This is a genomic window from Streptosporangium sp. G12, from assembly GCF_052983175.1.
In genome coordinates, this window is record NZ_JBRIQO010000006.1 from 57672 (window position 1) to 112758 (window position 55087).

Genomic DNA, 55087 nt, shown 5'->3' on the forward strand with positions numbered 1-55087 from the left:
CTGTTCGACCGGTGCGAGGCCGTCGCGTTCGCCGTGCCCCCCGCCGTCCAGGCGGAGCTCGCCGTGCGCGCGGCCAAGGCGGGCAAGGCCGTGCTGCTGGAGAAGCCGCTGGGGCCCGACCTCGCGTCGGCGCGCGCGGTGGCGGAGGCCGTCGCCGAGGCGGGCGTCGTCTCGCAGATGGTGCTGACCAAGCGCTACCACCCCGCCACCCGCGAGTTCCTGCGCCGCGCGGCGCGACTGGAGACGACCGGCGCCCGCTCGTGCTACCTGCACGGCGCCTTCCTCGATGGGGAGTTCGCCACCGGCTGGCGGCTGGAACAGGGAGCCCTGCTCGACCTCGGCCCGCACCTGCTGGACCTGCTGGACGCCGCGGTCGGCCCCATCACCGGCATCCGGGCGACCGGCGATCCGCGTCGCTGGGTGGAGCTGACCTGCGAGCACGAGAACGGCGCCGTCAGCCAGGCGTCCCTGTCGGGCAGCGTCCTGCTGCCCAGGGCGCGCACCCGGATCGAGCTGCTCGGACCGGAGGGGGAGCTCGTCTTCGACACCTCAGGGATCGACCACGAGGAGTGCTGGCCCGTCCTGCGCGCCGAGTTCGCCGCCGCCGTGCGGTCGGGCCGCCCGGGTGAACTGGACGCGGCCCGGGGCCTGCGCCTGCAGGAACTGATCGACGCCGCGACGCTGACCCTGTCGCGCTGACCGCGCCGCGCCGCCCACGGCTTCGCCGGCCGTCACCGCTCCGGCCGTCACCGCTCCGGCCGCCGCCGGGCCGGCCACGTCCGCCGCGGTCCTCCGCCGAGCACGGCCACCGGAACGATGTCCGGAGGTGGTCCGGCGGCTTCCTTTCTCCAGCAGGTTCTTTACCGACAACAAGAGTGAGAGGATTCTATTTATATAGTTTCATACAGGCTCGGAAGGGAGATCCGGCATGGCTGGGGATGAGGTCACGCGGTTGCGTGCCCTGCGGGCGGAGGTGACCGGCACCTGTCGCGAAGCCGGGTGGCGCCAGGCTCTCACCCAGGCGATCCTGTGCCGGTGCACGGACGAGGAACCCCCGGGCGCCGCGGCCCGGGAGGATCTCGACGAGGCGGCCGAACACGCGGGCTGGCTCCTCGCCCACGACTGCGACCAGTGGTCCTTCGCCCTGGTGGGACGGGTGCACGAGGTCCGGTGGGAGGACTTCGGCGACCCCGCCGACCGCGACGTCGCCATCACCATGCTCTCCGAGGCGGACGACCTGCGCGAGGAGAGCGCCTGGTTCAGCGCCGCCGACCACGAGGCCCTCGCCGAGCTGCTGCTGAGCCGCCACGCCGACCGGGGCGTGCCGTACGACCTGGACCTGGCGGTCGACAGGCTCAGGGCGGCCCTGCGCGAGTGCGACGACGGGGAGTCGGCCCTCTACCTGCGCTACCGGCTGGGCACGGTGCTGGCCACGCGCGTCACCCGCCCGGGTGCGCGGCCCGCGGATCTCGGCGAGGCCGTCACCCTGCTCGAGAACGTGCTCCCTCACCTGCCGGAGGGCGACCCGGCCACGTACCAGGCGACGTTCGCCCTGGGCGGGCTCCTGCGGAGCAGGGGGCTCGCCAACGGCAGCGCCGCGGACCTGGAGCGGGCGGCGGGACACTTCGGCCTGTTCCTGCGGGCCACTCCCGACGACGACCCGCTCAGGCCGAAGGCGGCGCGCGACCTGGCCAGCACGCTCACCCACCTCGGCGGGACCTCGGGCGCCTCCTGAGACGACACGTCCGGGGCGGCTTCGGAGAGAGGGACCAGGTCGTGGGGAGAGCGGCCCGCCGTGGCGAGGCGGTCAGCCGTCCTCCCAGAGGCGGTCCTCCGGGGTGCTCGACGGCGGCTCGCCCACCCGCGTGGCCACGGACCGCGCCGCGGCCAGCAGCGGGTGCCCCTCGCCCAGGGGCGGGCGGCCGTGGGCCAGCGGGCGGCGGTCGAGCAGCGGCGCGAGGAGGGGCGCCACCTCCTCCACCTCGCCCGAGCCCATCCTGCGCAGCGCGAGGTCCAGCCGCCCGGCCAGGACCAGCGGGTGCGAGGCGTCCAGCGTGTCCTCGCCCATCGTGACGAGCGCCGCGCTCGCGGCCTCCGACTCGTCCTCGTGCCCGAGGGCGTACGCGGCACGGGCGGTCAGCAGCAGCCGCTCCGCCTGGCCGGGGAAGTCGTCGTCCATGCCGCGCTCGTCCTTCGCGAGGGACGCGAGCACCCGCGCCGCACCGGCCGCGTCGCCCAAGGCCAGCTGCGCGGTGGCCTGGGCCCGCCGCACCGGCCGCTCGGGCGGGAGCGCCCGCAGGGCGGCGAGCGCCTGGGCGGGCTCGCCCGACGCGGTGAGCGCCACGGCGCGGACCAGCGCCGCCTCGTTGCCCAGCCGGGGCGACACCTGCCGCGCGAACCACTCCGTGGTGACGGTGACCCCGGTGAGCAGCCGCACCGCCTGGGCGGGGAATCCCGAGGCCAGCTCGATCTCCGCCAGCCGCACCGCGTCGTACTGGAGCCAGTAGCCCTCGGGCGGCAGGTGCTGCGTCCGCAGCCGGAGAGCCTCGGTCAGGTGGTGGCGCGCCTGCGCGGGCTGGCCCGCCGCGAGCAGCGCCTCGGCGAGGGTCACCCTGGCCGAGGCGGTGTTGACGCTGTCGGGCCCGAGGCGCTGCTCGCGGTCGGCCAGCGTCGCCTCGGCCACGGTCACGCCGGTGACGACCCGGCCCGCGCGGGAGGCGGCCCTGGCCATCGCCTGCCGGGTGAGCGTGAACCGCCGCCACGCCGGGGCGACCCCGGTGGCGGGGACGTCCTCGGCCCGCTGCTCGTTCACCTTCCGCAGCTCGCGCAGGCCCTCGGCGGGACGGCCGGCCTCCACCAGCACCTCGGCGAGGTTGTGCCGCGCCCGGGCGCTGAGCGGCGTCACGTCCGCGGAGCCGGAGAGCTCGCCCGCCGCCCGCAGCGACCGCTCGAAGCAGGACCTCGCGCCCGCCAGGTCGCCCAGGCGCAGCAGGGCCAGACCCTGCCTGCTGGTCACGTCGCACAGGGCCCGCGGGTCGTGAGGGCCGGCCGTCAGCAGGTCCGCCAGCTCCCCGCCGACCTCCGCCGCCCGGGCCAGCAGCGGGCTGCCGTCGAGCAGGACCTGCAGGACCACCTCCAGGGCGCGAACCCTGGCATGGCCGCCGGAGCCCGCCCGCTCGGTGAACTCGGCGGTACGTTCGGCGGCGTGCAGCCGCTCGGCCCACTCCCCGGCCAGCGGGAAAAGGTCACGGGCGAGCCAGTGCGCGCACAGCGCGGCCGCCTGCCGGTCCGCCGGGCCCTCGGGGTCGTCGGCCATCGACCGGAAGGCCAGCTCCGACAGGCGCTCGGCGCTCGCCGTGGCCCACCCCGCGGGCGGGACGCCGACCGTCAGTGCGGCGAGCTCGAGCCTGGGCGCCAGATACCGCGCGTACGCGGTGACACGGCCCTCCCATCCCGCGGCGGCCGTGGCGCCGTAGACCTCCGTCGTCTCCCACACCGGCTGGACCTGGCCGCCCGACGGGCGCTTCTCCGAGGTGGAGATGTCGCCGATGCCCAGGCGCACCTGGGCGAGCATGAAACGCTCCACCTGGTGGAAGCGCGCCACCCTGCGCAGCGCCGCCGTGACCAGGCGCTGCGCGTCGAGCAGTGAGCGCGGCGGCTCCGGCGCGCCGTCGCCGGAGGTGAACTCGTCGAAGGCGTGCTTGGCGGCCAGGGCCACCAGCACGCGCCGGCTCCTGACCTCGTTGTACAGCCAGACGGCGCTGCGGCCCCTGCCGCCCTCGGCGCCCCGCGGCAGCCGCACCCGCTCCGCGACGTCCTCGGCTCTCACCTGGTGGTAGTCGCCGCCCCGGAAGGCGTCGGCCGACGCCGCCGCGATGGCCGCGAGCCTGCGTTCCTGTGCCGACACCCTTCCACCCCCTCAGATCACCGCACATGAATATATCTCACTATGGTTCGGCGAACTTCTACTTGATGAGTTGACTATCGTGATGAACGGTCCCATGTCCCCTCTGGAATCGGCCGTAACGCACTGTGACGTCGGCCGGACCGCCGCCGGTGAGGCTGGACGCGAGAAGGCCGGGCGCCCGATCGGACGCCCGGCCCGCCACCGGCCCTCTCCCGCGAGGCCGGTCGCTCAGAACTCGCAGTTCTCCTCGGTCTCGCCGGTGCAGGTGTCGGTGTCGGCGCCGCCGTCGGTCGTGTCGTTGCCGCCACGGCCGTTCAGGAAGTCGTTGCCGGTGCCGCCGACGAGGACGTCGCGGCCGCTGCCGCCCCAGAGGGTGTCGTTGCCGGCCGAGCCGAAGATCTCGGTGAACCGGTTGACGGTGTCGTTGTTGACGATGTCGTCGCCCTGGCGCATGTTGACCATGATCGTGCCGGCGTTCCTGCAGCTGACCCCGCCGGAGATCGGCTGGCAGTCGCTGTCGCTGGAGGTGACGCCCGTCCCGGTCACCTTGATGGCGCCGGTCCCCTCGGCCAGGGTGATCAGGTCGGATCCGGTCGTGCCGGTGACCGACAGGCCGCCGAGGCTCACGGTCACGGTGATCGGCGCGGCCGCCTGGGCGGGAGCGGACAGGGACGCCATGCCGGCCAAACCGGCGATGGTGAGGGCGAGGGCGGCGATGTGACGACGCATTTTCATTCAGTCCTTCGATTCGGTGATCCCGGCCCCCGTCGGGCCGATGACCTAAGGAAAGCGCCTCGTTCCTCTCCGGTCTGTGCTGAAATGCGCGCCCGGTACCGGCCCGAATACCTACAGGACGAAGACGGCGCGATGCCTGTCTTCGCGGCCTGGGGGGGGGTGGCTCGGGTCGCGGCGGCGTCGGGTGTCGGTCCATGCCGCGAGGAAGCCTCAGAGGTGCCGCATCATGCCGCACGGGCTGAACCCCCGGTCTTCGGATCAGGGAGCGCGTCAACGCCGCTCGCTGTTTCCCGGCCGGACGGGGGGCCCGGTTCGGGTCCGGCGCCCGCGCAGGGACTTCACGAGTGTCCTGGCGACCGCGACGGTCGCCGCGCCCGCCGCTCCGACCAGGGGTTCCCGCTCCTCGGCGGCGGTGGGGCCCGGGTCGGGGTGGACGGGGCCGGCCCGCCCCGCGCGGACGGCCTCCATCTGCGCGGCGAACGCCAGCCCCAGGAAGAGGGCGATCGAGCTGAGGAACGACCACAGCAACAGCGCCATGACGGCCGTGAGCGGTCCGTACGTGGCGCCGAAGGTGCCGCTGCTCTCGGTGTAGAAGGCCAGCAGGAGGGTGAAGACCGTCCACAGGGTGAGCGAGACCAGGGCGCCGAACGCCAGCCAGGTGTGACCGGGCTGCCTCCTGCGCGGAGCGGCGCGGAACAGCACCGAGGTCGACAGCAGCGCGAGGAGGAAACCGAGCGGCCAGCGCACCAGGTTGAACGCCTCCGTGGTCCCGGCGTCCCAGTCGTAGACCTGAGCCAGGGCCCTGCTGATGGCACCGCCGCCGACCATCACCACGAAACCGGCGGTCATGAAGGCTCCGGCCGTCAGGGCCATCACCAGGGCCCTGCCGTACTTGCGATGGAACGGCCGGTCCCGCTCGACGCCGTAGATGCGGTTCGCCCCCCGCTCCACCTGGGCCATGGCGCTGGTCAGCGAGAACAGGGCGGTGACGAGGCCGAACCAGAGCGCGAGGGCGCCCCCGGTACGGCCCGCCTGCCGGTGGCTGTCGGCGAGCACGTCCTTGACCGCGTCCACCCCCGCCCCCGGCGCGAGCCGGCTCAGGACCAGCTCCAGCACCTCGCCGAGATGCTCCTGGTTGATCACCGAGCTCAGCCCGACCAGCGCGATGGCGCCGGGGATGATCGACAGGCAGATCTGGAAGGCCAGAGCCCTGGCGTTGGTCATGCCCTCGCCGTACCTGAACCTGGCGACGGAGTCGCGGACCAGGTGCCATCGGCCGTATTTGCGCAGGGTCGTCCACGCGTGGTCGGCGGAGAGCTCTTCGCCGTTCATGGTCCGCGTCTGCGGGACCTTCGTCGCTGTTCCCATATCGCCGGACCCGCTACCCCGTGAACGACGTCACGAACAAAACGCCTCCGACCGTGGCCGAGGACACTGGATAAGAGGCCGATTCTGGGTAGTGCAGGCTCATGGCTGAATTCCTCACAGATATCAAGGAGCTTCGGGCGCGGGCGCGCCAGGAGATCGACAAGGGTCCCATCACGTCGGCCTACGGCGCGGATCTGCCCCGGGTGATCCAGGTGTGCAACGAGGCCCTGGCGACCGAGCTGGTCTGCGTGCTCCGCTACAAGCGGCACTACTACACCGCCTCGGGCCTCCACGCCGGATTGGTGGCCGCGGAGTTCCTGGAGCACGCCGCCGAGGAGCAGGAGCACGCCGACCGTCTCGCCCAGCGCATCGTCCAGCTCGGCGGCGAGCCGGACTTCAACCCCGAGACGCTGGCCGCGCGCTCGCACGCCGAGTACGACGACAGCCTCGACCTGATCGAGATGGTCAAGGAGGACCTGGTCGCCGAGCGGATCGCGATCGCCTCCTACACCGAGATCGTCAACTGGCTGGGCAACGACGACGTGACCACCCGGCGCGTCTTCGAGGACCTGCTGGCCCAGGAGGAGGAGCACGCCGACGATCTCAAGGGCCTGCTGGAGAGACTTCCCGGCGCCCTGGCCGGCGGGGACTCCCGGGGGCGGGGCTGAGCGGCGGGCACGGGCCGCGCGGCGCGGCCCGGCCGGTCAGCCGGTCGTGCAGGACACCTCGGGAGCCGGGGAGCCCGTCCCCGAGGCGAGGAAGCCGAAGGTCGCGGTCGCGCCGGGAGCCAGGGAGCCGTTCCAGGCGGCGTTCCGCGCCGAGACGACGGCTCCCGACTGGGTCACCGTCGCGTTCCACGACTGGCTGATCTGCCGCCCGGTGAAGGTCCAGTTCGCCGTCCAGCCGGTGAAGGCCACCGGGCCGTCGTTCCTGACGGTCACCTCGCCCTGGAAGCCGCCCGACCACTGGCCGGCCGTCCGGTAGACCGCCGTGCAACCGGTGCCGGGCGTGGGGGTCGGCGTCGGCGTCGGCGTCGGTGTGGGGTTCGGGTCCGAGCCGAGCAGCGCGGCCAGCGCGGGGAACCACCGGTCGGCGATCTTCTGGTCGCCCGACGCGTTGGGGTGCACCCCGTCGTAGGTGTCGTACGCGGTGCTGAAGCCCGTCCACTGGTCGACCACGACCACCGGTGACCGCGCGGTGGTCTTGCCCGCCGCCCAGCCGGGGATCGCCGCGTTGAGCGCGGAGACCCGCTGCGCGCACTCACCGCACGTGCTCGGGTTCATGGGGATGATCTGGGCGACGAGGACCTTCGTGTCGGGGTTGCTCGCCCGCATCTGGTCCACCAGCTTGCCGTACGCGGACAGGATGGTGGCGGTCGGGCGGTTGCTCCAGGCGTCGTTGGTGCCGAAGTGCATCAGCACGATGTCGGGCCTGGCCGCCGCGAGCCAGCCGGGGAGCTGGTTCTGGTCGGCGACGTTGGTGACCAGCGCCCCGCCGTGCCCCTCGTTGTCCCCGTCGTGCGCGACGCCGCAGCCCTGCGGCGGCAGGGTGCCGACGAAGTCGATCCCGGTGTGACCGGCGTTCACGAGGCGGTTCCAGAGCAGGGCCCGCCAGCATCCGGGGGAGCCGGTGATGGAGTCGCCGAGCGCCATGATCCTGGTGGCCGCGGCCCGCGCGGGGGCCGCGGTGCCCACCAGGAGGAGTCCCATGGTCGCGACCGCGGTCACCGCGGCCGCCAGAACCGTCAGAATCGTGCCGCTTCCGCGTGCCGTCCTTCGCATCTCGCGCTCCCGCCTCGGTGGGGGCCGATGCTAGGCGCCCCGGATGGGGGCGGGAAGCCACCCGCCCGCCCGGGAGGGCCTGACCTGCGGACCGCCGCGGGCGGGGGTGTAACTTTCAACCCGCTCCCGGTCTCGTGTCGCCGTCGCCCTCCACGCGGGCCCGCGGGGCCGCCGAGCGGCCGGGGACGGGGGCGTCGGCCGTCCGCCGGGCGTCAACGATCGGCGCCGACGCGGCGGGGCAGCGGGCCGAGGTGGTGCGGGAAGCGGTGGCGCAACGCGCCGGCCGCGGCGGCGGCCAGCGCGACGAGGGCGGCGCCGACGAGCAGCGCCGAATGGTAGCCGTGACGCAGAAGCGGGGTCACGATCACGGGGCCGAGGATCTGCCCGACGCTGTAGCCGGTGGTGAGGATCGCGATCGCGCGCGGGACCCGCAGATGGGCGCCGGTGGCCAGGGTGAGGGTGGCGACGCCGAGGAACGTGGCGCCGAAGAGGGTCGCCGCCACCAGGGCGGCCACGATCCCGCCGGTCAGGGCCGGCCGACGGCGTTCCTGGCGACGGGGAGGCGGAGCACGAAGCGCGCTCCCGCGTCGGCGTCCTCGACGTTCAGGGTGCCGTTGTGAGCGTGGGCGATGTCGCGAGCGATGGCCAGGCCGAGGCCGGTACCGCCGCGGTGCCGGCAGCGGGCGCTGTCGAGCCGGGAGAAGCACTCGAAGACGCGTTCGCGGTCCGAGACGGGGATGCCGGGCCCGTCGTCGGCGACGACGAGCTCGGCCGTGGTCTCGTGCCGGAGTACCTGGAGCTGTATCGAGTGCCGGGCGTGTCGGCGGGCGTTGTCGAGCAGGTTGGCCACCAGCCTGTCCAGGAGCGCGGGCACCGCGTCGACGACGACCGGGGCCTGCGCCCAGGTGGCCCGCAACCGGATGTCCGGGCCCCCGGTCGTCTCGGCCAGATGGGCGCGGGCCACGGCGGAAAGGTCGACCGGCTGCTGCCGTCCGTGTGCCGCCTCCGCGATCCGTGTGAGCAGCAGAAGGTCAGCGGTGATCGCTTCGAGCCGCTCGACGCCGCGAAGCGCCGCGTCGAGGAGCCGGGGCAGATCGGTCTGGCCGGGATGCAACCGGGCCTCCTCGAACTCGGCCCTGAGCCCGGCGAGGGGAGTGTGGAGTTCGTGAGCGGCGGCGGCGGCGAACCGGCGCCGAATCAGATCCTCTTCAGTGGTCAGGGCCGCCTGGTTTGCGTTCAAGTTCACTCTTTCGGAAGGTTTCGGCCGCTGGCATCACCGGCTCGTTCGAACAGGGCGGGACCCGGACACCTCAGAGGGTTCGCGGAAGCCGGATCGCGGCGCGCCGAGCGGCGGCTCGGCCGGCGGCAGCGGCGTACCGGCCTCCGGCGGTGCGGCCGGTACGCCGGTCGGACGTGCGGGCATCGCGACTTTCCCCGTTTTCGTGAACCCATCGTGGGTCCAGCCGGCGCCATCTCGCCACGACCGGTTCGCTCCCTGCTGTTAGGTGAAACCTCCTACAGGGTTATGATGCGTGGATGGAGCTGCGCCAGCTGCGCTACTTCGTCGCGGTGGCCGAGGAGTTGCACTTCGGCCGCGCCGCGGCCAGGTTGCGCATCGCCGGCCCGTCGCTCTCCCAGCAGATCAAGGGGCTGGAGCGGGATCTGGGCGTGCGCCTGTTCGACCGGGACCGCCGCTCGGTCGCGATGACCCCCTCCGGCCGGGCCCTGCTCGTCCAGGCCCGGGCGGTGCTCGAACAGGCCGACGAGCTGCGCCGTTCCGCGACCGGCCTGGCCACCACCGAGCCGGTCCAGCTCGGCTACGTCAGCTGGCTGCCGCCCGACCTGGTCACCCGCGCGTCCGGTGTCGCGCAACTGCACGTCGACGCGTGGGTCATGCCCTCGCACATCCAGGCCGGCCGGGTCGCCGACGGCAGCATCGACCTGGCCATCTGCGGCGTGCGGACCGACGACCTGGCCGGCCACGGCCTCGAGGCCCGGCTGATCGGCGCGGACCGGCTCCTCGCGGTCTCCGCCGGCGCCGAGACGTCCGCCGTCCAGGCCAAGGACACCGTGGTGCTGGTGGATACCGACACCGCCACCTGGAACTCGTGGAACCGCTACGCCGAGGCGTTCGCCCGCGAGACCGGCGCCCATGTCGTGCACGTCGACGACGGCGGCATCGCCGGCCGGGCCTTCTTCGACCACGTACGCCGGCTTCGCCGCCCCGTCATCAACTCGGTGAAGGGCCTGAGCGCGCCGGTGCCGCCGGACCTCCACCGGCGCGCGGTGGTCGACCCGGCACCGTACTGGACATGGGCCCTCGTCTCCCGGCGCGACGAGACCCGCGAGGCCGTGCGGGCCACCGTCGAAACGCTGACCCGCGACGTCGGCGGCCTCGGTCTGGACGACGAGGGGGCATGGCTGCCGACCGGCGACCCGTTCCGCACCGCAGGGCCGGCGGGTCCGGGGCCCCGGTCTCCCTCGGCGGGGAAAGAGCCACCCGCCGCCACTCGATACCGGTGATCCTCATGATGGCCCGCGGCCCGCGCCGCGTCTCCCCTCGAGCTTCGGGGTGATCTTGACGTCGTCGCCGTACGGGCGATCACGGGCGGGCGTGCGTTCTCACGGTGGTCCCGCGTTCGCAGCCCGGTCCTGAGGCCACGTCACGGAGGCCGTTCCACGACGTAGCAGGACCTGTCGTGGAAGCCGGTCACGCGGGCGCCGTCCCGCAGGAGGCCGCCCAGCACCTCGCGCACGGCCAGCCGCCACGCCCCGGCGGCCCGCGGATCGGCGCGGCGCAGCGCCTCGACGTCCCGGGGCACGGCGACCAGCACCGTTCCCGCCCCGGCCGCCTCGGACGGTTCCCGCACGGGGCCGCCGTCGTCTCCCTCGATCAGCGCGCTCACCGCGTCCGGCGGGATCACCGGGCGGTGCGGCTCCCCCCGAACGGCGGCCAGGACGTGCGGCTCGGTCAGCCGCCAGACGGCCAGCGCCCGGTCCGAGGCGTCCCCGGCGTTGATCGCGTCGCTCATCGCGCCGTAGAAGGACGGCAGGTACTCCTCCGGGCGGGCTCCCAGCTTGGCCAGGTTGAAATGCGCGTTGCGCCGCACCAGCGGATCGTAGGTCCAGGTGATCCGCTCCAGGCCGCGCTCCAGCGCCCACGCCCGCTGGTGCAGCTTCAGCGCGAACCCGATCCCGCGCCCGGCCAGGGTGCCGGTGACGTGCGAATGCAGCACCTGCCCGGCCGGAGCGCCCAGGAAGCCGACCGACGCGCCCACCAGCCTGCCGCCCTCGTACGCTCCGGCCACGTAGTTGCCCGCGTGCGACAACGCCCGCATCAGCTCCACCGTGACGGGCGCGCCGCCGGGGGTGGGGTGCCAGATGCCGTCGAACAGGCGGAAGACGTCCTCGAACTCCTCGATGGAGCGCAGCTCGCGCAGCACCGGGTCGTTCACCCGGGCGTTCCCCCGGCTCGCCGGTGACACCACGCCGCTCACGCGAGCACCGCCCTGATCAGGCCCGCCAGCAGCGCCGTGCGGCAGGGCATCTCGGCCACGACGACGTGCTCGTCGTCGGCGTGGGCGCCACCGCCCACCGCGCCGAGCCCGTCGAGGGTGGGGCAGCCCGCCCCGGCGGTGAAGTTGCCGTCGGAGGCCCCGCCCACGCCGGCACCGGCGAGGGGGGCGAGCCCCAGATCGGCGGCGACCTGCTGGGCGAGGGCGAACAGCCCGGCCGACGAGGCGTGCTCCAGGGGAGGACGGTTCGGGCCTCCGGTGATCTCCAACCGGGTTCCGGCGATCCGGGGGGAGAGCGCCCGCATCAGCTCGTCCACCCGCCTCTGCGCGGCGAGGGTGGGCACGCGGGCGTCCACCGCCAGGCGGGCCAGCGCGGGCACGGTGTTGGCCGTGGTCCCGGCCGACAGCACGGTGGGCGTGACGGTGGCCGGTCCGAGGGGCCCCCGCGTCACCCGGCCGTCGTTCACCTGCTCGGCGACGCCGGTGACGGCGAGGATCTGGTGGGCCAGCTCGACCCCGGCGTTCGCGCCCCTGCCGGGGTCGAGCCCCGCGTGCGCGCCCCTGCCGTGCACCACGACCTCGTACATCGACGTGCCCTTGCGTGCGATCTTGAGTGCGCCGTTCTCGGCGCTCGCCTCCAGGACGAACGCGGCCGCGCAGGCGCGCGCCGACTCCTCGACCAGCGCGCGAGAGGTCGGAGACCCGACCTCCTCGTCCCCGGTGACCAGCACGCACACCCCCTCCGGTGACGGCAGCGCGGCCAGCGCGTGGAACATCTGGACCAGCCCGGCCTTCATGTCGAACACCCCGGGGCCCCGGGCGATCCCGTCGGCGACCGACCAGGGGCGGGCCAGGAGCGAGCCGATCGGCCAGACGGTGTCGTGGTGGCCGAGCAGCAGCACCCTGGGGGTGCCGAAGGTCCACCGCAGGTGGGTGACGCCACCGATCACGATCGTCTCGGCCCTGACGCCGAGCCTGCGGTGCCCCTGGTCGCCGACCACCCGCGCGCTGCGGGCCACCGCCCGGTGGTCGGCGGAGAACGACTCGCACACGACGAGCTCTCGCAGGTCCTCAAGCATGACGTCCAGGTTCACCGTGGTCGCCTCTCCGCAGATCCGTTGTTACCGCGACCGTACGACAGGCCGGGGCACCCGGATTCGTCTGGTTTCCCGAATTCCCCGAAGAGCGGCCAGGTTCTTCGTGCGGCCGGCCAAGGGCGTCTCGCGCCGGGCGCCTCCCCGCCCCGCGCCTCCCCGTCCCGCGTCTCTCGTCTCGCCGTCCCGCGCCTCCCGTCCCGCGCCCGCCCGGCCGAGATCGTCCACCCCGCCGTCCGGCCCGGATCGCCCGCCCCGCGCGGGGCCGACGCCGATCGGCGCGGGGCGGCGCCGGGGCGGCCGGTCGGTGAAGGAAAGTTACAGGGAGTATCACGAAAGTGGAGATAATTGACGCGAACGGTGGGTCGAACGTATTGTCCGGACAACGCCGACGCCTCGGTATTTGTGCCTTGACCTCGAAGAACACCCAACGGAGCGGTTCATGAAGCGACTAGCAGCGGCAGCGGTCTCCCTCTGCCTCGCCGCCGGTGCCGCGGCGTGTGGCAGCGGCGGCGACAGCTCCGCCGGTGGCGTCTTCACCACGATCGACGCGCTCAAGCCGGGCATCGACGCGAACGCGCCGATCAACCCGTACAACCCCAAGGGCAACGCCTTCCGGGGCTACAACGCCGAGTGGCTGGGGTGGACCAAGAACCACCTGACCGACCCGAACCAGTTCTACCCGGGGGTCGCGCAGAGCTGGCGGATCGCCCCCGACCAGTCCTCGATCACCCTGCGGCTCCGCCCGGGCGGGAAGTGGTCCGACGGCGAGCCGATCACCGCGGAGGACGTGAAGTTCTCCATCGGCCTGGCGTACACCCAGGGCGGCACCGCCTACGCCCTCGACCCCTCCGCGGCCGGTACGGCCTCCGACATCACGATCGTGGACGACAGGACGATCAAGATCACCCAGGCGGCGAGGAACCCGAGCTCCTCCTTCGTCCGCAGCGTCATGGAGACCGTCATCGTCCCCGAGCACGTCTGGCGCGGCGTGCTGCCCGCCGACTTCTGGCAGAAGCTGAAGCTCGCGCAAAGCACCGCCCCCGGGGCCGAGGCGGCGCGGGCCGGGATCACCAGCCTCGCGGACAAGGTCATCTCCTTCGCCCCGGCCAAGGACGTCTCCGCGGGGCCGTTCGTCCTGAAGCGCGTCAACCCGGGCGAGGCGCTGCTGGTCAAGAACAAGAACTTCTACAACGCGGCCAACGTCGCCGCCGACCAGGTGCGCATCCTCAACTACACCGGCAACGAGCAGGTCTGGAACTACCTGGTCGCAGGCAGGCTGGACAGCGCGCCGTTCACCGCGGTCCCCGCCGGCGTGATGCGGCGGATCACCGAGACCTCGGGCAACGCCGTCGTCAGGGGATACTCGCCCGTCAGCGAGGGATTGGCGTTCAACCAGTCCAGGAAGCCCTACGACAACGTGCACGTCCGCCGGGCGCTGGCCTACCTGATCGACCGCAAGCAGGTCACCAAGGTCGCCTCCCCCGAGGGCGGCACCGCCTCGGTCACCACCTCGGGCCTGCACCAGGAGGCCGCGAAGGCGTGGCTGGGCGACGGCCTCGCCGCCCTGGAGCCGTACCGGCACGACCCCGCCAGGGCCGCGAGCGAGCTGCGGGCCGCGGGCATGAGGAAGGTCGACGGCAGGTGGACGATGCCCGACGGCAGCCCCTGGAAGATGACCATCAACGTGCCCGCGTCCTTCTCCGACTGGCTGGCCGGCGCCAAGGCCGTCACCAGCCAGCTCAACGACGCCGGCATCGACGCGCAGGTCGTCACCACCGCCGACTACCCGCTCTACCTGGAGGAGATGGCGGCGGGGAAGTACGACCTCGGCTTCTGGCTGGTGGCGCTCGGCCCCGCGCCGTACAACATCTTCCAGCGCCTGTACGGGGCCCAGAACGGCTGGCAGCTCTTCGGCGGCAGGCTCAAGCACGTCGCCCCCGGCACGGAGGGCAACTGGATGGGCGGCGCCGAGCTCATCGACGTCAGAGGCGTGGGCAGGGTCAACCCCGGCGAGCTGGCGGTGAAGCTGAACTCCGTTCCCGAGGCCGAGCAGCGGCGGATCGTCTCGACCCTCGGCAGGACCGCCAACCAGGACCTCCCGGTGATCCAGCTGTGGGACTACGTCAACACCCAGGTCGTCAACACCACCCGTTTCACCGGATTCCCGGGCGATGACAGCGACGCGCTGCGCCTCACCTCCGGGGTCTGGCTCCAGCTCGGCATGGTCAAGAGGAAGGGCCGGACATGACGGTCATCGCACGCCGCCTCGCGGGCCACCTCACCCGCGGGCTCGCCATGGTCCTGGTGGTCACCACGATCAGCTTCGTGATCATCAGGAGCATCCCCGGCGACCCCATGCGGGCCCGCTACGAGAAGCTGGTCGAGCAGGGCATGTCGCCCGACCAGGCCGAGCGCGCCGTCGCGGTGCTGTACGGGTTCATGCCGAAGGGCACGATGTGGGAGCAGTACCTCGACTACATGCGGGGCCTGCTCCACCTCGACCTCGGCCAGTCGCTGAGCGTCCCCGGCGCGGAGGTGACCACCCTGCTCGGCTCGGCGGCCACCTGGACGATCCTGCCGGTCCTCGTCGGCACCCTGCTCAGCTTCGCGGTCGGCATCATCCTGGGCGTCTACGCGGCGATCAAGCGGTCGAGCAAGCTGGGGGACATCCTGGCCGTCTCCGGCTCGCTCCTGCACGGCCTGCCGCAGTACGTCCTCGCGCTGCTGCTGAGCGCGGTCTTCACGACCCTGTTGCCGATCTTCCCCTCCAGCGGCACCGCGGACGTCACGCTCGAACCCGGCCTCAACGCCGCCTACATCGCCTCGCTGGTCCAGTACGCCACGCTGCCGGTCCTGACCTACGCGCTGGCCGGGTACGGAGGCTGGATCCTGGCGATGAAGTCGAGCGTGGTCACCGTGCTGGGCGACGACTTCATCCTCGCCGCCGAGCTGCGCGGCATGAAGCGCGGGATCATCTTCCGCTACGTGGCGCGCAACGCCATCCTGCCGCTGTTCACCATCCTGGCGCTCTCGCTGGGCCTGCTGTTCGGCGGCGCGATCTTCATCGAGCGGATCTTCACCTACCCGGGGCTGGGTCTGCTGCTGCTCAACAGCATCACCGACCGCGACTACGCGCTGATGGGCGGGGCCTTCTTGCTGATCACCGTGGCGATCGTCATCGCCAACATCGTGGCCGACATGCTCTACACCGCCATCGACCCACGGGTCCGTTCCGGACAGGAGGCATCATGACCGGGCGAATCAGGGAAGCCGCAGGAGGCGGCCCGCAGGCCACACCGGTGGCGGAGGTGGTCGCATGACGGCGCCGGTCATCACCACCGGCGGCGCTCCCGGCGCTCCCGGTACCCCGGGCGCCCCGGGTGTTCCCGGCGTCTCCGGCACCCGCGCGGCGCAGCGGCGCAACTTCCGGCGCGGCGTCTGGCGGGTCCTGCGGCGCAAGCCCAGCCGGATCGTGGGCGTGGCCATCCTGGGCGTGTTCGCGTTCATGGGGATCTTCGGGCCGCTGCTCTACCCCGCGCGGCTGCCGCGCGACGACAACGCGCTCTACGCCGCGCCGAGCCTGGCGCACCCCTTCGGCACCGACTTCGAGGGCACCGACGTGCTCGCCCTGGTGGTCACCGGCTCCCGGTACGTCCTGATGACCGCCCTGGTCACCGCCGTCATCACGGTCGCCCTCGGCACCGCCGTCGGGCTGTTCGCGGGGTTCCGGCGCGGGCGCTGGGACAGCGTGCTCATGCGGATCACCGACATGAAGCTGACCATCCCCGCCCTCCCGCTGCTGCTGGTCCTGTCGACCGTCTGGAAGTTCACCAGCGCGATCGAGATGGGCCTGGTGCTCGGCCTCCTCGGCTGGGGCGGCGTGGCGCGCGCCGTACGGGCGCAGACCCTCTCGCTGCGCGAGCGCGGCTTCATCGAGGCGGCCAGGGGGCTCGGCCTGTCCGGCCGCCACATCATCGGCAGGGAACTGCTGCCCAGCATGGCCCCCTTCATCGCGATGAACATGCTCATCGCGGTGACCGGCGCGGTGTACGCGCAGGTGGGCCTGTTCTTCCTGGGCGTCCTGCCGTTCGACGCCAACAACTGGGGCGTCATGCTCAACCTCGCCGTGTTCGGCGGCGGCGCGCTGACGACGACCACCGCGCTGCCGTACATGCTGGCGCCGCTGCTGGCGATCCTGCTGCTCACCCTGGGCATCGTCCTCGTCGTCGACGCCATGGACGAGATCTTCAACCCCCGGCTGCGGGAGGACTGAACAGATGTTCACACATTCGGAGAAGGTGTCCGTGACACCGGGCGAGCGGCGGCCCGCCGCCGTGCGGCCCCGGCGCGCCTGGGGCGCCTGGGGTGCCCGGCGCACGGAGGGCATCGGGGGCATCGGGGGCATCGAGAGCACCGCAGGCACCGCGAGCCTCCGCGAGGCCGGGAGGAACGGCCCGCCGGGAGTGCGGGTCAACGGCCTGTCCGTCGTCTACCGGACCTCGGCCGGGGAGCTGCCCGCCGTGTCGGGAATCGATCTCGAGCTGGTGCCCGGGACGATCACCGGGGTGGTCGGCGAGTCGGGCTCCGGCAAGTCCACCCTGGCGCTGTCGCTGCTCAACGCGGTCCAGCCCCCCGGCAGGATCCGCTCGGGCAGCGTGGAGATCGACGGGCTCGGCGATGTCGTCGGGTTGCGGGGCGACGATCTGCGCCGGGCGCGGGGACGACACATCGGGTACGTCTTCCAGGCCGCCCAGAACTCCCTCAACCCGCTCAAGACGGTCGGCAAGCAGCTCCTCGACCTGGGCCGCTCGCACGACGTCCAGGACCTGCGGGGGCTGGTCAGGGACGCGAAGGACCTGCTCGGCAGGATGGGCATGGACGGCGCGCGCGTGCTCGACTCCCACCAGCACGAGCTGTCCGGCGGGATGCGCCAGCGGGTCGGCATCATGCTCGCGCTGGTGCTCAACGCCCACCTCGTCATCCTGGACGAGCCCACGACCGCCCTCGACATGATCACTCAGGCCACGATCCTGCGGATCGTCAGGGAGGTCCACGAGGAGCGCGGCCTCACCACGCTCGTCATCACCCACGACCTCGGCGTGGTGGCCGAGGTCGCCGACCGGCTGGCCGTCATGTACGGCGGGCGCGTGGTGGAGCAGGGGCCGACCACCGAGGTGCTCGGCGCCCCCCGCCACCCCTACACCCAGGGCCTGATCCGGGCCATCCCGCGCCTGATCGGCGACATCGGGGAGGCCAGGGCGCTGCCCGGCCGCCCGCCGACGCTTGGGACCGTTCCGTCGCGGGGATGCGTCTTCAGGGAGCGTTGCGAGCTGCGCATGGACGTCTGCGAGACCGAGGAGCCGCCCGCCGTCTCGCGCGGTGAGTGGATCGTGGCCTGCCACGCCGTCGCCGCCCGCCACGCGGACGCGGACGCGGACGCCGCGCGTACCGGGAAGGGGAACGGGACCGCGAACGAGAACGAGAACGGGAACGGAGCCGGGAACGCCGCACGTGGCGCGGACGGGGCCGGGGCCGGGGCCGCGACCGCGTACGAGGACCGGGACGCGGTCCCGCGGGGAGCCGGACGGGTCGCCCGGACACACGGACCGAGGGAGAAAACGTGATCACTGGCCGGGGAATCACGAAGACCTTCAAACAGCGGGGCGGCCTCCTCGCCGGACGCGAGGTGAAGGCGCTGCGCGGCGTCGACTTCGCCATTCCGAAGGGTGGGGCGGCGTCGTTCATCGGGGAGTCGGGCTGCGGCAAGACGACGCTCGGACGGATCATCGCCGGACTGGAGAAACACGACTCCGGAGAGATCACCATCGACGGCACGCCCATGTCGTCGCTGCGCCCGAAGCAGCGCGAGCCCTACTTCCGCCGTATCCAGCTCATCCACCAGGACCCGTACTCGGCGCTCAACCCGACCCGCACGGTGCACCAGACGCTGGACGCGCCGCTGTCGCTGCGGGCCGCGCAGACCGGCCGCTCGCGGGCGTGGGTGGACGGGCGCGCGCAGGAGCTGCTGGGACTGGTCGGCCTCGACCCCGGCTACGTGCTGTCGCGCTATCCCCACCAGCTCTCCGGCGGCATGCGCCAGCGGGTCGTCATCGCCCGCGCCCTCACCGTCGACCCCGAGATGCTCGTCGCCGACGAGGCCGTCTCCATGATCGACGTATCGCTGCGGCTGGGCATCCTCGCCCTGCTCAAGGACCTCCGCGAGCGCCTCGGGGTGAGCGTGCTGTTCATCACCCACGACGTGGCGACCGCGCGCTACATCGGTGACGACGGCGAGCTGTACGTCATCTACCGGGGCGAGGTCGTCGAGCGCGGCCACGTCGAGACGATCATCTCCGGCCCCGTGCACCCGTACACCCAGTCGCTGCTGTCGGCCATCCCCGTGCTGCACGGCCTGGAGCGGCCCGGCGAGGAGCCGGTGACGCCGACCGGGGCGCTCGACGAGAGCCGCCTCGACGCGGGCTGCCTGTTCGCCCGGCGCTGCCCGTTCCGTACCGGCCGCTGCGAGTCGGAGCATCCGCTGCTCGGCCACGGCGGCGGCACGCCCCAGGAGCACGCCTGTTTCCACCCCGCTCCCCGCAACGTCGTCGCCATGCCGGTCGGCCACCCGTGAACCCGCTGGGAGACGGTCCCGGGGCGGGGCCGGGGAGCGCGGGCGCGGCGTCCGGGATCCGCGAGGCCGTCGCCGCCGACTCGGCGGCGCTCGCGGGGATCGCCGGGGCCGCGCTCGCCCATGACGCGGGGGAGGCCGCGAGCCTGGTCGCCAGGCTCGCCACACCGCCCGCGCACCGGTCCTGGACGGCACTGGTGACAGGCGGCCTCGACGGTGTGGCGTTCGCCTCCATGTCGGCGCGCGACCCGCACGCGGGCCACATCGACCTGCTCGCGGTACGTCCCGAGGCGCGGGGGGCGGGCCTCGGCCGGGCACTGGTCACCGCGGCCGAGGACTGGCTGCGCGACCGGGGGGCGACCGAGGTCCGCCTCGCCGGCAACCCGCCCTGCTACGCCTGGCCCGGCATCGACGTGCGCTACACCGAGGCCGCCTGCCTGGCCGAGAGCCTCGGCTACGAGCGCTACCGGGTCGCCTGGAACATGATCGCCGACCTCACCGGAGACCTGTCCGTCGAGGCCGGCCTCGCGCGGCTGGCGGCCTTGGGGGTCACCGTGCGCGCCGCCGCCCCCGGAGAGCGCGCCGCCGTGTCGGCCTTCGTCGAGGAGCAGTGGAACGCCAGGTGGGCGTGGGAGGCGGAGCAGGCCACCGGCTGCCACTACGCCGTCAGGGAGGGCGAGATCCTCGGTTTCGCCGCCTGGGGTTCGAGGCCCTCCTGGTTCGGCCCGATGGGCACCGCGCCGGCCGCGCGGGGCCTGGGAGTCGGCCGGGTGCTCGTACGCCGCTGCCTCGCCGAGCAGCGGGCCGCCGGCATGTCGAGCACCCAGATCGGCTGGGTGGGGCCGCTGCGCTTCTACGCCAGGGCGGTCGGCGCGCACGCCGAGCGGGTCTTCTGGCTCTACCGCCGTGGCCTGCCGTGACGGCCCGTGCCCGCCGGGACGGGCCGATGGGCGGGCTCCAACCGGGTATGTGCCGGTAACGGCCTCACTGTCAGAAGATCATCTACTCAGCGGTAGTGAGATCAGGAAAACTAACGACATGGGACGTCATGAGTGATCAACTAGCCACACTGTCCACGCTCTCCACCGAGCAGAGCGATCCGCGCTACAGCCGGATCGACCGGCTTCCCACCGACCAGGTGGCCCGGCTGATGAACGCGGCGGACACCGCGGTGCCCGCGGCGGTGGGCGAGGCGATCCCGGAGATCTCGGCCGCGGTGGACGCGGTCGTGGCCCGGATGAAGTCCGGGGGCCGCCTGTTCTACGTGGGCGCGGGGACGTCGGGCCGGCTGGCAGTGCTGGACGCCTCCGAATGCCCGCCGACCTTCGGTACCGATCCCGAGCTCGTCCAGGGCGTCATCGCGGGGGGCACTCCCGCGCTGACCCGTTCGGTCGAGGGCGCGGAGGACGACCACGCCGGGGGAGCGGCGGCCCTCCGGGAACGGGGGGTGGGCGCGCTCGACGCGGTGGTGGGCGTCTCCGCCAGCGGTCGCGCGCCGTTCGTGCTCGGCGCGCTCGCCGAGGCGAGCCGCCGTGGCGCCCTGACCGTGGGACTGTCGTGCAACGCCGCGACCCCGCTGTCGGCGGCCGCGCTGCACCCCATCGAGGTGATCGTCGGTCCGGAGGTGGTGACCGGCTCCACCAGGCTCAAGGCGGGGACCGCGCAGAAGCTGGTCCTCAACATGATCTCCACGATCGCGATGGTCAAGCTGGGCCGTACCTACGGCAACACCATGATCGAGGTGTCGGCGATGAACTCCAAGCTGGCCGACCGGGCCGCCAGGATGGTCAGCGACATCACCGGGGCGGCCCTCTCCGCCGCCCGCTCCGCGCTGGAGGCCGCCGGATGGCACGTGAAGGTCGCGGTGCTGATGATCGAGCACGGCCTCGACGCCGGCGGCGCCCGGATCCTGCTGGAGCGGCACGGCGACCAGCTCGAGGCGGCGCTGGAGGCGGCGGGACAGGCCAGGGGTGCCTGAACCTCCCGCGGAAGGGGAACCGGCGCCGGCCGCGGAACCGGGAGCGGGACCAGGGTCGCGAAACCGGGATTGGGGGCGGGAATCCGAGCCGGGACCGGGGGATGGAGCGGGAGCGGTGACCGATTTCGCGGAAGGTGCCCGGCTCGCCGGGATCCTCGGGGCGGCGGTGCCGCGCGTCTGCTCGGCGGCGGTGGCCGCGATCGCCGTGGGCGGGGTCACGGTGGCCGCCGCCGCTGCCGGGGAGGCCGTGCGCTACGCGTCGGCCTCCGAGGAACTCGCCGCGGACCGGCCGCACGCCCTCCGTGACTCGATCTTCGACCTCGCCTCGATCACCAAGCTCTTCACCACGGCCGTCATCCTGTCGCTGGCCGAGGACGGCCTTCTCGGCCTGGACGAGCCCGTCGCCGCCTGGCTGCCCGGCCGCTACGGCGGCGCCCCCGAGGTCACCCTGCGGCACCTGCTCACCCACACCGCGGGCCTGCCGCCGGGACGCAGGGCCCATGAGGAGATCCCCGGCGACGGCCCGGAGATCCACGCCACGCGCATGGAGCGGATCCTCTCGACAGCGCCGATCGGTCCCGCGGGCGAGCGCTACCTGTACTCCGACGTCGGGCTGATCACGGCGGGCCGGGTGGCGGAGATCGCCGGCCGGGCCTCCCTGGACGAACTCGCCCGCGTCCGGGTCATCGATCCGCTGGGCCTGCCCGACACCGGCTACCGCCCCGCCGCGTCCCTGCTGCCCCGGATCGTCGCCACCGAGCACAAGCCCGAGCGCCCGGGCCCCGGATGCGTGCGCGGCGAGGTCCACGACGAGACCGCGCACGGCCTGGGCGGGGTCGCCGGGCACGCCGGGATCTTCTCCACCGCCGACGACCTCGTACGTTTCGCCGAGGCGCTGCGCACCGGGGGAGCGCCGGTGCTGGGTCCCGGCGCGGTCGCGGAGATCACCCGCGACCACGGCGTGCGGGGCGCGGACTTCCGCCACGGCCTGGGCGTGCGGATCGGCGACCCCGCGATCGTCGGCCCGCTGGCCGACGCCTACGGCCACTCCGGCTTCACCGGCACCTCGCTCGTCGTCGATCCCGGGCGCGCCCTCACCGTCGTCCTGCTGACCAACAACGTCCACCCCCTGCGCGGCCGCGCGGGCATCCGCGACCTGCGCCACGCGGTCGCCGCCGAGGCCCTGCGCCTGTCCTGAGCCCGCGCGACGGAGCGCGGGGGCTTCAGGGGGCTCACCGGGGGCTCACGTGTAGCGGGGCCGGAGGCGGCGGGCGAGGAGCTCGCGCATGGCGCCCGTGTGGTCGGCCAGCCGATCGAGGGACGACACCAGATCCCCCGCCGCCGTCTCGCCCAGGACCGCGCGGAGCTCGGCGGTGACGGCGGCGCGTGCCGTACGGCCTGCCTCGACGGCGTCCCTGCCGTGCCCGGTCAGCTCGACGACGCGCGCCCGCTGATCCTCCGGATCGGCCCTGCGGGTGAGGTAGCCGATCCGCTCCATGTCCGCCACGACCTTGGACGCGCCCTGCGGTGTCATGCCGAGCAGTCCCGCCAGGTCGCTGACGCGGACCGGGCCGCCGAGCAGGTGCTGGAAGACGTAGCCGTGCACGGTGCGCACCTGGGTGTGACCCGCCGCGGCCATGCGCCCGCGCACCTCGGCGTCGCAGGCGGCGGCCAGGGCGGTGAAGAGCAGGGAGAGGTCTCCGGCTGCGCCGGGATCGACCGGGCTTGACGTCACGTGGTCACCATCCAATACTCAACCATGATTGCGCAACTATGGTTTAGTAATCGGAGGAGGAGACCATGCTCTGCGATCCCGCGTTCACCCCGGTCGTCGAGGCGCTCAGGGAGGGACTCGGTCCCGGAGGCGCCGCCCTGGCCGTCACCGTGGGCGGCCGTCCCGTCGTGGACGTCTGGTCCGGCACGGCCGACGAGGGCGGGAGCCGTTCGTGGCGTCGCGACACGGTCGTCAACGTCTTCTCGGTCTCCAAGGGCGTCGTGGCGACCGTGGCCCTGCTGTGCGCGCAGCGCGGGCTCGTCGACCTCGACGCGCCCGTGGCCCGCTACTGGCCCGAGTTTGCCTCGGAGGCGACCGTCGCCCAGCTGCTCTCCCACCGCGCGGGGCTGCCCGCGGTCCGCTCCCCGCTGCCACCGGGAAGCCTCTACGACTGGGACGCCATGGCGGGCGCGCTGGCCGCCGAGGAACCGTGGTGGACACCGGGGGAGCGGCACGGGTACCACGCGGTCACGTTCGGCTGGCTGGTCGGCGAACTGCTCCGCAGGGTCACCGGCAGGGAGATCCGGGACCTGGTCTCCGGAGAGCTCGGCGTCCCCGACCTCTCGATCGGCCTTCCCGGTAAGGACGCGCACCGGGCGGCGTTCGTGCTCCCGCCGGAAAGCCCGCCCATGCCCGCGGGTTCCCCGCTGGCCGAGGCGATGGCGGACCCCGCGTCGGTCACCGCCAAGGCGTTCCTCAACCCGGCCGACCAGCTCGTGCCCGGCCTGCCGAACACCGGGCGCTGGCGTGCCGCCCAGATCCCCGCCGCCAACGGCCACGCCTCCGCCAGAGCCCTGGCGACCCTGTACGGCAGGCTCCTGTCGGGCGACCTCCTCGACCCCGAGCTGCTGGCGCGCGCCACGACGGCGCACAGCGACGGGTTCGACGAGGTCCTGCGCGGCCGGACCCGCTTCGGCCTGGGATACATGCTCCCCAACGAGGTGCGCCCCTTCGCGCCCCGGGCGGAGGCGTTCGGGCACAGCGGGTCGGGCGGCTCGCTCGCCTTCGCCGACCCGGTGGCCGGCGTCGGGTTCGGCTACACGCCGAGCCGTACGATCATCGCCCCCGCCGGCCCCGACCCTCGCTGGCCGCCGATCCTGGAAGCGCTCTACGGCTGCCTGTGAACGGGGCGTCCGGACGCCCCGCGCGGAGCCGGGCGGGCTAGGGCCTGTCTGACAATTCAAACCAAGTAGCGCAGCGGCACATCCGGGCGGGGCCGCGCGTCCAGAGCGACGAGGTCGTGCGGCCCCTCTGAGGAACACCGCGTGCTCTAGCGGGCCAGGCGGTCCAGCAGCTCGCCGAGCAGCGCGCGTTCGCCAGGGGTGAGGTCGCCCGGGTCGTTGCCGACCAGCGCACGCAACGTCAGTGCGGCGCTCGCACGGGTCGCGGGGGCGTCGGCGGAGGGCGTGTGCAGGACTCCGGCCAGCGCGGCCTCGCGGACGCGTCCGGACAGCCCGAAGTCCGGCTCCGGCTGGCTGATCAAGGTGAGCGTGATACCGACGTTGGCGGCGAGCACCTGTTCGGCGGCGTCGTCCGCCGGCACCTTGAGCAGGCCCTGGGCGGCGGCGGCGGTCAACCTCTCGCGCAACGCGGCGTGCGCGGGAGCGGTGACGGCGCAGGGCTTTCCCGGCTCGGCGCGGCCGTAAAGCAGCCCGTAGAACGACGGGTGCTCCAGCCCGAACCGCACATGCCTGTCCCAGCCCTCGCGCAGGTCGTCCAGCGGTTCGCCAGAGCTCTCGACCGCCGTGTACTGGGTGAAGCCGTGGTTCACCACGGCGTCGATCAGGCCCTGCTTGCTGCCGAAGTGGTGGTACAGCGTCGGGGCCTGCACCCCGGCGCGTTCGCACACCGCCCTCGTGGACACCGTGCCGCCGCCCTCCAGCAACTCCGCCGCGACGAGCAGGAGTCGATCCCGTGCGTTCTGCATGCTTGCTACAGTAGCCTATATAGCGCTACATTGCCCGCTATAGCGAAAGGAGAAGTCCATGAGGACTTGGTTCATCACTGGCGGGACACCCGGAGGGTTCGGCCTGGTCTATGCCGAGGCCGCACTGAAACAGGGCGATCAGGTGGTGGTGACAGCACGTCGGCCCTCTGAACTGCAGGAATGGGCTGAACCGCACGGCGACCGTGTGCTGGTTCTCCAGCTCGATGTCACCGATGCCGAGCAGGTGCGCGCGGCGGTCAAGACGGCAGAGGAGCGGTTCGGCGGGATCGACGTGCTCGTCAACAACGCGGGCCGTGGCTGGTTCGGCTCGGTCGAGGGGGCCCCCGACGAGACGATCCGCCGCACGTTCGACCTCAACCTGTTCGCCGTGGTCGAGGTGATACGCGCGGTCCTGCCTGGTATGCGGGCACGCGGCGACGGCTGGATCGTGAACATGTCGTCGGTGGCAGGCCTCGTCGGCGCACAGGGGTTCGGCTACTACTCGGCGGCGAAGTTCGCGCTCGAAGGACTGTCGGAGACACTGCGCCATGAAGTTGAGCCGTTCGGTGTGCGCGTGCTCGTCGTAGAGCCGGGAGCGTTCCGCACCAAGGCTTTCGCCGGCTTCCAGAACGAGCCCGTCAACGAGACCGTCGACGCCTACGTGCCGCTGGTCGAGGGCGTCAAGGCGGCGTTCGTGGAACATAACGGCAAGCAAGAGGGTGACCCTGAACGCGGAGTGCAGGCCGTGATCAGCGCGATGAACGCACCCGTTCCGCCGCAACGGATCGTACTCGGCAACTCTGGCTACGACGTCGTTGTCGCGATGCACGAGAACGCACTCGCGGAGCTGCGCGCGAACGAAAAGCTCTCGCGCGGTGCGGACTTCTAAGCCTGTTGCCAGAACGTGAGGAGCCTCGTCGGGGTGGATTGAGTTACCACACACAACCGACCCGACGAAGCCTTCATCAGTATGCGCCCCGCGCATGTCTATGCCGACTTGACCCCTGCTCGGCACCTCGAGCTGGTCACCGCGCTGCACGGCCTGTGGCGGGTCGCCGCCCGCATCGTCATCGTGCTGCCGAGGTGCTGCAGGGACGTACCAGGACGCGCCCGCGTCCTGGCACCCGAGAAGACCGGAGAGCAGAAATGGACGACATCACCCTTCCCAAGGCTGTCGAGAACTTCATCGCGGCCACCAACGCGCACGACGCGAACGCGCTGGCCGCGGTCTTCGGCGACGGGGCCACCGTGCGCGATGACGGGACGACCTACACCGGCGAGGCCGAGATCCGCGAGTGGATCCAGGGGCACCTGATCAACCCCAAGATCGTGATCACGCCGACCTCGTTCGCGGGCGACCGTCTGGTGGCCTCCGGGGACGGTGAGTTCCCCGGCGGGCCTCTGTCCTTCGCGTTCGTGTTCGGCATCAAGGACGACCAGGTCACCGACCTCGCGATCGACCCCGTCTGACTCATCACCGGCCGGGGCGGCCTGAGGGCTGCCCCGGCCATGAACAGGAGACCAGCCATGGGCACCATGGACGAACTGATCAACCCGACAGTGGTGACGCAACTAAGGCCTGCCTGACAAATGATCACGGTGGAGGCGGTTAGATAATCGCTCGTGGTGCGACGAGGCGAGCTGACCGACAAGGCTTGGCAACGGATCGAGCCCCTGCTGCCCGCGACGGACGGCAGGGGACGGCCCTGGCGTGATCACCGCGAGGTCACCAACGGGATCTTGCGGCGGTTGCGGACCGGATCGCCCTGGCGCGACATCCCCGAGCACTACGGTCCCTGGCAGACCTGCTATGAGCGGTTCAAACGCCGGGACCGAGACGGCACCTGGGCCAGGATTCTGGAAGATCTACAGGTCAAAGACGACTCTCTCGGGACGGTCGAGTTGACCGTCAGCATCGACTCGACCATCGCCCGCGCGCACCAGCACGCCGCCGGAGCCCAAAAAAGGGGGACAGCGGTGAGACGATTGATGCGAAAGCCTCCCAAAGACGACAAGCCCTCGGGCGCTCCCGTGGCGGACTCAGCCCTTTCGCCTTCGACGCGATCACCTACAAAGAGCGCAACCTGATCGAGCGGTGCTTCGCCAAGCTCAAGCAGTGGCGAGCCATCGCCACCCGCTTCGACAAGCTCGCCAGCCGCTACCTCGCAGGCGTCACCCTGGCATCCGTCATGCTCTGGCTCCGCCATTTTGAATTGTCAGACAGGCCTTAGGAGGGCCTGCTCCGGCGGGGGTAGTCGGTCCTGAAGCCGTCGATGGCGTCCCTGGTGGCCCGCAGCGCCGCGTCCGAGGTGTCGAAGGTGCGCTGGGCGACGCCGACGAAGATGCAGTCGACGATCAGGAGCTGGCTGATCCGGCTGGCCAGCGCCCCCGGGCGGAAGGCGGTCTCCCTGCCCGCCGAGACCAGGACGTGGTCGGCGAGCCCGGCCAGGGAGGAGCGAGGGTTGTTGGTGATGGCCACCGTGGTCGCGCCCGCCCGCCGCGCGACGCGCATCGGCGCCAGCACGTCGGGGGTCTCGCCGGTGCAGCTCACCGCCACCGCGACGTCGTCGTCGCGTACCAGCGCCGCGCTGGTCAGCGCGAGGTGCGCGTCGGTGTAGGCGTGGCCGGGCAGGCCGATCCGCATCAGCTTCTGCACCATGTCGGCCGCCACCAGCCCGGAGGCGCCGACCCCGTAGACGTCGACCTTGCGCGCCCCGGCCACCGCCTCCACCACCATGCCCAGCCGGTCGGGGTTGAGCTGCGCCGCGGTGTCGGCCAGCGCCTCCGACTCGGCCCTGGCCACCTTCGCGATCACGTCGGTCAGCGGGTCGTCGGGGCCGAGGTCGCCGGGGACCAGCCGTTCGGGCTCGTTCCTGGCCACCGCCGCGGCCAGGGCGAAGCGCAGCTGGGAGTATCCGGCGAAGCCCAGGGCCCTGGCGGTGCGCACGATCGTGGCCTCGCTGGTACCGGAGGCCGCGCTGAACTCGGTGATGGTGCTGCGGGCCACCACCGCGGGGTCGTCGAGGATGAGACGGGCGATGGACTGGGCCGCGGGGGTGAGGGAGGGGAGGACGGCCCTCACCGTGGCCACCAGGTTCACGGGGGTGGGGCCGTCGAGGACGTTCATTAAGCGCCTTTCATGTCATAAATCAGCCTATTGGTCGCCGGTCAACCAACGGGCCACGGCGCGGGCCGAAGCCCGGGAGATGCCGTTCGTGGTGACGTACACGGCCCCCGAGGGTTCGCCGGGCATCCCGGTCTCGACCACCACGGTGTCGGGGCGCAGCGCGACGGCCCGCGCCAGCAGCTCGCCGACCCACGGGTGGCGCCTGGCGTCGTGCACCACCATCACCAGCGGGCGGCTTCCGTCGCCCAGGTCGGGCAGCTCGGGCGCCTCCACGGTGACGACGTGGCCGACGGTGCCCGGCAGCACCTCGGTGAGGGCGCCGATGAGACCGGTGAGCATGCCCGGCTCGACCGCCTCGCTCAGCCGGGGGGCGATGTCGACGACCAGCGGCGGCCCGGAGAGCACGGCCGGGGCGTTCGTGGCGGTCACGCGGATGGCCGCCCGTGCGGTGCGCAGGCCGAGCTCCTCGCCCTCGTCCCCCGCGCCCCGGGCGGCGACCCCCGCCGCCCGCGCCTCCGCGGCGGCGCTCGCGGCGTACCAGCCGGACAGGGCGAGCACGCGGGAGGCGGCCTCGGCCAGCCGGTCCTCGGCCAGCCTGCCCTCCCGTACGGCGGCCACGATGGCGTCGCGCAGCTCGTGGACGTTCTCGCCCCCGGGGGAGGAGATGCCCGCGCAGATCGCGTCGGCCCCGGCCGCCAGGGCGCGGACCGCGATCTCCCCCGGCGGGTGGAGGGCCGCGACGGCGCGCATCTCGATGGCGTCGGTGACGATCATCCCGGTGAACCCCATCTCCTCGCGGAGCAGCCCGGTCGTGATCCGCCGGCTCAGCGTCGCGGGGTTCTCCGGGTCGAGGGCCGGGATCAGCAGGTGCCCGCACATGACGGCCCGTACCCCGGCGGCCACCGCCGTGCGGAAGGGCGGCAGGTCACGCTCGGCGAGGAGCCGCGAGGAGGCGTGCAGGGTCGGCAGGGCGTGGTGGGAATCGGTGTGGGTGTCGCCGTGGCCGGGGAAGTGCTTGGCGCAGGCGGCCACCCCGGCCCCCTGGAGCCCGGAGATCCAGGCGGCGGTGTGCCGGGAGACCAGTTCGGGATCGGCGCCGAAGGAGCGGACGCCGATCACCGGGTTGACCGGGTTGGCGTTGACGTCCGCCACCGGGGCGTAGTCGAGGGTGATGTCGGCCGAGGCCAGGAGGCGGCCGATCTCCTGGGCGACCAGCCGGGTCGCCTCGACGTCGTCGGCCACGCCCAGTGCCCGGTTGCCCGGCCACGAGCTGCCCCGCGCGGCCTGCAGGCGGGTGACGGATCCGCCCTCCTCGTCCACCGCGATCACCGCGGCGGGGTTCTCCGCGCGCAGCCGGGCGACCAGGTCGGCGGTGTGGCCGAGGCCGTCGAGGTTGCGGGCGAACAGCACGGTCCCGCCGAGGCCCTCGTCGCCGAGCGCGCGGAGCAGCCATCCGGGCGGCTCGGTGCCGTCGAAACCCGGCTGGAGGACGGTCATGGCCAGCCGGGCCAGGTCGGGGCTGCGATGGGGCATGCGGTCACCTTCTCGATCGAGGCAGGCGTCTTCTGACAGGTCGGCGGGAGGAGGTGTCTCAAGGCAGATTACACATCAATGACAATTTTCTTCATTATCATTGCCTTCGAAGTAGCTTTCTGTCATCCTCGCGATCGAGAACCCGTGACCTTGTGACCTTGTGATCCCGTGCCGGCCTCGCGATCATTTCCGCGTTCATCCGCACGTCCGCCGTCGTGCCCGCTTCGCGTCCGTCCTCATGTTCGCCTTCGTGCCCGCCCCGGTGCCCGCCCTCGCGTCGGCCCGGTGGCGTCCGGACCGCGGTCCCCGGCCCGCCGCCCGGGGCCGAACACCCCTGGAGTCCGCATGAGCCCATCCAGCCGGCGAGCCGTCCTGCGCGGCCTCGCCCTCGCCGTCGCGGCGACCGCCGTGCCCCTGTCCGGCCGGGCCCCGGCCTCCGCCTCCTCCTCCGACTCCTCCGGGATCTCGTACGGGGCCGGCGCCGGGCGGGTGCCGCCGCTGCGCCAGATGCGCGGCATGTGGATCGCCTCGGTCGCCAACATCAACTGGCCGTCGAGGACCGGGCTGAGCGCCGAGCGGCAGAGGGCCGAGTATCTGGGCTGGCTCGACCTGGCGCGGGCCCGCGGGCTCAACGCGGTGTTCGTGCAGGTCCGGCCGACCGCCGACGCCTTCTGGCCCTCCCGGTACGAGCCCTGGTCGCAGTACCTGACCGGCGTGCAGGGACGTGACCCCGGCTACGACCCGCTGGCCTTCCTGGTGGCGGAGACGCACCGGCGGGGCCTCGCCTTCCACGCGTGGTTCAACCCCTACCGGGTGTCGATGCAGGCCGACCCGGCCCTGCTGCACCCCGACCACCCCGGCCGCAGGCACCCCGACTGGATCGTCCCCTACGGCGGCAAGCTCTACTACAACCCCGGCATGCCCGAGGTCCGCGCGTTCGTGCAGGACGCGATGATGGACGCGGTCACCAGGTACGACATCGATGGCCTGCACTTCGACGACTACTTCTACCCGGTCAACACCACCGCCTTCGACGACGCCGAGGCCTACGCCCGGTACGGCGCCGGCTTCCCCGATCTCGCGGCCTGGCGGCGCGAGAACGTCGACCTCCTCGTACGGGAGATGCAGCGGCGGGTGCGGCGGGTCAAGCCCGAGGTCGCCTGGGGCATCAGTCCCTCGGGCATCTGGCGCAACCGGGCCACCGACCCCCTGGGGTCGGAGACCAGCGGCGGCCAGTCCTACGACAACCTGCACGCCGACACGCGCGGCTGGGTCAAGAAGGGGTGGCTCGACTACATCGCGCCGCAGCTGTACTGGTACATCGGCCAGTCCAACGCCGACTACGCCAAGCTTGTCCCCTGGTGGTCCGACGTGGCGGCGGGCACGGGCACCCAGCTGTGGATCGGCCAGGCGGCCTACAAGGCCGGGGCGGCGGGCCAGCCCGCCGAGTGGTCGCGGCCCGACGAACTCAGCAGGCACCTCACCCTCAACGAGGGCCACCCCGAGGTCGGCGGCGACATCTGGTACAACTCCGGCGACGTCCGCGACGACCGGATCGGCTCGATCAGCGCCGTGGTGACCGGCCACTACACCCGCCCCGCGCTGTCCCCGCTGCTGCCCAGGCTCGCCTCGGGCCGGGCCCCGGGCCGCCCGCTCGTCCTCCTGGCGCGCCGGGTGCCCGGTGGCGTCGAGCTGCGCGTCCTGGCCACCGGCCGGCACGTCCCGTTCCAGTACGCGGTCTTCCGGCTCGACCGGCCGGCCGGGCCAGGGGACCTCGCCGACGCCCGGAACCTGATCGCGGTCGTCCCCGCCGCCCGCGACCTGCGCTGGACGGACCCGGCGGGCGCTGGAGGCGCTGGAGGCGCTGGAGACGCTGGAGACGCTGGAGGCGCTGGAGGCGCTGGAGGCGCTGCGGGCGCGTACTACCACGTGGTGGCCGTCGACCGGGCCGGCCGCCTGAGCCCGCCCAGTATCGGCCGCCGCGCGCGGTGACGGCCCGGCGGGACCCGGGGGATGGTGAGGGGATGAAGGCATGCGCGTGCTGGGGTTGATGTCGGGAACGTCCCACGACGGGATCGACAGCGCGATCGTGGACTGGTCCCCGGACGGCGACCTGCTCACCGGTGTCGTCGAGCACGCCGGCACGCGGCCGTACGAGGGACGGCTGCGCGAGCGCATCGCCGGCGCGCTGCCGCCCAATCCGGCGGACATGGCCGAGGTGTGCCGGCTCGACACCCTGGTCGGCCAGGCGTTCGCCGACGCCGCCGAGGAGTGCGGGCCGGTGGATCTCATCTGCTCGCACGGGCAGACGATGTTCCACTGGGTGGAGGACGGCCGGGTGCGCGGCACGCTGCAGCTGGGCCAGCCCGCCTGGATCGCCGAGCGGACCGGCGTGCCGGTGGTCTCCGACCTGCGGGCCAGGGACGTGGCCGCCGGAGGGCAGGGCGCGCCGCTGGTCTCCTATTTCGACCTGCTGCTCCTGGAAGGGCTGCCGGGGCCGAGCGGCGCGCTCAACCTCGGCGGGATCGCGAACCTGACCGTGCGGGACACCGGGACGGCCTACGACACCGGCCCGGCGTCGGCGCTGATGGACGCGGCGGTGTCGGCCGCCACGGGCGCGCCCTACGACGAGGACGGCCGCCTCGCCGCCTCGGGGGAGGTGCACGAGGGGTTGCTGGCGGATCTCCTGGCCGAGCCGTACTACCGGGCCCCGCCGCCGAAGAGCACCGGCAAGGAGCTGTTCCACCCCGGCTACCTGGACGGTAGGACGTCGCCGTACGGGCCGGACCTGCCCGACCTGCTGGCGACGCTGGCCGCGCTCACCGCGGAGACCGCCGCGGCGGAGATCCGGCGCCACCGCCTCGAGACGGTGGTCGTCTCCGGGGGAGGGGTGCGCAATCCGGTGCTGATGGCGATGCTGGCCGCGCGCGCCGGGGGCGCGCGCATCGTGCCGAGCGACGAGCTCGGCGTCCCCGCCGACGCCAAGGAGGCGATCGCCTTCTCGCTCCTCGGCTGGCTGGCGGCGCACGGGCTGCCCGCGACGGTCCCCGGCTGCACGGGCGCGTCCGGCCCCCGCCTCCTCGGCGCGATCACTCCCGGCGCCGGAGCGCTGAGGTTGCCGGAACCTCTCGACGAGGGACCTCGCCGCCTGCGCCTCACCGCGGCGGGGGCGGCCGGATAGGTCGTGAAGGCGTCCCTCCGGCCACTCGCGGCCTCCGGGCCGGAAGGGGGGGCGGGCGTCGTGGCGGTTGAAAAGGGGCCCGCCACGACGCCCGTAAGGCGCGGGATCCCGCCCGCCCGGCGTTCGCCGCCGTCGCCCCGGGAAACGGGATCACCGGATGCGCGCAGGACGCCGGACGAGTTCGCGGTCACCGCGGATCGGGGCCCCCGCGTCGTCCGCAGGACCTTCGGCCCACCTCGCCGGCGGCCCGTTCGCGAACGTCAAGATCGTGGATGGAACGGTTCACGCTCCCACTATCCGGTATACCCTACAGGAATAGTGGGTTATGCTGGATCGCGTGTCAGGTTCCTCATCGGTCGCCGTCGTGGGCGGCGGCGCGAGCGGCACGCTGGCGGCGGTCCACCTTCTCCGCGAGGCGAGGGCGCGGGCCATGCCGCTGGAGGTCGTGCTGATCGACCGGTACGGGCGGCACGCGCTGGGACAGGCGTACTCGACCACCGATCCGCACCACCTCCTCAACGCCTGCGCGAACAAGATGAGCGGGCTGGACGACGACCCCGGCCACTTCCTGCGCTGGGCCCTCGACGACGGGCTGGACGTCTCCGCCTCCGACTACCTGCCGAGACGGACGTACGGGCGCTACCTCCGCGACCTGCTGGCCGGTGCCGAGGAGTGGCCCGTCCGCGTGGTGCGCAAGGTGACGGGCACGGTGAGCGCCCTGACCCGGGGCCGGGGGGTGCGGGTCCACCTGTCCGGCGGCGGCCAGGTGGACGCCGAGGCCGTCGTCCTGGCCCTGGGCAACCGCGCCCAGGCCGCCCTGCCGCCGATCGTGGACGCCGCGAGCCCCTCCTCGCCGGCCTCGTCGCCGACGGTGTGGTCCGGCCGGACCCGCTGCGGCTCGGGCTGGACGCCGCTCCCGGCGGTGCGGTCCTGGACGCGGCGGGAGACCCGGACGACCGGATCTTCACGCTGGGCCCCATGCTGCGCGGAAGCCTGTACGAGACGACGGCGATCCCGGAGATCCGCGCCCAGGCCGCGGCCCTCGCGCCACGCCTCGTGGGGGCGCTCGCCTCCGGCGCCCGCCTGCCGTCCCCCGCGCAGGGCCGGTACGTGTGAGGACGGGGGTTCGCCGGGGCCGGCCGCCAGGGCGGTCTCCCTGCCGGGGGGCCGGGAACCGGCGCGTTCTAGACTTCGGTGAAGGAGTCCACGTCCGCGCGGGGAGGGGTGTTCGTTGTCCGAGGACGGCCAGGTCGCACAGGAGCGCACGTACCTGTTCTCCTACGGGACCCTGCGGCAGCGCGACGTGCAGCTGTCCACCTTCGGCCGGGAACTGGACGGCAGGCCGGATCTGCTGCCCGGCCACACGCTGTCGACGGTGGCGATAACCGACCCGGACGTCGTCGCGGTCAGCGGCGCCGATCGTCATCCGATCGTGCGGGCCACCGGTGATCCCTCGGATGGGGTCGAGGGGACGGTGTTCGAGATCACCGGCGTGGAGCTGGCCGCCGCCGACGGCTACGAGGTGGCCGACTACAGCCGGGTGTCGGTGACGCTCGCCTCCGGCGTGCGCGCCTGGGTCTACATCGCCTCCTGAACCGGCGGGGGGAACCGTGCCCCGGCCGGGTGGCCGCCCGGGCTTGACCTTGAGCGTGGTTGAGGTCGCATCCTGGGGGACCCCCGAGGAAAGAGGACTCCCATGAGCGAGGATCTGGTCGACTTCTGGTTCGACCCCGGTTGCCCCTGGGCCTGGATCACCTCCCGCTGGATCCTGGAAGTGCGCGAGGTGCGCCCCATCACGATCAACTGGCGGGAGATGAGCCTGGCGGTGCTCAACGAGAAGCAGGACCTGTCCGAGGAGTACCGTGAGATCGTCGAGATCGGCCGGGGCACCATGCGGGTGTTCGCGGCGGCGCGCGCGGAGGCCGGGGACGCCGCCGTCGGCGACCTCTACACCACGCTCGGCACCCGTTACCACGGCGAGGACGGCCTGTTCCAGCGGCCCCGCGACACGACGCCGGACGGCGGTCTCGCGGGCTGGCGGGCCGCGATGGAGGCCCTGGAACCGGTGATCGCCGCCGCGCTCGCCGACGCCGGGTTGCCCGCCGGGCTGCTCGCCGCGAGGACCGACGGCACCTGGGACGAGGCGATCCACGCCTCGCACGCCCTGGTGCCCGCAGGGAGGCGGAACCCGTCGCTGATCGGTGTCCCCACCATCTCGGTGAACGGGCACGCCGGGCAGTTCGGTCCCGTCATCAGCGAGATCCCGACCGGCGAGCGGGCCGGGCGGCTCTGGGACGCGTTCAAGGTGCTCGCCACCGAGGAGGCGTTCTTCGAGCTCAAGCGGGTCACCGACCGGGCGGTTCCCCGCACCTGGCCGCAGGCCCCGTAGCGCGGGACGAGGCCTCCCTTCCAGCGTCCTCGCCGCGCTTGACGGAGAAATAACCGCTTTTTTCGCGAACGATACGCTTGATCATGTTCGTCACCTCTCGCTGAGGGCAGGCCCCCGAGTGTGATGGAGCGTGAGGTTCGCCGGCACCGCCGTCACGGTGCTGGCCTGCGGAAGCGTGATCGCCGTTCCGGGGTTCGTGAGAGGGGCGGCTCGACCGGTACCGCGAGCGGACCACTCTCTCCGCGTCACGGTGGCGTCGAGTAGCGGTTTTTGTCGGTGAGTTCGGGGGAGCGCCCCCGCCGACGGCCGCGACCGCGTGACCGAAGGCGGGACCTCCCTCACTCGTAACGTCGCGGTATGGCGACAGAGATGGGGCCGGGAATGAGGATCGTTGGGATCGCGGGAAGCCTTCGCCCGGGGGCGTACGTCTGGAGGCTCCTGGAGGCGGCGGCACGGGAACTGCCCGCGACGGTGGACTTCGAGATCTGGCGGGGCCTGGACCAGGTGCCGTCCTTCGAGGACGGCGAGCTCCCGAGGCCGGTCGCCGACCTGTGGCACCGCCTCTCCGCCGCGGACGGTGTGCTGATCACCGCGCCGGCGCACAGCGCGCTCCCGGCACAGCTGGGACACGCGCTCGACTGGATCTCGTCCGCGCGCGGCGGCGCGGTCCTGGTGGGCAAGCCGGTGGGTGTGGTGACCGCCTGCCCGCGCGCCCACGAGGGGATGTGGACGCAGATCCAGCTGCGCAGGGCCCTCGGCGCGGCGGGGGCGGTGGTGTGCGGCGCGGAACTGGCCGTCTCCCCGGCTCCGGATCAGTTCGACGCCGACGGCAGGCTCGCCGACCAGGACTGCCGGGGCCGGCTCCGCGACGTGCTGGACGAGATCTGCTCCCCGTCCCTCGCCGGGGCCGGTTCTCTCGACAGGTCCGCCGTGTGAGGCCGCCCGGCCGCTCGCCGGGGCCCTTGGGCCCCGGTCCTCAGGATCCGCCGTACGGCGTCCGCGATCCCGCCGTACGGTCCCGATCCTCCGAATGCCCCTCGACCCGCCGAGCGGTCCCCGCCGGGAGGCGACCGCCGCGTCGTGCGCCACGAAGGCGCGAAGGGATGAGGAAGGGAGGCTGCCGTGGGGAGATCCGACCAGGAGGTGGCGCTGCGAGCCCTCGGCGCGGCGCTCGACGTGCACGCCCCGGCGGCCAGGCACGGCGTCAGGACGTTCCCCGAGGGCACGCCGTTCCTGTGGCTGACCGTTCCCGGCGCGGGAGGCGCCACCGTCTTCCTCGAGGAACGCCACTGGATCTGCCTGAGCGAGCCCGAGCGGGGCGGGGTGACCGTCCAGCTCGTCGCCGGCGGGGTCGACGACGACCCCGCCCTCGTCGTGGGCCGCCTCATGACCGTCATGACGCCGGTGCCGCGCAGCGCGGGAGGCCTGTCACGCGCGCTGAAGGTGGGCCTGCTCGGTCTCGCCGGGGGAGCGGGCGTGGGGCTGCTGGCCGCGCTGCTCATGGCCATCCTCGTGGCCGGCAACGGCTACACCTCGGACACGACGATCGGCGTGGTGTACGTCCTGGCCGCGCTGATCGGCGTCGGAACCGGGCTCTGGGTGTCGCTGCGCTGGTGGCGGACGGACAGGGAACCGCGTGATCGTGATTCCGGTGGGCAGGGACCGTAGGGACGACCACCTGGAGGAACGACATGGCCGAGTTGCTGGCGATCTACAACGAGAGCGCGGGGAGCGCCGACGACGAGGCCAGGGCCACCGCCCTCGAGACGCTGCGCGGCGGTGGCGCCGACGTGATCGAGGCGCCCGCCGGGGAGAAGGACCTGGACGAGATGCTCGACGCCTGTCCCGGCAGGGACGTGGTCGTGCTGGGCGGTGACGGCACGTTGCACGTGGTGGTCGCAACCCTGCACCGGCGCGACGAGCTGGACGCCCGCACGGTGGGGCTCGTGCCGCTGGGCACCGGCAACGACTTCGCCCGCGGCCTGGGCATCCCGCTGGACCCGCCGGTCGCGGCCCGCGTCGTGCTCGCCGACCGGCCCCGGCCGCTCGACCTCCTGGTGGACGACGAGGGCGGGGTCATCGTCAACATGGTCCACCTCGGCATCGGCGCCGAGGCGTCCGAGGGCGCCACGCCGCTCAAGCCGGTGCTCGGGCGGCTCGCCTACGCGGTGGGAGCGCTGCTCGCGGGTGTGCGCAGCCCCGGCTGGCGGCTGCGCGTCACCGTGGACGGCCGCTCCGTCGGCGACGGGCGCCCGGCGCTCATGGTGGGGATCGGCAACGGCGTCACCATCGGCGGCGGCACCCCGCTGGCCCCCAGGGCCAGGCCCGACGACGGCATGGCCGACGTCATCGTCTCGCTGACGACCGGCCCGCTGGACAGGCTCGTCTACGCCCTCCGGCTGCGCAGGGGGACCCACCTCGGCCTGCGCGACGTGATCACCACTCGCGGCCGGGAGGTGACCGTGGAGGGCGGCCCCGTCCCGGTGAACGCCGACGGCGAGCTGACCGGCCGGATCACCCGGCGCCGCTGGACGGTCGTGCCCGCCGCCTGGCGCATGTTCACCTGAGGTCGCTCCCGCTTTGCCCGAGGCCGGTTCGCGAGAGCCCGGCCGCCCGGCGGACGGCCACTTCGGGAGATGCCCGCCGGTCGCGCGTCGTCGCCGTCAGCCCAGGGAGGCCGAGACCAGGTCGCGCGCCTCCTGCTGCACCCGCGCCAGGTGCTCGGGACCCTTGAAGGACTCGGCGTAGATCTTGTACACGTCCTCGGTGCCGGAGGGGCGGGCGGCGAACCAGGCGCTCCCGGTGGAGACCTTGAGCCCGCCGAGGGCGGCGCCGTTGCCGGGGGCCGAGGTGAGCACCTGGGTGATCTCCTCCCCGGCGAGGCTGCCGGCGGTGACCTGCTCGGCCGAGAGCCTGGCGAGCACCGCCTTCTCCTCCCGGGTCGCGGGGGCGTCGACGCGGGCGTAGGCGGGGTCGCCGAACCGGGCCACCAGGTCGCCGTAGTGCTCGCTCGGCGAGCGGCCCGTGGTCGCGACGATCTCCGAGGCGAGCAGCGCCAGGATCAGGCCGTCCTTGTCGGTGGTCCACACCGAGCCGTCGCGCCGCAGGAACGACGCCCCGGCGCTCTCCTCGCCGCCGAAGCCCAGCGAGCCGTCCAGCAGGCCCGGCACGAACCACTTGAACCCGACGGGGACCTCCATCAGCCGCCTGCCCAGGTCGGCCGCCACCCGGTCGATCATGCCGCTGCTCACCAGCGTCTTGCCGATCCCGGCGGCGGCGGGCCAGCCGGGCCGGTGGGAGTAGAGGTAGGAGATCGCCACGGCGAGGTAGTGGTTGGGGTTCATCAGCCCCCCGTCGGGCGTGACGATGCCGTGCCGGTCGGCGTCGGCGTCGTTGCCCGTGGAGACGTCGAAGGCGTCGCGGTTGGCGATGAGCGAAGCCATCGCGTACGGCGACGAGCAGTCCATCCGGATCTTGCCGTCCCAGTCCAGCGTCATGAACCGCCACGTCGGATCGGTCAGCGGGTTGATCACCGTCAGGTCCAGCCGGTGCCGCTCGGCGATCTCCCCCCAGTACGCGACGCTCGCGCCGCCCAGCGGGTCGGCGCCGATGCGCACCCCCGCCTCCCGGACGGCGTCGAGGTCCAGCACCGAGGGCAGGTCGTCCACGTAGTGGCCGAGGAAGTCGTACCGGCCGGTCGTGTCGGCGGCCAGCGCCCTGGCGTACGGGACCCGCCTGACCTCCTTCAGGCCGTCGGCGATCAGCGCGTTGGCCCGGTCCTGGATCCAGGAGGTGGCGTCGGTGTCGGCCGGGCCGCCGTGCGGCGGGTTGTACTTGAACCCGCCGTCGCCGGGCGGGTTGTGCGAGGGGGTCACCACCACGCCGTCGGCCCGTCCCGAGGAGCGCCCCCGGTTGTGGGCCAGGATCGCGTGGGAGACCGCGGGGGTCGGGGTGTAGCCGTCCCGGCTGTCGATCATGACCGTCACCCCGTTGGCCGCGAAGACCTCCAGCGCCGACACCCGCGCCGGTTCCGACAGCGCATGGCTGTCGGCGCCCAGGAACAGCGGGCCGTCGACTCCCTGCGCCGCCCGGTACTCCACGATGGCCTGACTGGTCGCGAGGATGTGGTCCTCGTTGAACGCGACGTTCAGCGAGGAGCCCCGGTGTCCCGACGTCCCGAACGCCACCCGCTGGCCCACCTCGCCCGGGTCGGGATGCAGGGCGTAGTAGGAGGTCACCAGGCGGGCCACGTCGACAAGATCGGACGGCCTGGCGGGCTGTCCCGCGTGTTCGTGCGTCATCGCAGTCTCCTCACATCACACCTGAGCTAACCGTATCTGCCCTTAAATCGGATAAGCCTGCACAATTGATGGAAGGCTTGTGGCGAACCGGTGGCCCCGCACGCCCCCATATGACGTTGACAACGTTGTCATCAACGTCATACCTTCAGCCTGTTTGCCCGGCCACTTGGGTATCGCACCCTTTGTGCCATTGACCAGCGGAGGATCCCCTTGCACAGCCGCGTGGTGGCCCCGGTGGCCGCCTGCCGTCCCTCCGGGTTCCGGTACGCCGGAAAGGCCGGCCGATGACCGCCCTCGCGATCGACATCGGCGGCACCAAGTTCGCCGCGGCGCTGGTCCGGCCGGACGGGACCGTGGCACGCAGGGTGGAACTGCCGGTCGGCCCGGATCCCGAGGCGACGCTGGTCTCGCTCGTCCGGCACATCCGCGAGGTCCCTGAGGTCCGTGACACCGATGGCGTCACCGGCGCCGGCGCCGCCGGAGAGACCGGGGACCTGGGAGACCTGACCGGGGTCGGCATCGGCTCGGCCGGTCCCCTCGACGCCGTCGCCGGTACGGTCAGCCCGGTCAACATCCCCGCCTGGCGTGACTTCCCGCTGGTCGGCGCGGTGAGCGAGCTCCTTCCCGGCCTTCCCGTCGCGCTCGCGGGAGACGCGCAGTGCATGGCGCTGGGGGAGTGGTGGCGGGGCGGGCACTCACGCTCCCGGGCCCTGCTGGGCATCGTGGTGTCCACCGGCGTGGGCGGGGGCCTGGTCCTCGACGGGGTGCCGTACGTGGGACCGACCGGAAACGCCGGGCACATCGGGCACATCGCGGTGGACGGCGACGGACGGCTCTGCCCCTGCGGGGCGAGCGGCTGCCTGGAGACGGTCGCCAGCGGCCCGAGCATGGTCCGCTGGGCGCTGGAGAACGGCTGGAGCGCTTCCGGCGCGCACCCGGACGCCCGCGCGCTCTCGGCCGACGCCGCGCGCGGGGTCCCCGTCGCCCGGCAGGCCTTCCAGCGGGCCGCCGACGCGCTGGCCGTGGCGATCCTCACCACGGCGGCGCTCTTCGACCTCGACGACGTCGTCATCGGGGGCGGCGTCTCCGGGGCGGGGGAGACCCTGCTCGCCCCGCTGCGCGAGGCGGTCGCCAAGCGGGCGGGCCTCGGCTTCCTGCGCGGCCTGAACGTCGAACGTACCTCCCTGGAACGCGACGCCGGTCTGTACGGCGCCGCGGCCCTGGTCCTCCCCGTCGCGGGGTAGAGGACCGCGTTCTCTCCTCCGCCCGCAGGCGAAGGTGTCCACGCTAAGGAGAATCGATGAGCTCACTCGCCGTCCAGCTGTACTCCGTGCGCGAACAGGCGGCCGTCGACCGCCGCGCCGTACTGCGCCGCATCGCCGACATGGGTTACGGCGCGGTCGAGCCGTACGACGTGCACCTCGATCCGGAAGGTCTCCGCGACGACCTGCGGGAGGCGGGGCTCTCGGTGTGCAGCGTGCACGCCCCGCTCCTCGACGAGCGGCGCGCGGCCGCGCTGGCCGGGGCCGTCACCGTCGGCGCGGAGACCGTCATCGTGCCCGCCGCCCCCGCCGAGTGGTTCGCCGGCAGGGAGGGGGTCGAGCTGGCCGCCAGGACCATCGGCGAGGCGGCCCGCGAGGCGGCCGACCACGGGCTGCGGCTCGGATACCACAACCACTGGTGGGAGCTGGAGCAGCGGGTGGACGGCCGTCCCGCGCTGGAGGTGCTCGCGGAGCTGCTGGACCCCTCCGTGCTGCTGGAGGTGGACCTCTACTGGGCGGCGACCGGCGGGGTCGACCCGTCGGGACTGCTGACCCGGCTCGGCGAGCGGGTGAGCCACCTGCACGTCAAGGACGGCCCCGCCACCCAGGAGGGCCCGATGACCGCGGTCGGCTCCGGCCGGGTGCCCATCGTGGACGCGCTGAACACCGCGCCGGACGCGGTGCGGATCGTGGAACTCGACCACTGCGCCACCGACATGCTCCAGGCGCTGGCCGACAGCCACGCCTACCTGACCGGTCTCGCCGCCGCCGGGCGGGTGAACCCGTGACCGGCCCGCTCGGGGTGGCGATCGTCGGCTGCGGGAACATCAGCCACCAGTACCTGGGCAACCTCACCTCCTTCCCCGGCGTGCGGGTGGTGGCGTGCGCGGACCTCGACCTGGACCGCGCCGCGGAGGTCGCCGCGCGGTACGGCGTGCCGGTGGCGACCTCCCCGCAGGAGGCGATCTCGCACCCCGACGTGGAGCTGGTGGTCAACCTCACGGTCCCCGCCGCGCACGCCGAGGTGGCGCTCGCCGCCGTCCGGGCCGGACGGCACGTCTACAACGAGAAGCCGTTCACCGTGGACCGGGAGTCCGGCGCGCGGCTCGTGGAGGCCGCCGCCGCGGCGGGGGTGCTCCTGGGCAGCGCCCCCGACACCTTCCTGGGCGCCGGGCTGCAGACCGCGGCCAGGCTCGTCGCCGAGGGGGCCATCGGCACCCCGCTCACCGCCCTGGTCCTGTTCCAGACGCCGGGCCCCGAGTCGTGGCACCCAAACCCGGAGTTCTTCTTCCAGCCGGGAGCCGGGCCGCTGTTCGACATGGGTCCCTACTACCTGACGACCCTGGTGACCCTGTTCGGCCCGGCCTCGCGGGTGACCGCGGTCGGCCGCAGGGCCAGGGACGAGCGGGTCGTCGGCTCCGGCCCCAAGGCCGGGGCGCGTTTTCCGGTGGCGGTGCCCACCCACACGAGCGCGCTCCTGGAGTTCGCCGCGGGACAGGCCGCCACGATGGTCTTCAGCTTCGACTCGCCGCTGCGCCGCACCGGGTTCGTCGAGATCACCGGTACCGAGGCGACCATGCGGGTGCCCGACCCCAACACCTTCGGCGGCGAGGTGCGGTTGCGCCGGGCCGTCGACGACGAGTGGGTGCCGGTCCCCACGAAGGGCACCGAGGCCGGTCGCGGCCTGGGCGTGCTCGACATGGCCCAGGCCGTCCGCGAGGGAAGGCCGCACCGGACCACCGGCGAGCTGGGCCTGCACGTCCTCGACACGATGATCGCCGTCGCGGAGTCCGCGGAGCGGGCCGAGTTCGTGGAGATCGGCAGCACCTGCCCGGTACCGGCCCCGCTGCCCGAGGGATGGGACCCGGCCGCGATCCGTTTCGACTGACGGCTCCGGGCCCGGGGGCCTGACGGCGAGGACGCGAGGGGTGGACCGTTTTCCGGTCTGCCCCTTGCGCTTGTTACTCATCCGAGTTACTTATTACTTATGCAAGTAACGAAGCCTCCGAGTCTCGCGGCCACCGCGCGACGCGCCCAGATCGTCGAGGCGGCGATCGAGACGATCGCCGAGCTGGGATACGGGCAGGCCTCCTTCGCGCGCATCGCCGAACGGGCCGGGCTCAGCAGCACCCGCCTGATCTCGTACCACTTCCAGGGCAAGAACGAGCTGATCGCCCAGGTCGTCGCCGAGGTCCACCGGGAGATCGGCGAGTTCATGTCCGAGCGGGTGCGGGCGGAGCCCACGGCCGGCGGGGCGATCAGGGCCTACATCACGGGCAACGTCGAGTTCATCGCCACCCACCGCGTCCGGATGAGGGCGCTGTACGAGATCTTCGTCAACTACCGGGGCGAGGACGGTGAACGGTCCCACGACGCGGCCACCGACCTGGGAACCCTCTCCCACATCGAGGAGATCCTGCGCTGGGGCCAGCGGGAGGGCGAGTTCCGCGCCTTCGAGCCGAGGGTGATGGCGATGAGCATCCAGCGGTCCGTGGACGGGCTGCCCTTCCTGCTGGAGGCCGACCCGGACGTCGACACCGCTCTCTACGCCGCCGAGCTGGTGACCATCTTCGACCTGGCCACGCGGAGCGGGAGATGAGAGCGGAACGCGAGACGAGGACGGAGCCGGGAACGGAGACGAGAACGGGGACGGGGGCGGAGACGGGGGCCGAGGTGAGGGCGGAGACGAGGACGAGAGCGGGCCGTCGTGCCGCGGCCGTCCTGATGCTCGTGGACCTCGTCCTGCCCATCGGGCTCTACTACGCCCTGCGCGCGGCGGACGTCGGCTACGTCACCGCCCTGGTCGTCAGTTCCCTCGCGCCCGGCACCGGAATGGTCGCCACCCTCGTCAGGGAGCGCCGTCTCGACTCCGTGGGTCTCTTCATGGTGAGCGCCATGCTGGTGAGCGCCGGGCTGTCGGTCGTCGGCGGCAGCCCCCGTTTCCTGCTCCTCAAGGGCGCCCTGCTGATGGTCGTGGCCGGCGGCTGGTTCCTGGCCACCGCCCGGGGGCCGAGACCGCTGGCCCTGCAGTTCTCCCGGCCGCTGCTGGAGGGCCGGACCGGTGCCAGGGACGTGTCGTGGGACGACCTCTGGAGTGGCTCGCCGCGCTTCCGCCGGGTGTGGCGGGTCTCCACGGTCGCCTGGGGCGTCGGGGCGCTGGCCGACGCGGCCGTCCGGGTGGTGATCGCCCTGACTCTCCCGATCGACCTCGCCGTGGGGCTGAGCGGCCTGCAGTACGGGGCCTTCTCGGTCCTGATGCTGGTGATCATGAACGTCCACCAGGCGCGCGCCGGCCTCCACGACCCCCGCTCCGGCCTCTACCTCACCCCCGGCGCGGTGAGGAACCGGTAGTGGGTGGTCAGCCGTCCCTCGTCGTCCAGGACGTGAAAGGCGAGCGCGGGCGGCTGGTCGAGGTGGACGTGGTCCTCGGGGTGGGCCCGGCGCTCCCAGGGGAGCCGGAGGGTGGAGACGACTCCCGGTGCCACCAGCAGCGGCCGTCCGGCGAAGGTGGTCGCCGCCGGGGTGTGGGCGTGCCCGCACAGGAAGGCCGCGAGGTTGGGGTGGCGGTCCGCGATCGCGGCGAGCCGCTCCGCCCCGAACTGGCGGATGCCGTCGACGAAGGGGACGTGCAGCCGAGCCGGCGGGTGGTGGAAGCCGACCAGCACGGGCACCCGGGCCGGGGCCCGGGCCAGGGTGTCCTCCAGCCACGCCAGCGTCTCGTCCTCGAGGAAGCCCTCGTCCTTGCCCGGCACGGAGGAGTCGCACAGGGCGATGACGACGCCGGCCGCGTGGTGCACCTGGTTGATCGGCGCCGTCGTCTCCGGCCGCCCGAGCAGGTGCCGCCGGAACGCGGCGCGCTCGTCGTGGTTGCCGGGACAGATCATGACCGGGTGCCGGGAGGTCAGAAGCAGGCGGGCCCGCTCGTACTCCTCCGGCAGGGCGTGGTCGGCGATGTCGCCGGTGACCAGGACGGCGTCCAGGTCGTGGGGGAGGTCTTCGAGGTGGTCCATGACGGCCCGGGTGCGCTCGGCGCTGCGCTCCCCGCCGTCGATGTGGGTGTCGCTGAGGTGGGCGATCACGATCATCACCGGGGTCCCTTCGTCGCGGTGTGCGGGAGATGAGCGAGGACGGCCGAGCGGCCCTGGCCGGCGCACCGATCGCGAGGACGGCCGGACGGCCCTGGGCGCGCACCGATCGCGATGACGGCGACCCGTTTCGCGCTCGTGCTCCCCGTTCGGGCTCACCTCGAACGTAGAAGGTCACCGGACCAAGAATAAGATCCAGTTTCATGCCGGATTCTTGGGCCGGTTCCCGGCTCGACCTGTACATCTCCCCCGACGCGGCGGGCGGGCGGCGCTCCGGCCTGGAGTCCGCGCTCCGGGCGGCGATCCGTCAGGGGCGCCTGCCCGCGGGGACGCTCCTGCCGTCCACGCGCGGGCTGGCCCGGGAACTCGGGTTCTCGCGGGGCACCGTCAGCGCCGCCTACGACCAGCTGGTCGAGGAGGGCTACCTGACCACGCGGCCGGGATCGGGCACCAGCGTGGCCGAGGCGCCGCGACGCGCCCAGGCTCCCGCGCCCCGCGCGCCCGCGCCGGTGACCCCGCGCCACGACCTCCGCCCCGGCCGCCCCGACGTCAGCGCCTTCCCCACCCGGGCCTGGCTCGCCTCCACCCGCCGCGTCCTCGCCCACGCCCGCCCCGAGGTCTTCGGCGCCGGAGACCCTCAGGGGCGGATCGAGCTGCGCGAGGCGCTCGCCGGCTACCTGGGCCGCACCCGCGGCGTGATCACGACCCCGGACCGTATCGTGATCACCTCGGGCTACTACCAGGGCCTGGGCCTGCTCAGCGGGGTGCTGGCCGCGGACGGCACCCGCACCGCGGCCGTGGAGGACCCGGGCCACAACAGCTTCCGCGACGTCGTCCGGCGCGCGGGGCTCACCATCCTCGCCCTGCCCGTCGACGCGCACGGCGCCCGCGTGGAGACGCTGACACGGCGCGCGGGAGCGGCGTTCCTCACCCCCTCGCACCAGTACCCGACCGGCGTCCCGCTGCGTCCCGGCCGCCGTCAGGCACTGGTCGCATGGGCGCGCTCCACGGGCGGGCTGATCGTCGAGGACGACTACGACGGCGAGTACCGCTACGACCGCCAGCCCGTCGGTGCCCTCCAGGGCGTCGCCCCCGACCAGGTCGTGTACTGCGGCACCGCGTCCAAGACCCTCGGCCCCGCCCTCCGCCTGGCCTGGATGGTCCTGCCGCCGCATCTGGTGAGACCGATGACGCTGGCCAAAGAGCGATCCGACCTGTACACCGAGACCCTGGGCCAGCTCGTCCTCGCCGACCTGATCACCACCCACGCCTACGACCGCCACATCCGCGCCGCCCGCCTGCGCTATCGCCGCCGCCGCGAACTCCTCCTCGACCGGCTGGCCGCCGTTCCAGGCCTTACCGCCCACGGAGTCCCCGCCGGCCTGCACACCCTCGTCACCCTCGCGCCCGGCGGCCCCACCGAGGACCGGCTCCTGGCCAGGTGCGCCCGCCACGGCGTCGCCCTGCGCGGTCTCACCGAACTCCACCACGATCCCGCCGGCCGCCCGCGGGGCCTGCTGGTCGGCTTCGCCGCCCCGTCCGAGCGCGCCTACCCGGCCGCCCTCGACGCCCTGTCCGCGGCCCTCGCCTCCGGCGGGCCGGCGTGAGCGCCGCCGCGGGCCCGGCCCGCCCCCGGCCGCGCCGGGACGCGTTCGTTCAGGGGGCCCGGTCGGCGGGGTCGACGGTCTTCGGCTCCGGCTCGGCGGGCCCTCCGGCGGACTCCTCCAGGCGGGCGCGGAGGCGGGCGCGGATCTCGTCCGGGGTGTACGCCTGCCGCCGGCGCTCGGCCCGCGCGATCACGACCCCCGTGGCCGCGACGCCCGCCACTCCTGCCAGACCGAGTACCTTCCACCATCGCATGTGCCTACGCTAGCGGAATGTCCGGCAAGAGCATCAGCCTCGACGAGGCCGTCAACCTGACCCGCACCGGCGACGTGTGGCTGTTCCGCGGTCGAACGGTGCCCGATCGAGCCATCCAGACCATGACGAACAGCCCCGTCAACCACGTCGGCATGTCGGTCGTCATCGACGACATGCCGCCCCTGATGTGGCACGCGGAACTGGGCCGCTCCCTGCCCGACCTGTGGTCGGGAACCCACCAGCGCGGCGTCCAGCTGCACGACCTGCGGGAGGCGGTCACGGTCTGGGCGACCAGATACGGCCAGCGCGGCTGGCTGAGGCAACTGGAGCCGCAGACCCCCCGCGAGATGGAGGACGCCGTCCTGCGCACCGTCGCCCGGCTGGACGGCACGCCCTTCCCCTCGACGGCCAGGCTCGCCGGCCGCTGGATGAAGGGGCGGGTGCCCAAGATCTTCAAGCGGGGCACGGAGGAGAGCGCCCTGGAGAGCGCCTACTGCGCCGAGGTCGTCGCGGTCACGTACGAGGCCATGGGGCTGCTGCCGGGAGGACGGCGGCCGAACTGGTACGACCCCGGCCGGTTCTGGAGCGGCGACGACCTGGAACTGACCGGAGGTTTCCGGCTCGGGGGAGAGATCACCGTGAGTCTGGGGTAGGCCGTACGAGGAACGGAGCGGCGGACGCAACCCCCGGCACCCGCCTTCTCGAAGACACAGACGGCGGATCCCCGCACCCGGGGGGACTCCACGGACCCACGGACCGGTGAACCCGGTGGGTCCGCGGACTCCGTGCCGCCGTCGACCCGGGGGGATGCGTCATGCGGGACACGGTGGTCATCGTCGGTGCGGGGCTCGCCGGTCTCGCGTGCGCCCTCCGGCTGCGCTCGGCGGGAGTGGAGGTCCGCGTCGTCGAGGCGGCGGAGGAGGTGGGCGGCCGGGTACGCACCGACGTCGTGGACGGCTTCCGGCTGGACCACGGCTTCCAGGTGTTCAACACCGCCTACCCGGAGGCCGCGCGGGTCCTCGACGTCGCCGCCCTGGACCTGCGCCCGATCCCGTCCGGCCTGATCTCCTTCGACAGGGGGCGGCGGGAGCGGTTCATGCTGCCCTGGCGCCACCCGGGCCAGGCGCTCAGCGGGCTGCTGGCCGACGTGGGCTCACCGGCCGACAAGGCGGCCCTGGCGGCGCTGACCGCGCGGGACCTCCTGCTGCCGGCGAGCCGGTTGCGCGGCGGGCGCGAGCGCACCACGCGCGAGGAACTGCGGCACTGGGGCGTCTCGCCGAAGATGGTCGAGAAGCTGATCCGCCCGTTCCTGTCGGGCGTCGTCCTGGAGCGGGAACTGGAGACCTCCAGCCGTTTCTTCCACCTCGTCTGGCGGGCCTTCGCCCGGGGAACGGTCGGGGTGCCCGCGCTCGGCATGGGAGAGATCACCCGGCAGCTCGCCGCACGCCTCCCTCCGGGGGCGCTCGCGCCGGGCACCCCGGTCCTCGCCGTGACCGGGGAGGGGGTGGAGACGGCCGGGGGCGCGACGATCCCGGCCCGCGCGGTGGTGGTGGCCACCGACCCCGCCATGGCCGCCACGCTCTACCCGGGGCTGGAGATCCCGGCGATGCGCTCGGTGACGACCTTCTACCACGCAGCCTCCCGTTCCCCCATGGACGACCCCACGCAGATCGTCGACGTGGAGGGCCACATCACCGACACCCTGGTCATCAGCGACGCCGCGCCCGAGTACGCCCCGCCGGGCCGCGCGCTGGTCTCCACGTCGGTGCTGGGGGTCCTCTCCGACGCGGACGAGCCCCGGGTCAGGGCGCGGCTGTCGCAGATCTACGGAACCGACACCTCGGGCTGGGAGCATCTGGCGACGTACGCCGTCAAGGGGGCGCTGCCCGCGATGGTGCCGCCGTTCCGGCTGCGGCGCCCGGTGCGCTTCGCGCCGGGCCGCTACGTGTGCGGGGACCACCGCGACACCGGTTCGCAGCAGGGCGCCCTGGTCTCGGGGCGCCGGGCCGCCGACGCCGTCCTGGCCGACCTGGGCGCCTGACCCGGGGGCGTCCCTCAGGCCAGCCGGGCCGGGAAGCCGCCGGTGGCGATGGGGCCCCAGCGCTCCGGGGTGAGGCGCAGCAGCGACTTACCCTGCCGCGTCATGGCCGCCCGGTACTCGTCCCAGTCGGGGTGCTCGCCGGAGATCGACCGGTAGTAGTCGACCAGTGGTTCGAGGGCCTCCGGCAGGTCGAGGACCTCGGCGGTGCCGTCCACCTGCACCCAGGGGCCGTCGAAGTCGTCCGACAGGACCACGATGCTGACCCGGGGATCGCGGCGGGCGTTGGAGGTCTTGGCCCGCTCGGGGTAGGTGGACACCACGATCCGGCCCTCGGCGTCGACGCCGCAGGTCACCGGGGACGCCTGCGGCCTGCCGTCGCGCCGCGCCGTGATGACCAGCGCGCGGTGGCGGTCACGGAGGAAATCCAGAAGCCGGTCGCGGGAGACGACCTCGTTGGTTGCGATCTTCGGGCTCATAATGCCCACTCTACGGGGGATGTGGCACGCCCGAATTAACGCCCTGACGAATGGAAAATGGCTCTCTTTCTCGGGAGATATGTGGTCAAGAGTCGTCAAATGGGGCATTTGACACCAAATATCAGGGAATTGATCTCCAATGCAGGACATGAGTGGCTCGGGAACCCGCCGACGGACCCCGGATGGCTCATCCGCCCAAACAAGGAGATAACCGTGAAGCAGAAGTCTCTTCTGGCATCGGCCCTGACCGTGCTCGCCCTGACCGCCGTCCCCGCCGCGCAGGCGGTCGCCGCCGACGCGCGCGTCTTCTCTCCCACACCGATCCCGACGGACACGGCTCTGCCGACCGACAGCGCCTCGCCCACGGACGGCATGTCGCCCGAGCCCACGGGCGCGATGACGGAGCCGTTCGGCCCCGGGTGCGCGTCCCTGCCCGCCAGCGGCGAGGGCAGCCTCAGCGAGATGGCCTCGCAGCCGGTCGCCACCGCGGCCGCCTCCAACCCCACCCTGTCCACGCTGGCCCAGGCGATCGAGCAGGCCGGCCTGACCGAGACGCTCAACTCCGCCAAGGACATCACGGTGTTCGCGCCGACCAACGACGCGTTCGCCAAGATCCCGAAGGACACGCTCGACAAGCTCCTGGCCGACAAGGCGCAGCTCACCAAGGTCCTGACCTACCACGTCGTCGAGGGGAAGAAGGCGCCCGAGGACCTGAGCAGCGGCGACCTGACCACGATGCAGGGAGGAACGCTGAACGTCACGGGCTCCGGTGAGGACTTCACCGTCAACGACGCCAAGGTCGTCTGCGGCAACATCCAGACCTCCAACGCCGTCGTCTACCTCGTCGACACGGTGCTCATGCCGAAGTGACCGTGGTGACGCGACGCTCGTGACGGCCACGACGGCCGTGACGACCACGGTGGCCCCGGTGGCCCCGGTGGCCGTCGTGGCCCGGCCGGCCGGGTCGATCCGGCCGAAGGAGGGGTGCCCGTGTGGGGCGCCCCTCACCCGTGGCCCCGCACGCGTGTCCCGCTCCCATGGCTCCGCACGCCTGCCCGGCTCCCATGGTTCCGCACGTACGCCTCCCACCCGTGTCCACCGCCCGCCCATACCCGTCTCGTGCCATCCGGCGATCAAGGGGACGTCGCGCGACTAGCGCCCCGATCCACGGGTAACTGGCCGTCACACGGAGGGAAGGCGGAGGGCATGAACATCAAGGACAGGTTCGGGCCGAGGGCGCGGAGGCTGCGGGCGGTGGCCCGCAAGGTCTTCGGCTGGCGGGACCTGCGGCCCGGGCAGCTCGACGCCATGCGCCACCTGCTGGGCGGCGGCGACGCCCTCGTGGTCATGCCCACCGGCAGCGGCAAGTCGGCCGTCTACCAGGTGCCGGCCCTGTTGCTCGACGGGCCCACCGTCGTCGTCTCACCGCTCATCGCCCTCCAGCGCGACCAGGTCGCCGGGCTGGCCGAGGCGGACGCGGGCGGTGCGGTCGCGGTCAACTCCGCCCAGTCCGGCGGCGAGGCGTCCCTGGAGGCCGTACGCGCGGGCGCGGCCGAGTTCGTGTTCCTCTCGCCCGAGCAGCTCGCCAAACCGGAGACGGTCGAGCGGCTGCGCGCCGCGCGTCCCTCGCTGATCGCCGTGGACGAGGCGCACTGCGTGTCGGCGTGGGGGCACGACTTCCGGCCCGACTATCTGAGGTTGGGCCAGGTCATCGAGCGGCTGGGGCATCCGCCGGTGGTGGCGCTGACCGCGACGGCCGCCCCCGCGGTGCGCGAGGAGATCATCACCGCCCTCGGCCTGAGGAACGTCCGTCAGATCGTGCGGGGGTTCGACCGGCCCAACATCGATCTGGAGGTGCGCCGCTTCGTCACCCAGGAGGATCTGAGGCGGGCGCTGGTGGAGGACGCGGCGTCCCGCTCCGGGCTCGGGCTGGTCTACGTCGCCACCCGCCGCGCCGCCGAGGAGTACGCCACCGCGCTGCGCGAGGCCGGTCGCAGGGCCGAGCCGTACCACGCGGGGATGAAGGCGGCCGAGCGCCACAGGATCCACGAGATGTTCCGCGACGACGAGCTGGACGTGGTGGTCGCGACCTCGGCGTTCGGCATGGGCATCGACAAGCCGGACGTGCGGTTCGTGCTGCACGCCGCCCCGCCGGAGTCGCCGGACTCCTACTACCAGGAGATCGGCCGCGCGGGGCGGGACGGCGAGCCCGCCGCCGCGGTGCTGTTCTACCGTTCGGAGGACCTCGGGCTGCGCAGGTTCTTCGCCGGGGGACGGGCCGACGAGGAGCTCCTGCTGCGCGTCGCCACGCTGGTGCACGAGCACGGCGGCACCGTACCGGCGGAGGAGCTGCGAACCCTGCTCGGCGTCGGCGCCACCCGGCTCACCCGGCTGGTCAACCTGCTGGAGCGGGCGAACGCCATCGAGGTCACCGGGGAGGGCGACCTGCGCGGGGTGCCCGAGGGGCCCGAGCCCGAGGCGGCCGCGGCGCGGGCCGTCGAGCTGGACGACACCCGGCGCCGCATCGACGACTCCCGGATCGACATGATGCGCGCGTACGCGGAGACCACGGGCTGCCGCCGCCGCTTCCTGCTCGAGTACTTCGGCGAGCCGCGCGAGCGCGGCTGCGGGGCCTGCGACACCTGCCGTGCCGGCCTCCCCGACGAGCCGGAGGCCGTGAAGGGGGCGGGGGGGGAGGGGCCCTTCGCGATGCACGCCAGGGTGCGGCACAGCGCCTGGGGCCCCGGGATGGTGATGAGCAGGGAGAGCGACCGGATCACCGTGCTGTTCGACGAGGTCGGCTACAAGACACTCTCCCTGGAGGCCGTCGAGCGCGACGACCTCCTGGTCGCGGGCTAGACCGGGCGGGCGGGGCCCGCGAGACCGGAGCCGGGTCAGCCCCCGGACTTGCGGGCCACCCCGCCCATCGTCCACGTCCTGTCGCGGCCCTGCGCGGCGAGCGGGTTGTCGGGGCGCCAGTGGCGTACGTAGACCAGGCCGGGGTCGACCAGTTCCAGCCCGTCGAAGAAGCGCAGCACCTGCTCGCTCCGCCGCGAGGCGTCCTCGCCGCGGCCGAGGATCCGCTGGAAGATCTCGACCAGCGGGCGCTGGGCCTCCGGGCGCGTGTCGAAGACGACGTGGCCGATGGCGAAGTGGCTGCCGACCGGCACCGCGTCGCGAAGGACGGCCACGCTCTTGTGCGGGTCGTCCTCGTCGGGGATGAACTGCAGGGCCGACAGGATCAGCACGGCCACCGGCAGGTCCAGGTCGACCAGGCGCAGCAGCTCCGGGTCGGCGAGCAGCTCGCCGGGATGCATCACGTCACCCTCGACGACGCCGGTGTAGGGGTTGGTGGCCAGCGTGGCGCGGGCGTGGGAGAGCACCACCGGGTCGTTGGAGACGTAGACCACGCGCGTCTCGGGCACGATCTCCTGAGCCACCTGGTGGACGTTGCGCTGGTTGGGCAGCCCGGAGCCGATGACGACGAACTGGGTCATGCCCTGCTCGACGAGATAGCGCACCACCCGGCCGAGGAACGCCTGGGCCTCGTGCGTCATGTCCCTGACCTCGGGCGCGACGGCCAGCACCTCCTCGGCCGCCCTGCGGTCGGCGGCGAAGTTGTCCTTACCGCCCAGGAAGTAGTTGTTCATTCTGGCGATGTTGGGAACGCTGGTGTCCAGGCCCGCCCCCGGCCGCCGGGACGCCTCGCTCATGTATCGACTCCCCCTTTTCCTGTGACAATAAAGAACCGCACGATGTGTGAACAGGTGTCAAGACGCGGTTTATGCATGAAAAACGCGGTTATTTGCCAAGAAAGTCTATTCCTTGCGGGCAACGCCGCCGACGACCCAGACGGAGTCCGGCCGGTGGGGCACCGCGCCCTCCGGCCGCCACTCCGGGATGTAGACGATCCCGGGCTCGACCGGCCGCAGCCCGTCGAGGAAGAGCTCGACCTCGGCCTTGGTCCGCAGGTTCGCCCGCCGGGGACCGGTGATCGACCCGCTGTCCTGGAAGAGGGCGGCGAGCCTCGCGGTCCTCTCCGGGCACAGGTCCGAGACCGCGTGGGAGAGGGCCAGGTAACTGCCCGGCACGACGGCCTTCTGCAGGGCGGCGGTGATCTGCATGGCCTGCAGGTCGTCGGAGAAGTCGGTCAGCACCGAGAACAGCAGGATCGCCACGGGCTCGTCGAGGTCGATCATGTCGGTGAGGCCGGGATGTGCCAGGAGCCGCTCCGGGTCGCGGATGTCCGCCTCGATGACCGTGGCCGGGCTGTCCTCCTTCAGGAGGGCCTGGGCGTGGACGACGACCATCGGGTCGTTGTCGACGTAGACGACCCGCGCCTCGGGCGCGACGCCGCGCAGGATCTGGTGCACGCTGCCCTGGGTAGGCAGGCCGCAGCCGATGTCGACGAACTGCCGGATGCCGGCCCGCACGAGGAACCGTACGGCGCGGTCGAGGAACCTGCGCCCCTCCCGCGACATGGCGGGGAGCTCGGGGGCGATCGCGAGTGCCGCCTGCGCGGCGGCCCGGTCGGCGGCGAAGTTGTCCTTGCCGCCCAGGAAGTAGTCGGTTATCCGGCCCGCGTTCGGGATCGTGGGGTCGAACCTGAGGCGCTCAGGTTGCGGCGACGCCATGATGTCCTCCGTCCAGCCATGCGGTTCCAGCGGACATTATCGACCTTCCGCCCACGCTGTGCTGTATTTCTTGCCAGAGCCTCCTTCTGCTCATGTCACTTTTTGGATACTCGGCGGTCCGTACCCTCTGCACCCTCTGCACCCTCTGCTCCGCGTCTCCCTCGCCGGTGGCGGGCGGGCCGCCGGGACGGGTTCCCCGCGCTATCGGCGGCGGGCTTCCAGGTGTCGTCGGCGGGCGGGTGTCGTCAGTGGCAGGCCTCCAGATGGCGTTCCCCCGCCGGGGGCAGGGCGAAGGCCGCCCACACCGCCTTGCCGCGGCTCTCCAGCGGGGCCCAGCCCCACGTCTCGCTGACGCCGTCGACCAGCTGGAGTCCCCGGCCGTTCTCCGCCTCGTAGTCGGGCTCGCGCAGGCAGGGCCCCTGGTCGCTGGGGTCGGTGACCGCGCACAGCACCGAGCGCTCGGTGTGGCAGAGGATCACCTTGACCTCGGGAAAGGAACGGGCGTGCAGGACGCCGCGGGTGCCGTGGCGCAGGGCGTTGGTCACGAGTTCGGAGACCACGACACCGGTGTCGTCGATCAGCGGCTCCAGCTCCCAGGCTTTCAGCGACCTGGTGGTGAACTCGCGGGCGGTCCGTGCCGCGCACGGGTCGTAACGAAGGCTGCGCACGGCCATCTGCAACTGGCCGGCGTGGCCCTCGTCGCCGGCCCAGGGGGGCAGGCCGCTCGGGGGGAGCAGGTGATCAAGCATCGACAACCACCGTTCCCACCCTCCGATCTCAGCTCGGATAGGTGTGGCTTCGTGTCTTTGGTAACCAGTCATCGGCGACCTTGGGGAGGGGGGCGATCGTATGGCGAGGTTGATCCGTCTAGTCATCTTGCCCTCCGTAATGTGCATAGGCAAGTACAGATGCACGTGCATCTGCACAAAAAGCTCTATGCTCGAAGTGTTGTTTCCCTCCCCGACCGGTGAGAGGCGAGGATGAACCAGCTGTACAACGGCATGTCGGCCGCCCTGATGGACGGCGTCGTGTGGCGCAAGAGCCACTTCAGCAACCCCAGCGGCAACTGCGTGGAACTCGCGGAGCTTCCCGACGGCAGGGTCGCGATGCGCAACTCCCGCGATCCCGAGGGTCCCGCGCTGATCTACACCCGCCGCGAGGCCAACGACTTCGTCCGCGGGGTGAAGGGCGGGGAGTTCGACGACCTGATCATCTGAGGGGCCGGGACTGTGATTGAAAAATAAAACTCTCTATGGTCTGGACGCGGCGAGCGGAGTACCGTGAAGGCTCGCGATCGCCACAAAGAGTGCGCAGAGGCTCGCGTTCCGCGCCCGAAGGACTGCAGATGATCACACCCGACGCCGACGGCCCGCCGGTCAGCCCAACCTCGATGGCCGCGCCGCGGGGCAGCTCCACCGTGCTGCGGATCGTCCTGGGCGCGCAGCTCCGCCGCCTGCGCGAGCAGCGGGGCATCACGCTGGAGGAGGC

Annotated in this window: 54 protein-coding genes and 1 pseudogene (2 of these 55 only partly in view); 36 read left to right on the forward strand and 19 right to left on the reverse strand. The window is 72.8% G+C overall.

The annotated features are described in order from the left end of the window. A protein-coding gene (locus ACVCAG_RS11025; protein ID WP_440083227.1) for a Gfo/Idh/MocA family oxidoreductase crosses the window boundary here: on the forward strand, positions 1-699 show its 3' portion. It extends 186 nt beyond the left edge of the window; 699 of the gene's 885 nt are visible here — the last part of the coding sequence; its start codon lies off the left edge, out of view; the stop codon is at positions 697-699. Positions 700-928: 229 nt separating this feature from the next. Beyond that, the gene (locus ACVCAG_RS11030) at positions 929-1735 is read left to right on the forward strand and encodes a hypothetical protein (protein WP_440083228.1); all 807 of its coding nucleotides are present in this window, start codon (positions 929-931) and stop codon (positions 1733-1735) included. Positions 1736-1807: 72 nt separating this feature from the next. Here ACVCAG_RS11030 and ACVCAG_RS11035 read toward each other — a convergent pair whose 3' ends face one another. The 3 genes from ACVCAG_RS11035 to ACVCAG_RS11045 all read right to left on the reverse strand — a co-directional run bounded on the left by ACVCAG_RS11035 (position 1808) and on the right by ACVCAG_RS11045 (position 5974). Then, complete coding sequence (locus ACVCAG_RS11035) at positions 1808-3907, reverse strand: tetratricopeptide repeat protein (RefSeq protein WP_440083229.1); 2100 nt, start codon at positions 3905-3907, stop codon at positions 1808-1810. Between the two features lie 228 nt (positions 3908-4135). Continuing rightward, positions 4136-4636 carry a calcium-binding protein gene (locus ACVCAG_RS11040; protein WP_440083230.1) on the reverse strand — a complete coding sequence of 167 codons (501 nt, stop codon included), beginning with the start codon at positions 4634-4636 and terminating at the stop codon, positions 4136-4138. Between the two features lie 276 nt (positions 4637-4912). Then, positions 4913-5974, reverse strand: a complete 1062-nt coding sequence (locus ACVCAG_RS11045) for a YhjD/YihY/BrkB family envelope integrity protein (protein WP_440083231.1) — start codon at positions 5972-5974, stop codon at positions 4913-4915. Positions 5975-6111: 137 nt separating this feature from the next. Here ACVCAG_RS11045 and ACVCAG_RS11050 point away from each other — a divergent pair, with 137 nt between their 5' ends. Continuing rightward, positions 6112-6678, forward strand: coding sequence for a ferritin-like domain-containing protein (locus ACVCAG_RS11050; RefSeq protein WP_440083232.1), 567 nt, complete (start codon positions 6112-6114; stop codon positions 6676-6678). A 36-nt stretch (positions 6679-6714) separates the two neighbouring features. Here ACVCAG_RS11050 and ACVCAG_RS11055 read toward each other — a convergent pair whose 3' ends face one another. The 3 genes from ACVCAG_RS11055 to ACVCAG_RS11065 form a co-directional block, all read right to left on the reverse strand. Continuing rightward, entirely contained in the window at positions 6715-7791 is a 1077-nt protein-coding gene (locus ACVCAG_RS11055; protein WP_440083233.1) for a cellulose binding domain-containing protein, read from the reverse strand. Positions 7792-8003: 212 nt separating this feature from the next. Continuing rightward, on the reverse strand, positions 8004-8306 hold the full coding sequence (locus ACVCAG_RS11060; RefSeq protein WP_440083234.1) for a YbfB/YjiJ family MFS transporter: 303 nt from the start codon (positions 8304-8306) through the stop codon (positions 8004-8006). An 11-nt stretch (positions 8307-8317) separates the two neighbouring features. After that, a complete protein-coding gene (locus ACVCAG_RS11065; RefSeq protein ID WP_440083235.1) occupies positions 8318-9031 on the reverse strand; it encodes an ATP-binding protein in 714 nt (237 codons plus the stop codon). A 296-nt stretch (positions 9032-9327) separates the two neighbouring features. On the opposite strand from ACVCAG_RS11065, the gene ACVCAG_RS11070 reads away from it, so the two are divergent. Further along, positions 9328-10314 (forward strand): LysR family transcriptional regulator, encoded by a 987-nt coding sequence (locus ACVCAG_RS11070; RefSeq protein ID WP_440083236.1) that lies wholly within the window; start codon positions 9328-9330, stop codon positions 10312-10314. 140 nt (positions 10315-10454) lie between these two features. Here the strand turns inward: ACVCAG_RS11070 and ACVCAG_RS11075 are convergent, their stop codons facing one another. Then, on the reverse strand, positions 10455-11288 hold the full coding sequence (locus ACVCAG_RS11075) for a GNAT family N-acetyltransferase (RefSeq protein ID WP_440083237.1): 834 nt from the start codon (positions 11286-11288) through the stop codon (positions 10455-10457). Further along, positions 11285-12400, reverse strand: a complete 1116-nt coding sequence (locus ACVCAG_RS11080; RefSeq protein WP_440083238.1) for a M20 family metallopeptidase — start codon at positions 12398-12400, stop codon at positions 11285-11287. Before ACVCAG_RS11080 ends, ACVCAG_RS11075 begins: the two co-directional genes overlap by 4 nt. Positions 12401-12842: 442 nt before the next feature. Here ACVCAG_RS11080 and ACVCAG_RS11085 point away from each other — a divergent pair, with 442 nt between their 5' ends. The 8 genes from ACVCAG_RS11085 to ACVCAG_RS11120 all read left to right on the forward strand — a co-directional run bounded on the left by ACVCAG_RS11085 (position 12843) and on the right by ACVCAG_RS11120 (position 22207). Then, the gene (locus ACVCAG_RS11085) at positions 12843-14651 is read left to right on the forward strand and encodes an ABC transporter substrate-binding protein (protein ID WP_440083239.1); all 1809 of its coding nucleotides are present in this window, start codon (positions 12843-12845) and stop codon (positions 14649-14651) included. Then, positions 14648-15655 (forward strand): ABC transporter permease subunit, encoded by a 1008-nt coding sequence (locus ACVCAG_RS11090; RefSeq protein WP_440083240.1) that lies wholly within the window; start codon positions 14648-14650, stop codon positions 15653-15655. Before ACVCAG_RS11085 ends, ACVCAG_RS11090 begins: the two co-directional genes overlap by 4 nt. A 64-nt stretch (positions 15656-15719) precedes the next feature. After that, on the forward strand, positions 15720-16676 hold the full coding sequence (locus ACVCAG_RS11095) for an ABC transporter permease subunit (protein ID WP_440083241.1): 957 nt from the start codon (positions 15720-15722) through the stop codon (positions 16674-16676). Positions 16677-16680: 4 nt separating this feature from the next. Continuing rightward, on the forward strand, positions 16681-18027 hold the full coding sequence (locus ACVCAG_RS11100) for an oligopeptide/dipeptide ABC transporter ATP-binding protein (RefSeq protein WP_440083242.1): 1347 nt from the start codon (positions 16681-16683) through the stop codon (positions 18025-18027). Further along, positions 18024-19034: an oligopeptide/dipeptide ABC transporter ATP-binding protein gene (locus tag ACVCAG_RS11105; protein ID WP_440083243.1), complete on the forward strand. Its 1011-nt coding sequence runs from the start codon at positions 18024-18026 to the stop codon at positions 19032-19034. The genes ACVCAG_RS11100 and ACVCAG_RS11105 overlap by 4 nt, the downstream gene beginning before the upstream one ends. Continuing rightward, on the forward strand, positions 19031-19951 hold the full coding sequence (locus tag ACVCAG_RS11110; protein WP_440083244.1) for a GNAT family N-acetyltransferase: 921 nt from the start codon (positions 19031-19033) through the stop codon (positions 19949-19951). The genes ACVCAG_RS11105 and ACVCAG_RS11110 overlap by 4 nt, the downstream gene beginning before the upstream one ends. Positions 19952-20079: 128 nt before the next feature. Beyond that, on the forward strand, positions 20080-21009 hold the full coding sequence (gene murQ / locus ACVCAG_RS11115; RefSeq protein WP_440083245.1) for an N-acetylmuramic acid 6-phosphate etherase: 930 nt from the start codon (positions 20080-20082) through the stop codon (positions 21007-21009). A gap of 115 nt (positions 21010-21124) precedes the next feature. After that, positions 21125-22207: a serine hydrolase gene (locus ACVCAG_RS11120; protein WP_440083246.1), complete on the forward strand. Its 1083-nt coding sequence runs from the start codon at positions 21125-21127 to the stop codon at positions 22205-22207. A gap of 45 nt (positions 22208-22252) precedes the next feature. Here ACVCAG_RS11120 and ACVCAG_RS11125 read toward each other — a convergent pair whose 3' ends face one another. Next, a complete protein-coding gene (locus ACVCAG_RS11125; protein WP_440083247.1) occupies positions 22253-22744 on the reverse strand; it encodes a MarR family transcriptional regulator in 492 nt (163 codons plus the stop codon). A 65-nt stretch (positions 22745-22809) separates the two neighbouring features. Between ACVCAG_RS11125 and ACVCAG_RS11130 the strand changes: the two genes are divergently transcribed. After that, positions 22810-23907 carry a serine hydrolase gene (locus ACVCAG_RS11130; protein WP_440083248.1) on the forward strand — a complete coding sequence of 366 codons (1098 nt, stop codon included), beginning with the start codon at positions 22810-22812 and terminating at the stop codon, positions 23905-23907. Positions 23908-24053: 146 nt separating this feature from the next. On the opposite strand, the gene ACVCAG_RS11135 is transcribed toward ACVCAG_RS11130, so the two are convergent. Further along, positions 24054-24710: a TetR family transcriptional regulator gene (locus ACVCAG_RS11135; RefSeq protein WP_440083249.1), complete on the reverse strand. Its 657-nt coding sequence runs from the start codon at positions 24708-24710 to the stop codon at positions 24054-24056. 58 nt (positions 24711-24768) lie between these two features. Between ACVCAG_RS11135 and ACVCAG_RS11140 the strand changes: the two genes are divergently transcribed. From ACVCAG_RS11140 to ACVCAG_RS11150, 3 genes and pseudogenes are all read left to right on the forward strand, one after another. Further along, positions 24769-25599 carry an SDR family NAD(P)-dependent oxidoreductase gene (locus ACVCAG_RS11140; protein WP_440083250.1) on the forward strand — a complete coding sequence of 277 codons (831 nt, stop codon included), beginning with the start codon at positions 24769-24771 and terminating at the stop codon, positions 25597-25599. A 257-nt stretch (positions 25600-25856) separates the two neighbouring features. Next, entirely contained in the window at positions 25857-26180 is a 324-nt protein-coding gene (locus ACVCAG_RS11145) for a nuclear transport factor 2 family protein (RefSeq protein ID WP_440083251.1), read from the forward strand. Between the two features lie 153 nt (positions 26181-26333). Continuing rightward, positions 26334-26941 (forward strand): annotated as a pseudogene (locus ACVCAG_RS11150) (IS5 family transposase). Here the strand turns inward: ACVCAG_RS11150 and ACVCAG_RS11155 are convergent. Together ACVCAG_RS11155 and ACVCAG_RS11160 are read right to left on the reverse strand one after the other, a co-directional pair. After that, positions 26938-27837, reverse strand: a complete 900-nt coding sequence (locus ACVCAG_RS11155) for an SIS domain-containing protein (RefSeq protein ID WP_440083252.1) — start codon at positions 27835-27837, stop codon at positions 26938-26940. The pseudogene ACVCAG_RS11150 and the gene ACVCAG_RS11155 sit on opposite strands and share 4 nt — an antisense overlap. A gap of 27 nt (positions 27838-27864) precedes the next feature. Next, positions 27865-29370 (reverse strand): glycoside hydrolase family 3 N-terminal domain-containing protein, encoded by a 1506-nt coding sequence (locus tag ACVCAG_RS11160; protein ID WP_440083253.1) that lies wholly within the window; start codon positions 29368-29370, stop codon positions 27865-27867. 345 nt (positions 29371-29715) lie between these two features. On the opposite strand from ACVCAG_RS11160, the gene ACVCAG_RS11165 reads away from it, so the two are divergent. The 8 genes from ACVCAG_RS11165 (at position 29716) to ACVCAG_RS11200 (ending at position 37507) form a co-directional block, all read left to right on the forward strand. Beyond that, the gene (locus tag ACVCAG_RS11165) at positions 29716-31362 is read left to right on the forward strand and encodes a glycoside hydrolase family 10 protein (RefSeq protein ID WP_447189796.1); all 1647 of its coding nucleotides are present in this window, start codon (positions 29716-29718) and stop codon (positions 31360-31362) included. Between the two features lie 40 nt (positions 31363-31402). Next, positions 31403-32551: an anhydro-N-acetylmuramic acid kinase gene (locus ACVCAG_RS11170; protein WP_440083255.1), complete on the forward strand. Its 1149-nt coding sequence runs from the start codon at positions 31403-31405 to the stop codon at positions 32549-32551. Positions 32552-32888: 337 nt separating this feature from the next. After that, the gene (locus tag ACVCAG_RS11175) at positions 32889-33749 is read left to right on the forward strand and encodes an FAD/NAD(P)-binding protein (protein WP_440083256.1); all 861 of its coding nucleotides are present in this window, start codon (positions 32889-32891) and stop codon (positions 33747-33749) included. 33 nt (positions 33750-33782) lie between these two features. Further along, on the forward strand, positions 33783-34145 hold the full coding sequence (locus ACVCAG_RS11180) for a gamma-glutamylcyclotransferase (RefSeq protein WP_440083257.1): 363 nt from the start codon (positions 33783-33785) through the stop codon (positions 34143-34145). Positions 34146-34247: 102 nt separating this feature from the next. Continuing rightward, positions 34248-34940 (forward strand): mycothiol-dependent nitroreductase Rv2466c family protein, encoded by a 693-nt coding sequence (locus tag ACVCAG_RS11185; protein ID WP_440083258.1) that lies wholly within the window; start codon positions 34248-34250, stop codon positions 34938-34940. Positions 34941-35297: 357 nt separating this feature from the next. Further along, complete coding sequence (locus ACVCAG_RS11190; protein ID WP_440083259.1) at positions 35298-35876, forward strand: NAD(P)H-dependent oxidoreductase; 579 nt, start codon at positions 35298-35300, stop codon at positions 35874-35876. A gap of 186 nt (positions 35877-36062) precedes the next feature. Continuing rightward, positions 36063-36608, forward strand: a complete 546-nt coding sequence (locus tag ACVCAG_RS11195) for a hypothetical protein (protein ID WP_440083260.1) — start codon at positions 36063-36065, stop codon at positions 36606-36608. 23 nt (positions 36609-36631) lie between these two features. After that, entirely contained in the window at positions 36632-37507 is an 876-nt protein-coding gene (locus ACVCAG_RS11200; protein ID WP_440083261.1) for a diacylglycerol kinase family protein, read from the forward strand. A gap of 96 nt (positions 37508-37603) precedes the next feature. On the opposite strand, the gene pgm is transcribed toward ACVCAG_RS11200, so the two are convergent. Further along, the gene (pgm, locus tag ACVCAG_RS11205) at positions 37604-39241 is read right to left on the reverse strand and encodes a phosphoglucomutase (alpha-D-glucose-1,6-bisphosphate-dependent) (protein ID WP_440083262.1); all 1638 of its coding nucleotides are present in this window, start codon (positions 39239-39241) and stop codon (positions 37604-37606) included. Between the two features lie 284 nt (positions 39242-39525). Here pgm and ACVCAG_RS11210 point away from each other — a divergent pair, with 284 nt between their 5' ends. The 5 genes from ACVCAG_RS11210 to ACVCAG_RS11230 all read left to right on the forward strand — a co-directional run bounded on the left by ACVCAG_RS11210 (position 39526) and on the right by ACVCAG_RS11230 (position 43854). After that, positions 39526-40485 (forward strand): ROK family protein, encoded by a 960-nt coding sequence (locus ACVCAG_RS11210; RefSeq protein ID WP_440083263.1) that lies wholly within the window; start codon positions 39526-39528, stop codon positions 40483-40485. Between the two features lie 56 nt (positions 40486-40541). After that, positions 40542-41291 carry a TIM barrel protein gene (locus tag ACVCAG_RS11215; protein WP_440083264.1) on the forward strand — a complete coding sequence of 250 codons (750 nt, stop codon included), beginning with the start codon at positions 40542-40544 and terminating at the stop codon, positions 41289-41291. Then, a complete protein-coding gene (locus tag ACVCAG_RS11220) occupies positions 41288-42391 on the forward strand; it encodes a Gfo/Idh/MocA family protein (protein WP_447189797.1) in 1104 nt (367 codons plus the stop codon). Before ACVCAG_RS11215 ends, ACVCAG_RS11220 begins: the two co-directional genes overlap by 4 nt. A gap of 99 nt (positions 42392-42490) precedes the next feature. Next, positions 42491-43102, forward strand: coding sequence for a TetR family transcriptional regulator (locus tag ACVCAG_RS11225; protein WP_440083266.1), 612 nt, complete (start codon positions 42491-42493; stop codon positions 43100-43102). Next, entirely contained in the window at positions 43099-43854 is a 756-nt protein-coding gene (locus tag ACVCAG_RS11230) for a VC0807 family protein (RefSeq protein ID WP_447189798.1), read from the forward strand. The genes ACVCAG_RS11225 and ACVCAG_RS11230 overlap by 4 nt, the downstream gene beginning before the upstream one ends. Here the strand turns inward: ACVCAG_RS11230 and ACVCAG_RS11235 are convergent. Further along, positions 43821-44588: a metallophosphoesterase gene (locus tag ACVCAG_RS11235; RefSeq protein ID WP_440083268.1), complete on the reverse strand. Its 768-nt coding sequence runs from the start codon at positions 44586-44588 to the stop codon at positions 43821-43823. The two genes, ACVCAG_RS11230 and ACVCAG_RS11235, sit on opposite strands and share 34 nt — an antisense overlap. A 203-nt stretch (positions 44589-44791) precedes the next feature. Between ACVCAG_RS11235 and pdxR the strand changes: the two genes are divergently transcribed. Further along, positions 44792-46195 (forward strand): MocR-like pyridoxine biosynthesis transcription factor PdxR, encoded by a 1404-nt coding sequence (pdxR, locus tag ACVCAG_RS11240; protein WP_440083269.1) that lies wholly within the window; start codon positions 44792-44794, stop codon positions 46193-46195. A gap of 49 nt (positions 46196-46244) precedes the next feature. Here the strand turns inward: pdxR and ACVCAG_RS11245 are convergent, their stop codons facing one another. Further along, positions 46245-46448, reverse strand: a complete 204-nt coding sequence (locus ACVCAG_RS11245; RefSeq protein ID WP_440083270.1) for a hypothetical protein — start codon at positions 46446-46448, stop codon at positions 46245-46247. A gap of 17 nt (positions 46449-46465) precedes the next feature. On the opposite strand from ACVCAG_RS11245, the gene ACVCAG_RS11250 reads away from it, so the two are divergent. Beyond that, the gene (locus tag ACVCAG_RS11250; RefSeq protein WP_440083271.1) at positions 46466-47101 is read left to right on the forward strand and encodes a hypothetical protein; all 636 of its coding nucleotides are present in this window, start codon (positions 46466-46468) and stop codon (positions 47099-47101) included. A gap of 161 nt (positions 47102-47262) precedes the next feature. Continuing rightward, complete coding sequence (locus tag ACVCAG_RS11255) at positions 47263-48489, forward strand: NAD(P)/FAD-dependent oxidoreductase (protein ID WP_447189799.1); 1227 nt, start codon at positions 47263-47265, stop codon at positions 48487-48489. Positions 48490-48503: 14 nt separating this feature from the next. On the opposite strand, the gene ACVCAG_RS11260 is transcribed toward ACVCAG_RS11255, so the two are convergent. Beyond that, positions 48504-48965 (reverse strand): TIGR03618 family F420-dependent PPOX class oxidoreductase, encoded by a 462-nt coding sequence (locus tag ACVCAG_RS11260; RefSeq protein ID WP_440083273.1) that lies wholly within the window; start codon positions 48963-48965, stop codon positions 48504-48506. Positions 48966-49178: 213 nt separating this feature from the next. Between ACVCAG_RS11260 and ACVCAG_RS11265 the strand changes: the two genes are divergently transcribed. Both ACVCAG_RS11265 and ACVCAG_RS11270 read left to right on the forward strand, forming a co-directional pair. Next, the gene (locus ACVCAG_RS11265) at positions 49179-49835 is read left to right on the forward strand and encodes a fasciclin domain-containing protein (protein ID WP_440083274.1); all 657 of its coding nucleotides are present in this window, start codon (positions 49179-49181) and stop codon (positions 49833-49835) included. 336 nt (positions 49836-50171) lie between these two features. Then, positions 50172-51824 (forward strand): RecQ family ATP-dependent DNA helicase, encoded by a 1653-nt coding sequence (locus ACVCAG_RS11270; RefSeq protein WP_447189800.1) that lies wholly within the window; start codon positions 50172-50174, stop codon positions 51822-51824. A 35-nt stretch (positions 51825-51859) separates the two neighbouring features. Here ACVCAG_RS11270 and ACVCAG_RS11275 read toward each other — a convergent pair whose 3' ends face one another. From ACVCAG_RS11275 to ACVCAG_RS11285, 3 genes are all read right to left on the reverse strand, one after another. Continuing rightward, positions 51860-52678 (reverse strand): SAM-dependent methyltransferase, encoded by an 819-nt coding sequence (locus ACVCAG_RS11275; RefSeq protein WP_440083276.1) that lies wholly within the window; start codon positions 52676-52678, stop codon positions 51860-51862. A 105-nt stretch (positions 52679-52783) separates the two neighbouring features. Then, positions 52784-53599: an SAM-dependent methyltransferase gene (locus ACVCAG_RS11280; RefSeq protein ID WP_440083277.1), complete on the reverse strand. Its 816-nt coding sequence runs from the start codon at positions 53597-53599 to the stop codon at positions 52784-52786. 245 nt (positions 53600-53844) lie between these two features. Then, entirely contained in the window at positions 53845-54348 is a 504-nt protein-coding gene (locus tag ACVCAG_RS11285; protein WP_440083278.1) for an ATP-binding protein, read from the reverse strand. A 231-nt stretch (positions 54349-54579) separates the two neighbouring features. Here ACVCAG_RS11285 and ACVCAG_RS11290 point away from each other — a divergent pair, with 231 nt between their 5' ends. Beyond that, positions 54580-54816 (forward strand): DUF397 domain-containing protein, encoded by a 237-nt coding sequence (locus ACVCAG_RS11290; RefSeq protein WP_447189801.1) that lies wholly within the window; start codon positions 54580-54582, stop codon positions 54814-54816. 128 nt (positions 54817-54944) lie between these two features. Continuing rightward, positions 54945-55087: the beginning of a helix-turn-helix domain-containing protein gene (locus ACVCAG_RS11295; protein WP_447189802.1), read on the forward strand. The gene runs 775 nt beyond the window's last position; only the first 143 of its 918 coding nucleotides appear in the window; it begins with the start codon at positions 54945-54947; the stop codon falls past the right edge of the window.

Coding starts and splice junctions, on each gene's coding strand:
- ACVCAG_RS11185 (WP_440083258.1), top strand. CDS start 34,248: ATGAGCGAGGATCTGGTCGACTTCTGGTTCGACCCCGGTTGCCCCTGG.
- ACVCAG_RS11245 (WP_440083270.1), bottom strand. CDS start 46,448: ATGCGATGGTGGAAGGTACTCGGTCTGGCAGGAGTGGCGGGCGTCGCG.
- ACVCAG_RS11085 (WP_440083239.1), top strand. CDS start 12,843: ATGAAGCGACTAGCAGCGGCAGCGGTCTCCCTCTGCCTCGCCGCCGGT.
- ACVCAG_RS11140 (WP_440083250.1), top strand. CDS start 24,769: ATGAGGACTTGGTTCATCACTGGCGGGACACCCGGAGGGTTCGGCCTG.
- ACVCAG_RS11135 (WP_440083249.1), bottom strand. CDS start 24,710: ATGCAGAACGCACGGGATCGACTCCTGCTCGTCGCGGCGGAGTTGCTG.
- ACVCAG_RS11070 (WP_440083236.1), top strand. CDS start 9,328: ATGGAGCTGCGCCAGCTGCGCTACTTCGTCGCGGTGGCCGAGGAGTTG.
- ACVCAG_RS11190 (WP_440083259.1), top strand. CDS start 35,298: ATGGCGACAGAGATGGGGCCGGGAATGAGGATCGTTGGGATCGCGGGA.
- murQ (WP_440083245.1), top strand. CDS start 20,080: ATGAGTGATCAACTAGCCACACTGTCCACGCTCTCCACCGAGCAGAGC.
- ACVCAG_RS11050 (WP_440083232.1), top strand. CDS start 6,112: ATGGCTGAATTCCTCACAGATATCAAGGAGCTTCGGGCGCGGGCGCGC.
- ACVCAG_RS11100 (WP_440083242.1), top strand. CDS start 16,681: ATGTTCACACATTCGGAGAAGGTGTCCGTGACACCGGGCGAGCGGCGG.
- pdxR (WP_440083269.1), top strand. CDS start 44,792: ATGCCGGATTCTTGGGCCGGTTCCCGGCTCGACCTGTACATCTCCCCC.
- ACVCAG_RS11225 (WP_440083266.1), top strand. CDS start 42,491: ATGCAAGTAACGAAGCCTCCGAGTCTCGCGGCCACCGCGCGACGCGCC.
- ACVCAG_RS11170 (WP_440083255.1), top strand. CDS start 31,403: ATGCGCGTGCTGGGGTTGATGTCGGGAACGTCCCACGACGGGATCGAC.
- ACVCAG_RS11230 (WP_447189798.1), top strand. CDS start 43,099: ATGAGAGCGGAACGCGAGACGAGGACGGAGCCGGGAACGGAGACGAGA.
- ACVCAG_RS11055 (WP_440083233.1), bottom strand. CDS start 7,791: ATGCGAAGGACGGCACGCGGAAGCGGCACGATTCTGACGGTTCTGGCG.
- ACVCAG_RS11210 (WP_440083263.1), top strand. CDS start 39,526: ATGACCGCCCTCGCGATCGACATCGGCGGCACCAAGTTCGCCGCGGCG.
- ACVCAG_RS11045 (WP_440083231.1), bottom strand. CDS start 5,974: ATGAACGGCGAAGAGCTCTCCGCCGACCACGCGTGGACGACCCTGCGC.
- ACVCAG_RS11095 (WP_440083241.1), top strand. CDS start 15,720: ATGACGGCGCCGGTCATCACCACCGGCGGCGCTCCCGGCGCTCCCGGT.
- ACVCAG_RS11030 (WP_440083228.1), top strand. CDS start 929: ATGGCTGGGGATGAGGTCACGCGGTTGCGTGCCCTGCGGGCGGAGGTG.
- ACVCAG_RS11290 (WP_447189801.1), top strand. CDS start 54,580: ATGAACCAGCTGTACAACGGCATGTCGGCCGCCCTGATGGACGGCGTC.
- ACVCAG_RS11200 (WP_440083261.1), top strand. CDS start 36,632: ATGGCCGAGTTGCTGGCGATCTACAACGAGAGCGCGGGGAGCGCCGAC.
- ACVCAG_RS11160 (WP_440083253.1), bottom strand. CDS start 29,370: ATGCCCCATCGCAGCCCCGACCTGGCCCGGCTGGCCATGACCGTCCTC.
- ACVCAG_RS11235 (WP_440083268.1), bottom strand. CDS start 44,588: ATGATCGTGATCGCCCACCTCAGCGACACCCACATCGACGGCGGGGAG.
- ACVCAG_RS11090 (WP_440083240.1), top strand. CDS start 14,648: ATGACGGTCATCGCACGCCGCCTCGCGGGCCACCTCACCCGCGGGCTC.
- ACVCAG_RS11250 (WP_440083271.1), top strand. CDS start 46,466: ATGTCCGGCAAGAGCATCAGCCTCGACGAGGCCGTCAACCTGACCCGC.
- ACVCAG_RS11155 (WP_440083252.1), bottom strand. CDS start 27,837: ATGAACGTCCTCGACGGCCCCACCCCCGTGAACCTGGTGGCCACGGTG.
- ACVCAG_RS11280 (WP_440083277.1), bottom strand. CDS start 53,599: ATGGCGTCGCCGCAACCTGAGCGCCTCAGGTTCGACCCCACGATCCCG.
- ACVCAG_RS11130 (WP_440083248.1), top strand. CDS start 22,810: ATGCTCTGCGATCCCGCGTTCACCCCGGTCGTCGAGGCGCTCAGGGAG.
- ACVCAG_RS11260 (WP_440083273.1), bottom strand. CDS start 48,965: ATGAGCCCGAAGATCGCAACCAACGAGGTCGTCTCCCGCGACCGGCTT.
- ACVCAG_RS11270 (WP_447189800.1), top strand. CDS start 50,172: ATGAACATCAAGGACAGGTTCGGGCCGAGGGCGCGGAGGCTGCGGGCG.
- ACVCAG_RS11040 (WP_440083230.1), bottom strand. CDS start 4,636: ATGCGTCGTCACATCGCCGCCCTCGCCCTCACCATCGCCGGTTTGGCC.
- ACVCAG_RS11215 (WP_440083264.1), top strand. CDS start 40,542: ATGAGCTCACTCGCCGTCCAGCTGTACTCCGTGCGCGAACAGGCGGCC.
- ACVCAG_RS11145 (WP_440083251.1), top strand. CDS start 25,857: ATGGACGACATCACCCTTCCCAAGGCTGTCGAGAACTTCATCGCGGCC.
- ACVCAG_RS11285 (WP_440083278.1), bottom strand. CDS start 54,348: ATGCTTGATCACCTGCTCCCCCCGAGCGGCCTGCCCCCCTGGGCCGGC.
- ACVCAG_RS11165 (WP_447189796.1), top strand. CDS start 29,716: ATGAGCCCATCCAGCCGGCGAGCCGTCCTGCGCGGCCTCGCCCTCGCC.
- ACVCAG_RS11275 (WP_440083276.1), bottom strand. CDS start 52,678: ATGAGCGAGGCGTCCCGGCGGCCGGGGGCGGGCCTGGACACCAGCGTT.
- ACVCAG_RS11255 (WP_447189799.1), top strand. CDS start 47,263: ATGCGGGACACGGTGGTCATCGTCGGTGCGGGGCTCGCCGGTCTCGCG.
- pgm (WP_440083262.1), bottom strand. CDS start 39,241: ATGACGCACGAACACGCGGGACAGCCCGCCAGGCCGTCCGATCTTGTC.